General features: G+C 62.3%; 52 protein-coding genes and 1 tRNA gene (2 of these 53 cut by a window edge). 16 read left to right on the forward strand and 37 right to left on the reverse strand.

The window, feature by feature from the left end; translation table 11 throughout:
• Positions 1-348, forward strand: partial view of a glycine zipper 2TM domain-containing protein gene (locus tag P3T16_RS19225; RefSeq protein ID WP_429255510.1) — the 3' portion only. Its footprint begins 126 nt before the window's first position; the window shows 348 of its 474 coding nt (coding positions 127-474); the start codon falls outside the window, past its left edge; its stop codon occupies positions 346-348.
• 288 nt (positions 349-636) lie between these two features.
• On the opposite strand, the gene P3T16_RS19230 is transcribed toward P3T16_RS19225, so the two are convergent.
• The 7 genes from P3T16_RS19230 to P3T16_RS19260 form a co-directional block, all read right to left on the reverse strand.
• Positions 637-1,236 carry a histone H1-like DNA-binding protein gene (locus tag P3T16_RS19230; protein ID WP_429343455.1) on the reverse strand — a complete coding sequence of 200 codons (600 nt, stop codon included), beginning with the start codon at positions 1,234-1,236 and terminating at the stop codon, positions 637-639.
• A gap of 30 nt (positions 1,237-1,266) precedes the next feature.
• Positions 1,267-1,599, reverse strand: coding sequence for a hypothetical protein (locus P3T16_RS19235; RefSeq protein WP_429343456.1), 333 nt, complete (start codon positions 1,597-1,599; stop codon positions 1,267-1,269).
• Positions 1,600-1,690: 91 nt separating this feature from the next.
• Positions 1,691-2,941, reverse strand: coding sequence for a ribonucleotide-diphosphate reductase subunit beta (locus P3T16_RS19240; RefSeq protein WP_429343457.1), 1,251 nt, complete (start codon positions 2,939-2,941; stop codon positions 1,691-1,693).
• A 564-nt stretch (positions 2,942-3,505) separates the two neighbouring features.
• Entirely contained in the window at positions 3,506-6,514 is a 3,009-nt protein-coding gene (locus P3T16_RS19245; protein ID WP_429343458.1) for a ribonucleoside-diphosphate reductase subunit alpha, read from the reverse strand.
• A 483-nt stretch (positions 6,515-6,997) separates the two neighbouring features.
• On the reverse strand, positions 6,998-7,594 hold the full coding sequence (gene ampD, locus P3T16_RS19250; RefSeq protein WP_429343459.1) for a 1,6-anhydro-N-acetylmuramyl-L-alanine amidase AmpD: 597 nt from the start codon (positions 7,592-7,594) through the stop codon (positions 6,998-7,000).
• Positions 7,591-7,893 carry a PP0621 family protein gene (locus P3T16_RS19255; protein ID WP_429343460.1) on the reverse strand — a complete coding sequence of 101 codons (303 nt, stop codon included), beginning with the start codon at positions 7,891-7,893 and terminating at the stop codon, positions 7,591-7,593. The genes ampD and P3T16_RS19255 overlap by 4 nt, the downstream gene beginning before the upstream one ends.
• An 8-nt stretch (positions 7,894-7,901) precedes the next feature.
• Positions 7,902-8,822 carry a cytochrome C assembly family protein gene (locus P3T16_RS19260; RefSeq protein ID WP_429343461.1) on the reverse strand — a complete coding sequence of 307 codons (921 nt, stop codon included), beginning with the start codon at positions 8,820-8,822 and terminating at the stop codon, positions 7,902-7,904.
• 86 nt (positions 8,823-8,908) lie between these two features.
• On the opposite strand from P3T16_RS19260, the gene ffh reads away from it, so the two are divergent.
• A complete protein-coding gene (gene ffh / locus P3T16_RS19265; protein WP_429343462.1) occupies positions 8,909-10,276 on the forward strand; it encodes a signal recognition particle protein in 1,368 nt (455 codons plus the stop codon).
• A gap of 88 nt (positions 10,277-10,364) precedes the next feature.
• Positions 10,365-10,916 carry a hypoxanthine-guanine phosphoribosyltransferase gene (locus tag P3T16_RS19270; protein WP_429255519.1) on the forward strand — a complete coding sequence of 184 codons (552 nt, stop codon included), beginning with the start codon at positions 10,365-10,367 and terminating at the stop codon, positions 10,914-10,916.
• A gap of 86 nt (positions 10,917-11,002) precedes the next feature.
• Here the strand turns inward: P3T16_RS19270 and P3T16_RS19275 are convergent, their stop codons facing one another.
• Together P3T16_RS19275 and P3T16_RS19280 are read right to left on the reverse strand one after the other, a co-directional pair.
• Complete coding sequence (locus P3T16_RS19275; protein ID WP_429255520.1) at positions 11,003-11,602, reverse strand: MarC family protein; 600 nt, start codon at positions 11,600-11,602, stop codon at positions 11,003-11,005.
• A gap of 12 nt (positions 11,603-11,614) precedes the next feature.
• On the reverse strand, positions 11,615-13,351 hold the full coding sequence (locus P3T16_RS19280; protein ID WP_429255521.1) for a proline--tRNA ligase: 1,737 nt from the start codon (positions 13,349-13,351) through the stop codon (positions 11,615-11,617).
• 255 nt (positions 13,352-13,606) lie between these two features.
• Between P3T16_RS19280 and P3T16_RS19285 the strand changes: the two genes are divergently transcribed.
• Both P3T16_RS19285 and P3T16_RS19290 read left to right on the forward strand, forming a co-directional pair.
• Positions 13,607-14,281: an RNA pyrophosphohydrolase gene (locus P3T16_RS19285; RefSeq protein ID WP_429343488.1), complete on the forward strand. Its 675-nt coding sequence runs from the start codon at positions 13,607-13,609 to the stop codon at positions 14,279-14,281.
• 76 nt (positions 14,282-14,357) lie between these two features.
• A complete protein-coding gene (locus P3T16_RS19290; RefSeq protein ID WP_429255522.1) occupies positions 14,358-14,918 on the forward strand; it encodes a CNP1-like family protein in 561 nt (186 codons plus the stop codon).
• Between the two features lie 279 nt (positions 14,919-15,197).
• On the opposite strand, the gene proB is transcribed toward P3T16_RS19290, so the two are convergent.
• The 4 genes from proB to rplU all read right to left on the reverse strand — a co-directional run bounded on the left by proB (position 15,198) and on the right by rplU (position 18,281).
• Positions 15,198-16,316 carry a glutamate 5-kinase gene (gene proB, locus P3T16_RS19295; protein ID WP_429343463.1) on the reverse strand — a complete coding sequence of 373 codons (1,119 nt, stop codon included), beginning with the start codon at positions 16,314-16,316 and terminating at the stop codon, positions 15,198-15,200.
• A gap of 82 nt (positions 16,317-16,398) precedes the next feature.
• A complete protein-coding gene (gene cgtA / locus P3T16_RS19300) occupies positions 16,399-17,514 on the reverse strand; it encodes an Obg family GTPase CgtA (protein WP_429343464.1) in 1,116 nt (371 codons plus the stop codon).
• A 167-nt stretch (positions 17,515-17,681) separates the two neighbouring features.
• Positions 17,682-17,945 carry a 50S ribosomal protein L27 gene (gene rpmA / locus P3T16_RS19305; RefSeq protein WP_090538089.1) on the reverse strand — a complete coding sequence of 88 codons (264 nt, stop codon included), beginning with the start codon at positions 17,943-17,945 and terminating at the stop codon, positions 17,682-17,684.
• Positions 17,946-17,969: 24 nt separating this feature from the next.
• The gene (gene rplU / locus P3T16_RS19310) at positions 17,970-18,281 is read right to left on the reverse strand and encodes a 50S ribosomal protein L21 (RefSeq protein WP_007180329.1); all 312 of its coding nucleotides are present in this window, start codon (positions 18,279-18,281) and stop codon (positions 17,970-17,972) included.
• Positions 18,282-18,495: 214 nt separating this feature from the next.
• Between rplU and P3T16_RS19315 the strand changes: the two genes are divergently transcribed.
• From P3T16_RS19315 to yacG, 9 genes are all read left to right on the forward strand, one after another.
• Positions 18,496-19,488, forward strand: coding sequence for a polyprenyl synthetase family protein (locus P3T16_RS19315; protein WP_429255525.1), 993 nt, complete (start codon positions 18,496-18,498; stop codon positions 19,486-19,488).
• 39 nt (positions 19,489-19,527) lie between these two features.
• Positions 19,528-19,604: transfer RNA gene (locus tag P3T16_RS19320), tRNA-Pro, on the forward strand.
• Between the two features lie 154 nt (positions 19,605-19,758).
• Positions 19,759-21,063 carry an HlyC/CorC family transporter gene (locus tag P3T16_RS19325; RefSeq protein ID WP_429343465.1) on the forward strand — a complete coding sequence of 435 codons (1,305 nt, stop codon included), beginning with the start codon at positions 19,759-19,761 and terminating at the stop codon, positions 21,061-21,063.
• A 269-nt stretch (positions 21,064-21,332) separates the two neighbouring features.
• Positions 21,333-22,520: a GspE/PulE family protein gene (locus P3T16_RS19330; protein WP_429343466.1), complete on the forward strand. Its 1,188-nt coding sequence runs from the start codon at positions 21,333-21,335 to the stop codon at positions 22,518-22,520.
• On the forward strand, positions 22,517-23,749 hold the full coding sequence (locus P3T16_RS19335; protein WP_429343467.1) for a type II secretion system F family protein: 1,233 nt from the start codon (positions 22,517-22,519) through the stop codon (positions 23,747-23,749). The genes P3T16_RS19330 and P3T16_RS19335 overlap by 4 nt, the downstream gene beginning before the upstream one ends.
• A 28-nt stretch (positions 23,750-23,777) precedes the next feature.
• On the forward strand, positions 23,778-24,704 hold the full coding sequence (locus tag P3T16_RS19340; protein ID WP_429343468.1) for a prepilin peptidase: 927 nt from the start codon (positions 23,778-23,780) through the stop codon (positions 24,702-24,704).
• Between the two features lie 3 nt (positions 24,705-24,707).
• Complete coding sequence (coaE, locus tag P3T16_RS19345; protein WP_429343469.1) at positions 24,708-25,319, forward strand: dephospho-CoA kinase; 612 nt, start codon at positions 24,708-24,710, stop codon at positions 25,317-25,319.
• A 259-nt stretch (positions 25,320-25,578) separates the two neighbouring features.
• Positions 25,579-26,334, forward strand: a complete 756-nt coding sequence (gene zapD / locus P3T16_RS19350) for a cell division protein ZapD (protein ID WP_429255530.1) — start codon at positions 25,579-25,581, stop codon at positions 26,332-26,334.
• Between the two features lie 135 nt (positions 26,335-26,469).
• Positions 26,470-26,667 carry a DNA gyrase inhibitor YacG gene (gene yacG, locus P3T16_RS19355; protein WP_429255531.1) on the forward strand — a complete coding sequence of 66 codons (198 nt, stop codon included), beginning with the start codon at positions 26,470-26,472 and terminating at the stop codon, positions 26,665-26,667.
• 40 nt (positions 26,668-26,707) lie between these two features.
• Here yacG and P3T16_RS19360 read toward each other — a convergent pair whose 3' ends face one another.
• The 4 genes from P3T16_RS19360 to secA form a co-directional block, all read right to left on the reverse strand.
• Entirely contained in the window at positions 26,708-27,139 is a 432-nt protein-coding gene (locus P3T16_RS19360) for an NUDIX domain-containing protein (RefSeq protein ID WP_429343470.1), read from the reverse strand.
• On the reverse strand, positions 27,136-28,029 hold the full coding sequence (locus P3T16_RS19365) for an ATP-binding protein (protein ID WP_429343471.1): 894 nt from the start codon (positions 28,027-28,029) through the stop codon (positions 27,136-27,138). Before P3T16_RS19365 ends, P3T16_RS19360 begins: the two co-directional genes overlap by 4 nt.
• Before the next feature lie 17 nt (positions 28,030-28,046).
• The gene (argJ, locus tag P3T16_RS19370; RefSeq protein ID WP_429343472.1) at positions 28,047-29,288 is read right to left on the reverse strand and encodes a bifunctional glutamate N-acetyltransferase/amino-acid acetyltransferase ArgJ; all 1,242 of its coding nucleotides are present in this window, start codon (positions 29,286-29,288) and stop codon (positions 28,047-28,049) included.
• 168 nt (positions 29,289-29,456) lie between these two features.
• Positions 29,457-32,261 carry a preprotein translocase subunit SecA gene (gene secA, locus P3T16_RS19375; RefSeq protein WP_429343473.1) on the reverse strand — a complete coding sequence of 935 codons (2,805 nt, stop codon included), beginning with the start codon at positions 32,259-32,261 and terminating at the stop codon, positions 29,457-29,459.
• Between the two features lie 303 nt (positions 32,262-32,564).
• Between secA and P3T16_RS19380 the strand changes: the two genes are divergently transcribed.
• On the forward strand, positions 32,565-33,062 hold the full coding sequence (locus P3T16_RS19380; protein WP_429255536.1) for a DciA family protein: 498 nt from the start codon (positions 32,565-32,567) through the stop codon (positions 33,060-33,062).
• 87 nt (positions 33,063-33,149) lie between these two features.
• Here the strand turns inward: P3T16_RS19380 and lpxC are convergent, their stop codons facing one another.
• The 18 genes from lpxC to coq7 form a co-directional block, all read right to left on the reverse strand.
• On the reverse strand, positions 33,150-34,067 hold the full coding sequence (lpxC, locus tag P3T16_RS19385) for a UDP-3-O-acyl-N-acetylglucosamine deacetylase (protein ID WP_429255537.1): 918 nt from the start codon (positions 34,065-34,067) through the stop codon (positions 33,150-33,152).
• Positions 34,068-34,343: 276 nt separating this feature from the next.
• Positions 34,344-34,847: a peroxiredoxin gene (locus P3T16_RS19390; protein ID WP_429343474.1), complete on the reverse strand. Its 504-nt coding sequence runs from the start codon at positions 34,845-34,847 to the stop codon at positions 34,344-34,346.
• Positions 34,848-35,070: 223 nt separating this feature from the next.
• A complete protein-coding gene (gene ftsZ / locus P3T16_RS19395; RefSeq protein WP_429255539.1) occupies positions 35,071-36,270 on the reverse strand; it encodes a cell division protein FtsZ in 1,200 nt (399 codons plus the stop codon).
• Between the two features lie 172 nt (positions 36,271-36,442).
• The gene (ftsA, locus tag P3T16_RS19400; protein WP_429255540.1) at positions 36,443-37,675 is read right to left on the reverse strand and encodes a cell division protein FtsA; all 1,233 of its coding nucleotides are present in this window, start codon (positions 37,673-37,675) and stop codon (positions 36,443-36,445) included.
• A gap of 27 nt (positions 37,676-37,702) precedes the next feature.
• Positions 37,703-38,455 (reverse strand): cell division protein FtsQ/DivIB, encoded by a 753-nt coding sequence (locus P3T16_RS19405; RefSeq protein ID WP_429343475.1) that lies wholly within the window; start codon positions 38,453-38,455, stop codon positions 37,703-37,705.
• Between the two features lie 9 nt (positions 38,456-38,464).
• Entirely contained in the window at positions 38,465-39,409 is a 945-nt protein-coding gene (locus P3T16_RS19410) for a D-alanine--D-alanine ligase (protein WP_429343476.1), read from the reverse strand.
• Position 39,410: 1 nt separating this feature from the next.
• The gene (gene murC / locus P3T16_RS19415; RefSeq protein WP_429255543.1) at positions 39,411-40,802 is read right to left on the reverse strand and encodes a UDP-N-acetylmuramate--L-alanine ligase; all 1,392 of its coding nucleotides are present in this window, start codon (positions 40,800-40,802) and stop codon (positions 39,411-39,413) included.
• The gene (gene murG / locus P3T16_RS19420; protein ID WP_429343477.1) at positions 40,799-41,920 is read right to left on the reverse strand and encodes an undecaprenyldiphospho-muramoylpentapeptide beta-N-acetylglucosaminyltransferase; all 1,122 of its coding nucleotides are present in this window, start codon (positions 41,918-41,920) and stop codon (positions 40,799-40,801) included. The genes murC and murG overlap by 4 nt, the downstream gene beginning before the upstream one ends.
• Positions 41,917-43,185: a putative lipid II flippase FtsW gene (gene ftsW / locus P3T16_RS19425; protein WP_429255545.1), complete on the reverse strand. Its 1,269-nt coding sequence runs from the start codon at positions 43,183-43,185 to the stop codon at positions 41,917-41,919. The genes murG and ftsW overlap by 4 nt, the downstream gene beginning before the upstream one ends.
• Complete coding sequence (gene murD, locus P3T16_RS19430) at positions 43,182-44,720, reverse strand: UDP-N-acetylmuramoyl-L-alanine--D-glutamate ligase (RefSeq protein ID WP_429343478.1); 1,539 nt, start codon at positions 44,718-44,720, stop codon at positions 43,182-43,184. Before murD ends, ftsW begins: the two co-directional genes overlap by 4 nt.
• 49 nt (positions 44,721-44,769) lie before the next feature.
• Positions 44,770-45,939, reverse strand: coding sequence for a phospho-N-acetylmuramoyl-pentapeptide-transferase (gene mraY / locus P3T16_RS19435; RefSeq protein WP_429255547.1), 1,170 nt, complete (start codon positions 45,937-45,939; stop codon positions 44,770-44,772).
• Between the two features lie 17 nt (positions 45,940-45,956).
• A complete protein-coding gene (locus tag P3T16_RS19440) occupies positions 45,957-47,369 on the reverse strand; it encodes a UDP-N-acetylmuramoyl-tripeptide--D-alanyl-D-alanine ligase (RefSeq protein WP_429255548.1) in 1,413 nt (470 codons plus the stop codon).
• Positions 47,366-48,910: a UDP-N-acetylmuramoyl-L-alanyl-D-glutamate--2,6-diaminopimelate ligase gene (locus P3T16_RS19445; protein WP_429343479.1), complete on the reverse strand. Its 1,545-nt coding sequence runs from the start codon at positions 48,908-48,910 to the stop codon at positions 47,366-47,368. Before P3T16_RS19445 ends, P3T16_RS19440 begins: the two co-directional genes overlap by 4 nt.
• A complete protein-coding gene (locus P3T16_RS19450; RefSeq protein WP_429255550.1) occupies positions 48,907-50,790 on the reverse strand; it encodes a peptidoglycan D,D-transpeptidase FtsI family protein in 1,884 nt (627 codons plus the stop codon). Before P3T16_RS19450 ends, P3T16_RS19445 begins: the two co-directional genes overlap by 4 nt.
• Complete coding sequence (gene ftsL / locus P3T16_RS19455; RefSeq protein WP_429255551.1) at positions 50,787-51,140, reverse strand: cell division protein FtsL; 354 nt, start codon at positions 51,138-51,140, stop codon at positions 50,787-50,789. Before ftsL ends, P3T16_RS19450 begins: the two co-directional genes overlap by 4 nt.
• On the reverse strand, positions 51,137-52,090 hold the full coding sequence (gene rsmH, locus P3T16_RS19460) for a 16S rRNA (cytosine(1402)-N(4))-methyltransferase RsmH (protein WP_429343480.1): 954 nt from the start codon (positions 52,088-52,090) through the stop codon (positions 51,137-51,139). Before rsmH ends, ftsL begins: the two co-directional genes overlap by 4 nt.
• Positions 52,091-52,105: 15 nt before the next feature.
• Entirely contained in the window at positions 52,106-52,534 is a 429-nt protein-coding gene (mraZ, locus tag P3T16_RS19465; protein WP_429343481.1) for a division/cell wall cluster transcriptional repressor MraZ, read from the reverse strand.
• A 390-nt stretch (positions 52,535-52,924) separates the two neighbouring features.
• A complete protein-coding gene (coq7, locus tag P3T16_RS19470; RefSeq protein ID WP_429255554.1) occupies positions 52,925-53,563 on the reverse strand; it encodes a 2-polyprenyl-3-methyl-6-methoxy-1,4-benzoquinone monooxygenase in 639 nt (212 codons plus the stop codon).
• A gap of 294 nt (positions 53,564-53,857) precedes the next feature.
• Between coq7 and P3T16_RS19475 the strand changes: the two genes are divergently transcribed.
• Entirely contained in the window at positions 53,858-55,057 is a 1,200-nt protein-coding gene (locus P3T16_RS19475) for a porin (RefSeq protein ID WP_429255555.1), read from the forward strand.
• 277 nt (positions 55,058-55,334) lie between these two features.
• On the opposite strand, the gene P3T16_RS19480 is transcribed toward P3T16_RS19475, so the two are convergent.
• The gene (locus tag P3T16_RS19480) at positions 55,335-57,008 is read right to left on the reverse strand and encodes a long-chain fatty acid--CoA ligase (RefSeq protein ID WP_429343482.1); all 1,674 of its coding nucleotides are present in this window, start codon (positions 57,006-57,008) and stop codon (positions 55,335-55,337) included.
• 158 nt (positions 57,009-57,166) lie between these two features.
• Positions 57,167-57,508, reverse strand: partial view of a molybdopterin-containing oxidoreductase family protein gene (locus P3T16_RS19485; protein ID WP_429343483.1) — the final stretch only. Its footprint extends 1,737 nt past the window's final position; only the last 342 of its 2,079 coding nucleotides appear in the window; its start codon lies beyond the right edge, outside the window; its stop codon occupies positions 57,167-57,169.

The raw sequence follows: 57,508 nt of genomic DNA on the forward strand, positions 1-57,508 counted from the left end.
CGCATGGGCACCGTCGACAGCGTGCGCGCGGTGAAGATCAGCACGAACAACGGGCAGCCGAGCGGCCTCGGCGCGATTGGCGGTGGCGCGCTGGGTGCGGTGGCAGGCAGCACGATCGGCGGCGGCAAGGGCTCGATTCTGACGGGCATCGTCGGCGGTCTGGTCGGCGCGGTGGCCGGCAATGCGGTAGAAAACGGCACGGCGGTGCGTGACGGCGTCGAAATTACCGTGCGACTCGACAATGGCGACCTGCGTGCGATCACACAGAGCGCCACGGGCGAGATCTTCCGCGCGGGCGAACGCGTGCGTCTGCTCTCGAGCGGCGGCGTGACGCGAGTGACGCACTAACTGATCCCGATGATCCGTTTGCTCTGAGCAATGTCCCCTGAGTCGCGTCGGCACGTGTGTCGATGCGGCGACCTCACGCGCATGCCCTCCCCTGTGCATGCGCTTTTTTTCGTCCCTTGGGACGCACACGCATCGATCGCGCCGGTTGAGCGCGGCGAACCCGGCAATCCAGAACCCACAGACGAAAAAAATCCCGCCACCGGTAAACCGGTGACGGGACGGTGATTGGGTCCTGTTCTACCCAATCATCGGACACATCGTGATGTGCCTGATTACTGCTTCAGCGTCTTACGGACGGCTGCCGGTCGGAAACGGCCATGCAGCAGCCGGATTCAACGCGGTCTTCACCGTCGCAGCCGGCGCGCTCGATGCAGCAGGCGCAGCGGGAGCAGGCGCAGCCTTCTTCGCGACAGCCTTCTTCGCAGGGGCAGCCTTCTTGGCAGGGGCAGCCTTCTTGGCGGCAGCCTTCTTGGCAGGGGCAGCCTTCTTGGCAGCAGCCTTTTTAGCAGGCGCCTTTTTAGCAGCAGCCTTTTTCGCAGGCGCAGCCTTCTTCGCTGCAGCCTTCTTGGCCGGTGCTGCCTTCTTGGCAACCTTCTTCGCTGCAACCTTCTTCGCAGGCGCCTTCTTCGCAGCGGCCTTCTTCGCCGGTGCTGCCTTCTTCGCTGCAACCTTCTTCACAGCGACTTTCTTGGCAGCAACCTTCTTCGCTGCAACCTTCTTCGCCGGCGCTGCCTTCTTCGCTGCGACCTTCTTCACTGCCACTTTCTTCGCTGCAACCTTCTTCACTGCGACTTTCTTAACGGCTGCTTTCTTTGCCGGTGCAGCTTTCTTTGCAGCGACTTTCTTTGCCGGGGCCTTCTTGGCGGCGGCTTTTTTTGCAGTTGCCATCATTTTCTCCTTCAGGTTTTCAGATGAGAGTCAGTTCAAACAACACCCTTCGTCAAAACCCGCTTCCCGCGGACGCTTCTCAGGGCGCGCGCTACGAAGCGGGCTATTCATCGGCGTACGCAGGTGCAGCGCGCTTACGCTAATGAATGCGGTAAGGCGCGCGGTGCCATACAGCACCGCGCGCCAGATCTGGTCGGCGTCGGATTCCGACGCCGGCAATTGCTTGATCGAACCGCTGGCCTCGAGGCCAGCGGCTTTTTCCGGGGGGAAGTTTGCCCATCCCACTGAAGGGTTCGCAAAGTGCCTGTCATCGTTGTGGGCCATTGCCATCGAGGCACATGGCGCACCGGGCGTGCTTTGCATCAGGCGTTCCTGCTCCTAACCTTATGTGCCACCGACCACATCGAGCGGCCAGCGGCATCCCCATCAATTTCGTCTACGACGCGTTCCCGGCTTATTCCCAGGAGAGAGCGCCGCCTGTCTGATATTCAATGACCCGCGTTTCGAAGAAGTTGCGTTCCTTCTTCAAGTCGATCATCTCGCTCATCCACGGGAACGGGTTTTCCTCGTTCGGGAACAGCGGATCGAGACCGATCTGCTGGCAACGGCGGTTGCAGATGAAGCGCAGATAGCTCTTGAACATCGACGCATTGAGGCCGAGCACCCCGCGCGGCATCGTGTCTTCTGCGTAGCGATATTCGAGATCGACAGCCTGCTTGAAGATTTCGCGGATTTCCGCGCGGAACTCAGCCGTCCACAGATGCGGGTTTTCGAGTTTGATCTGGTTGATGAGGTCGATGCCGAAATTGCAGTGCATCGATTCATCGCGCAGGATGTATTGATACTGTTCCGCTGCGCCGGTCATCTTGTTCTGGCGGCCTAGTGCAAGAATCTGCGTGAAGCCGACATAGAAGAAGAGGCCTTCCATCACACAGGCGAACACGATCAGCGACCGGAGCAGCGTCTGGTCGGCTTCGAGCGTCCCGGTCTTGAAGGCCGGATCGGTCAGCGTGTGGATGAACGGAATAAGGAACTCGTCTTTCGCACGGATCGAGGAGACTTCGTGATACGCATTGAAGATCTCGCCTTCGTCCAGGCCGAGCGATTCGACGATGTACTGGTAAGCGTGCGTGTGGATCGCCTCTTCGAACGCCTGGCGCAGCAGGAACTGGCGGCATTCGGGCGCCGTGATGTGGCGGTAGGTGCCCAGCACGATGTTGTTCGCGGCCAGCGAATCCGCCGTCACGAAGAAACCGAGGTTGCGTTTGACGACGCGGCGCTCGTCTTCAGTCAGACCGTTCGGGTCTTTCCAGAGCGCGATGTCGCGGGACATGTTGATTTCCTGCGGCATCCAGTGGTTTGCGCAACCAGCCAGATACTTTTCCCACGCCCACTTGTATTTGAACGGCACCAGCTGGTTAACGTCAGTCTGGCCGTTGATGATGCGCTTGTCGGCGACATTCACGCGCGCTTCCGAAGCGGCGGCCGGCGCGGTTGCCGGCGAGGTTGCCTGAGCGGCAGCAGAAGCAGCATACGGAGCGACAGCGATGTCGTTCGCGAAGATGTCCTGAGCCGAGGGAGCCTGATGAGCGGCACGCGTTGCAGCCTGCGTTCCGACAGCCGGTTCCGAAGCGTTGCGCAACGCATTCTGTTGCGAAGCACTCGCGGGAGTTACGGCAGTAATCTCGTCATCCCAGTTGAGCATAAATGTCACCATCAATTTAGAACGGTTTGTACCATCTTTTCGTTAGCGATAAAAGAGTTCGCTCACGAAAAATCCTGTTTTCGATTCGCGTTGCGACCTGCATACAACACTTTGTTCAACAGAGTGTGTCTGTCGCTTCATGTGAAGCGATCGAAGCATGTGATGCTGAAGGTCTTTGCTTCATCGAAAGTGCCTCGTTTTGATGTCGCCTCAACGTCGCTTCGACGTCGTTCGAAGTGACTTCGAAGAGACCGCGAGTCGATCTCAAACTGAACATCGAGTTGATCATCGAGGCACTTCTAATCTGTGTCGCCTGGCTTGCCTTACTGCGTTGCCTTCTCTGTCCGGCTACGCATTGCGTACAAAGTTCAGGGTTTCCTCGCAGGCGTCGATCCGCGCCGACGATGTTGCGATGCACGTAGCGCCCCGCGCGAGACGCGAAGTGCTGTGTGTTACTGCGCGGCCACTTTTCTTGAGTGCATCTATGTGTGAGCGGCAACGGCACTCGCCGCCACCGCTCACTTTCTGCTTCATGACCGGCTCACGCCGGCCGTCACATCTGTATTACTGGCAAGCCTCGCACTCTTCGAAGCCCGGATCGCCCGGACGCATCACGCACACGGGGCCGTCCGCTTCCGGTGCTGCTTCGAGTTCGATTGCTGCGGGTGCTGCATGGGCAGCCGCCGCCTGCAGACCACCCGACGAAGCACCGCCGCTCGCGCCGAAGCCGCCAGCCGCGCCACCTGCAGCACCGCCCGAGCCTTCACCGCCGCCCGACGACACCGCGTTCAGCGCGCCGTGCGCCACCGTCGACTTCTCGACGTGCGTCGCCGCCATCGTGCGGAGGTAGTACGTGGTCTTCAGGCCGCGCAGCCATGCGAGCTTGTAAACCTCGTCGAGCTTCTTGCCCGACGCGCCACCCATATAGATGTTCAGCGACTGCGCCTGATCGATCCACTTCTGGCGACGCGAAGCTGCTTCGACGAGCCAGACCGGATCAAGTTCGAACGCCGTTGCGTAGATCGCGCGGAGGTCGGCCGGGATGCGGTCGATGCGCGACAGCGTGCCGTCGAAGTACTTCAGGTCGGCGACCATCACTTCGTCCCACAGGCCGCGCGCCTTCAGATCGCGAACCAGGTAGTCGTTGACCACCGTGAATTCGCCCGACAGGTTCGACTTCACATACAGGTTCTGGAACGTCGGCTCGATACAGGCGGAGACGCCGATGATGTTCGAGATCGTCGCCGTCGGCGCGATCGCGACGCAGTTCGAGTTGCGCATGCCGTACGTTGCAATGCGGGAACGCAGTTCGGTCCAGTCCATCGATTCGCTCGAATCGACTTCCACATATCCGCCACGCGCTTCGGCGAGCAGCTTCAGCGTGTCCTGCGGGAGGATGCCGCGATCCCACAGCGAGCCACGGTAGCTCGAATAACGGCCACGCTCTTCGGCCAGTTCCGTCGACGCGTAGTACGCGTAGTAGCAGACCGCTTCCATCGACGTATCGGCGAACCTGACCGCTTCTTCCGATGCGTACGGCGTGCGCAGCAGGTGCAGACAGTCCTGGAAGCCCATGATGCCCATGCCGACCGGACGGTGCTTCAGGTTCGAGTTACGTGCCTTGGCGACCGCGTAGTAGTTGATGTCGATCACGTTGTCGAGCATGCGCATCGCAACGCTGACGGTGCGCTTCAGCTTGTCGTGGTCGAGCACCAGCGTGCCGTCGGCCTGTTCCTTCAGGTGGGCGACGAGGTTCACCGAGCCGAGGTTGCAGACGGCGATTTCGGTGTCGCTGGTGTTCAGCGTGATTTCCGTGCACAGGTTCGACGAGTGCACGACGCCGACGTGCTGCTGCGGCGAACGGATGTTGCACGGATCCTTGAACGTGATCCACGGATGGCCGGTTTCGAACAGCATGCCGAGCATCTTGCGCCAGAGTTGCGCCGCCGGGACCTTCTTGAACAGCTTGATCTCGCCGCGCGCGACCTTGTCTTCGTAAGCTGTGTAAGCTGCTTCGAACTCAGCGCCGAACTTGTCATGCAGGTCCGGGCAGGTGGACGGCGAGAACAGCGTCCAGTCGCCGCCTTCGTGCACGCGCTTCATGAACAGGTCGGGAATCCAGTTCGCCGTGTTCATATCGTGCGTACGGCGACGGTCGTCACCGGTGTTCTTGCGCAGCTCCAGGAATTCTTCGATGTCGAGGTGCCACGACTCCAGGTACGCGCACACCGCGCCCTTGCGCTTGCCGCCCTGGTTCACGGCCACAGCCGTGTCGTTCACCACCTTCAGGAACGGCACGACGCCTTGCGACTTGCCATTGGTGCCCTTGATGTGCGAGCCGAGTGCACGCACGCGCGTCCAGTCGTTGCCGAGACCGCCGGCGAACTTCGACAGCAGCGCATTTTCCTTCAGCGCTTCGTAGATGCCGTCGAGGTCGTCGTCGACCGTCGTCAGGTAGCACGACGACAGTTGCGAGCGACGCGTGCCCGAGTTGAACAACGTCGGCGTGGACGACATGAAGTCGAAGCTCGACAGCACGTTGTAGAACTCGATCGCACGTGCTTCGCGGTCGACTTCGTTCAGGGCGAGACCCATCGCGACACGCATAAAGAATGCCTGGGGCATCTCGATACGCACGCCGTCGCTATGCAGGAAGTAGCGGTCGTACAGCGTTTGCAGGCCGAGGTAGCCGAACTGCAGGTCGCGGCTGTTGTCGAGCGCGGCGCCCAGACGCTTCAGGTCGTACTGCATCAGTTTGTCGTCGAGCAGTTCAGCCTGCACGCCGCGCTTGATGAACTGCGGGAAGTACTCGGCGTAACGGTCGGCCATTTCGCTCTGCGTGACTTCCTCTTCGAGGATCTCGCGGCGGATCGTGTGCAGCAGGATGCGGGCCGTGACCTGGCTGTATGCCGGATCCTTTTCGATCATCGTGCGTGCCGCCAGGATGGCCGAGTCGTAGACCTGGCTCATCGGTACGCCGTCGTACAGGTTCTTCACCGTTTCAGCGACGATCGGCTCGGCGCTCACGGCGTCGCCCAGGTTCGCGCAGGCGGATTCGATGATGCCGCGCAGCGCAGCCATATCCAGCGGGCGCGTCACGCCGCCGTCGACCACATTCAGACCCGAAGCGCCTGCAGCCGCTTCCGGCTCGTGGCTGCGTTCCTGCGTCCGCTTCTCGCGATACAGCACGTAAGCACGCGCGACGTTATGCTCGCCGCCGCGCATCAGCGCGAGTTCGACCTGATCCTGGATGTCTTCAATATGGAACGTGCCGCCGTTCGGACGGCTGCGCAGCAGCGCGCGCACGACGCTTTGCGTGAGCTGCTCCACCAGCTCGCGCACACGCGCCGACGCCGCGCCCTGACCACCGTTGACGGCGAGGAACGCCTTCGTGACCGCGATCGCGATCTTCGAAGGCTCGAACGACACCACGCTGCCGTTACGACGGATCACCTTGTAGTCGGCGAAGGTTGCCTGCGGCGCGAGCGCCTGGCCACCCTGTGCCTGTCCACCGAACGGTTGGCCAGTTGGTGAGCCCTCATACCGGGTCGTCACGTTGTCGGTCGTTTGCATGTGCAAAGCTCCTGGTCTGGAATGGTGCGGAGAAACCGCGGATTAGTACGATCGCTGCGCCGCGCATAAGACTGGCGCGAGCGTAAGGGTGTGGAGAGTGGGCCGGCGAGGTCTGTTGACCGGATGCGACGCGGCGGACTGGACAACGGTCTTCATCATGCGAGTCGCGATCACTGGCTGTGCCCTTTCCCCGAGGTTGCCGGTGCAGCCGCTCTCATCGGCCGACACCAGTCGAATGTTTTTTTCAACGCCTGGAATGCATGCGGCGCCATGCTTGTAAAGCGGGGCGCCGCCAGACCACCACAACATCTAGTTCTGAAACCGACTCCTTACACAAAGTATAGTGGAACTTCCCGGCATCTCAAATTATTTTATTTGGCTGCAGGCGCTTGACTTTTGATGCCTCCAAGCCGGACGGGACCGCGCGGACAGCAAGGCTCCGCAACGTTTTGCGATGCGCGCGGGAAGCATCGGACGATGGCTTTATGACGCGGAGGAAAGAGAGAGATAGGGGAAATACCGAGCGGGCAACGCGCAATCGTGTTGAAGGCGTTGCCACTCGAAGTGAGGACCAGGATCGGTCTTGCGACCCGGCGCGATGTCCGAGTGACCGGCCAGTGCTTCGACCGGATAGTGCGCGACGAGCGCCCTCACGAGCGCGCTCAACGTCCGGTATTGCACCGGTTCGAATGCAGTGGCGTCGCTGCCTTCGAGCTCAACGCCGATCGAGAAGTCGTTGCAGCGCTCGCGGCCGAAGAAGTTCGACGCGCCCGCGTGCCACGCGCGCGCTTCGCACGATACATATTGCTCGAGCGCGCCGTCGCGAGGGATCACGAAGTGCGCCGACACCTTCACACCACGCAGATGCGAGTCGTAATAAGGATGCGCGTCGCAGTCGAGGCGGTCCTGGAACAGTTCGGTGATCGCCGTGCCGCCGAACTCATTGGGCGGCAGGCTGATGTTGTGGACGACGACGAGCGTCGGCCGCGCGCCGTCGGGGCGCGCCTCGAAATTCGGCGAGGGCAGTTTGCGTGCAGCGGGGACCCAACCGTCGGCATCGACGGTGAAGTCGACGCTCATCGTGCGTCACGCCCGGTCGGGCGCGAGGCGTGGCGATGCGCGTGATCGGCGCTGCAGAACGGCTGACCCGCGACGACAACGGAGTCGCTCTTCGGCGCGTGGACGCCGCACTCGGCGCAACGGATCATCGGCTCGGCGAGTTCCGGCGCTTCGGACGCGCGCTGCGCGCCGCCCGCCGCCGTGCCCGACGACGCAGCACCGGTTCGCGCGGCGGACGCCTTCGCGTCGGCGCGGCGCACGGCCTTGACGAGCCAGTTACCGATGATGAACAACAGGATCAGCAGAAAAATTTGTCGCATGATGACGCTCAGACCACAGGACGGTGCAACAGCACCTCGAAAACAAAACGGCTGCCGACATACGCGAGCAGCAACGCCGCGAATGACGCCAGCACCCAGCGCAATGCGGCACGGCCGCGCCAGCCGGAAACCCTGCGCGCGGTGAGCAGCGCGCCGAACATCAGCCACGAAAGAATGGCGAACACTGTTTTGTGATCAAGCCTGAGCGGCCGGTCCACCAGTTGTTCGTTAAAGAGAATGCCGGAGATCAGCGTCAGCGTCAGCAGTACAAAGCCGGCACCGATCAGACGGAACAGGAGTTTTTCCAGCGTGAGCAGCGGCGGCAGCGTATCGAGCCAGCTCGACAGCCAGCTGTTGCCCGCAGCCGGGTTCTGCCGCTGCAGCGCGCCGCCGCCACGCATTGCGTGCAACCGGCGCTCGACGAGCAGCATCAGTACAGCGTGCAGCGCGGCGATCGCGAACAGCCCATACGCGACGTTCGCGATCAGGAAGTGCAGCTTGAAGAGCGGCGCGGCGGAATACGGCAGCACGCGCACGCCGTTGAACGCGAGCGGCAGGAGCGACGCGACGCATGCGAGCGGCAGCACCAGCAGACGCAGACCATCGAGCGGGAAAAAGAAACTTTCGATCCAGTAGATGCCGGCGCCGAGCCAGAACATCGCCGACAGCGCGAACGCGAAACCGAACACCATCGCGTTCTGCGGAAAGATGGTGGTATGCAGCAGCACGCCGTGCGCGAGCAGCGCGACGAACAGCAGCGCGCGGCCCGAAGGGCTCATGCCTGACGCCGCCGATACATTCGGCGGAACCGGGATCGACGGCACGCTCTCCAGCACCGGGCGCAGCGCGGTGTGCCGGTGCGAACGCCAGCCCGCGACGGCGAGACCGCCGTACAGGAGCGCAGTGAGGGCATACAGTACAATATCCATATTCGAAGTTTACACCAGGCCCTTGCCTCACGACGTCTCCGGTCTCCGGCGTCGCATTGCACCGGCCGCACTGCCCATCGTTCCCCATGCTCGACAATCTGACCCAACGGATGGCGCGCGTCGTCAAGACGCTGCGCGGCGAAGCCCGCCTTACCGAGGCGAACACCCAGGAAATGCTGCGCGAAGTCCGTCTCGCGCTGCTGGAGGCCGACGTGGCGCTGCCCGTCGTGCGCGACTTCATCTCGAAGGTGAAGGAAAAGGCGCTCGGCGAAGAAGTGATCAGCAGCCTCTCGCCGGGTCAGGCGCTCGTCGGCGTGGTGCAGCGCGAGCTGACCGCGATTATCGGCGGCGACTACGAAGGCAAGGCCGTCGAACTGAATCTGGCCGTCACGCCGCCCGCCGTCATCCTGATGGCCGGTCTGCAAGGCGCCGGTAAGACGACCACTGTCGGCAAACTCGCCAAGCTGCTTCGCGAGAAGTACAAGAAAAAGGTGCTCACCGTTTCCTGTGACGTCTACCGCCCCGCTGCTATCGCGCAGCTGAAGACGGTAACCGAACAGGTCGGCGCGGACTTCTTCCCCTCGGAACCCGACCAGAAACCGGTCGACATCGCGCGCGCCGCCGTCGACTGGGCGAAGCGTCACTATCACGATGTGCTGATCGTCGACACGGCTGGCCGTCTTGGTATCGACGAACTGATGATGCAGGAGATCGCCGCGCTGCACACGACGCTGAAGCCGGCGGAAACGTTGTTCGTCGTCGATGCGATGCTCGGTCAGGATGCCGTGAACACCGCGAAGGCGTTCAACGACGCGCTGCCGCTCACCGGCGTCGTGCTGACGAAGCTCGACGGCGACTCGCGCGGTGGCGCGGCGCTGTCGGTGCGTCACGTGACGGGCAAGCCGATCAAGTTCGTCGGCGTCGCGGAAAAGCTCGACGGTCTCGAAATCTTCTATCCGGACCGCATGGCGAACCGGATTCTCGGCATGGGCGACATTCTCGCGCTCGTCGAGGAAGCGCAACGCGGCGTCGACGTACAAGCCGCACAGAAGCTCGCCGACAAGGTCAAGAAAGGCGGCGACTTCGATCTCAACGATTTCCGCGCGCAGCTTTCGCAGATGAAAAACATGGGCGGCCTCTCCACGCTGATGGACAAGCTGCCCGCGCAGTTTCAGCAGGCCGCAGCCGGAGCCGACATGGGCCAGGCCGAAAAGCAGATGCGTCGCATGGAAGGCATCATCAACTCGATGACACCGAAAGAGCGCGCCCGGCCCGAACTGATCAAGGCGACGCGCAAGCGCCGCATCGCAGCCGGTGCCGGCGTTCAGGTGCAGGAAGTCAACCGCATGCTGAACCAGTACGACCAGATGCGCACGATGATGAAGAAGCTGAAGGGCGGCAACCTGCAGAAGATGATGCGCGGTATGAAAGGCATGATGCCGGGCATGCGCTGATAGCGCGGGTTGCGCCTCGGGTTGCCCTGATTGCAGCCGCTGTCGTTCTCTCTCACACTATGTATACAGTCACCGCTCGCCAGACGTCATGAACCGCGAAGAAGCGCTCCACATTTTCAGCCACTCCGAAGAAATCGTTTCGGCCAGCGACGTCAATGCGTCGATCAGCGGCATGGCTGACGCCATCCGTGCCGAGATGAGCGAAGAGTTCCCGCTCGTGCTGTCGGTAATGGGCGGCGCCGCGGTGTTCACCGGCATGCTGCTGCCGCACCTCGATTTCCCGCTCGAGTTCGACTACATCCACCTCACCCGCTATCGCAACACGACCAAAGGCGGGAGCGAGATGCAGTGGCGCGTCGCGCCGGCTGAGTCGGTAAAGGATCGCGTCGTGCTCGTGCTCGACGACATCCTCGATGAAGGCGAGACGATGGCCGCGATCCGCGACCGTATTCTCGCGATGGGCGCGAAGCGCTTCATGAGCGCGGTGCTGTGCGAGAAGATCATTCCGAAGGCAAAGCCGCTGCGTCCGGACTTCTGCGGCTTCGAAGTGCCTGACCGTTATGTGTTTGGTTGCGGGATGGATGCGAAGGGTTACTGGCGCAATCTGCCCACCATTCGGGCGTTGACTGAAGGCGCTTGAGCTTCGGATTTTCGCTTGCGTCTCGATGAAAAAAGCGACCCTCGGGTCGCTTTTTTATTGCCTGCTCGCGCCAACGCGTGCTTGTGTCACAGCTGATGCACGAACGCGCGAATGCCCGCGAGAATCATCTCCACCGAAATCGCCACCAGCACGAGCCCCATCAGCCGCTCGAAGGCCATCACGGTGCGCTCGCCGAGCCACGCCTGAATCCGCTCGGCCAGCACCAGCACGATCGCGCAGACGATCATCGTGACCGTCAGCGCGCCGATCCATTCGACCGTCTTGCCCGGCGCTTGAGACGCCAGCAGCATCACCGTCGCGAGCGCCGACGGACCCGCCAGCGCCGGAATCGCGAGCGGCACAATCAGCGGTTCGCCGCCGCGTACATCGCCGCCGAACGGGCCGTCCGGATGCGGAAAGATCATCCGCAGCGCGATCAGGAACAGTACGATCCCGCCGCCGATCCGCAATGACAGGTCGGTGAGACTCATCATCCGCAGAAAACGGTCGCCGACGACCATGAACACCAGCAGGATCACAAATGCGATCGCCACTTCGCGCAGGATCACCGCGATCCGCCGATGCGGCGCGACGCCCCGCAGGCAACCGATGAAAAGAGGAATGTTGCCGAGCGGGTCCGTGATCAGAATCAGCAGAACCGTCGCGGACAGGAAGTTGTACTCCACCGTCCGCTCCGGTTAGCCGGCGAGCGCAGTGCGAATCTTCTCCATCACCGTGAGCGCGGCGCTTTCAGCCGGCAACAGCGTCGCTTCCGTGTCGCGTCGGCCCTGATATTCGACCTTGCCCTCCTTCAGGCCGCGATCGCCGATCACGAGTCGATGCGGCACGCCAATCAGTTCCCAGTCAGCGAACATCACGCCCGGACGTTCACCGCGATCGTCAAGAATCACATCGACGCCCGCCGCGACCAGTTCCGCATACAGACGGTCGGCGTGTTCGCGCACGGCTTCGCTGCGGTCGTAACCCATCGGGCACAACACGACTTCGAACGGCGCGATCGATTCCGGCCAGATGATGCCCTTGTCGTCGAAATTCTGTTCGATCGCCGCGCCCAGGATACGCGTGACGCCGATGCCGTAGCAGCCCATTTCCATCTGCTGCGGCTTGCCGTTTTCATCGAGGAACGTGGCGTTCATCGCTTCCGAATACTTCTTGCCGAGCTGGAACACGTGGCCGACTTCGATGCCGCGGCAGATGTCGATGACGCCCTTGCCATCCGGCGACGGATCGCCCTTCTGCACGTTGCGGATGTCGGCGACGACCGGCTCCGGCAGATCGCGGCCCCAGTTCACGCCCGTCGTGTGGAAGTCAACTTCATTCGAGCCGACGACGAAGTCGCTCATGTTCGCGACCGTGCTGTCCGCGATGATCTTGACCGGCTTCTTTGTTCCGATCGGCCCGAGGTAGCCCGGCGGCGTACCGAACCAGTCGACGATTTCGGCTTCCGTCGCGAAACGGAAATCACCGAGACCCGGGATCTTGTTGACCTTGATCTCGTTCATCTCGTGATCGCCGCGCAGCATCAGCAGCCACAGCGTCGGTTCAGCGCCTTCGTTTTCGGTGGCGAGAATGATCGACTTGATCGTACGTTGCAGCGGAATGCCGAGGAACTCAGCGACCGACTCGCACTTCGCCTTGCCGGGCGTCAAGGTCTTCTTCATTTCCTCGGCCGGTGCCGCGCGTTGAGCGATCAGCGGCAGCGCGTCTGCTGCTTCGACGTTCGCGGCAAAGTCCGACGTCGGACAGTAGGCGATGTCGTCTTCGCCGGTGTCTGCGATCACATGGAATTCGTGCGAGCCGCTGCCGCCAATCGAGCCGTTATCCGCCGCGACCGCACGGAAATCGAGACCAAGGCGCGTGAAAATGCGCATGTACGCGTCGTACATCTTGCGATAGGACTCGCGCAGGCCTTCTGCGTCCTTATCGAACGAGTACGCGTCCTTCATGATGAATTCGCGGCCGCGCATCACGCCGAAACGCGGACGGATCTCGTCGCGGAACTTCGTCTGCACCTGGTAGAAATTCACCGGCAGTTGACGGTAGCTCTTGATCTGGTTGCGCGCGATGTCGGTGACGACTTCTTCATGCGTCGGTCCCATCACGAAATCGCTCTGCCTGCGATCCTTGAAGCGCAGGAGTTCCGGACCGTATTTTTCCCAGCGGCCCGATTCCTGCCAGAGTTCGGCCGGCTGCACAGCCGGCATCAGCAGTTCGATGGCGCCTGCCCGGTTCATTTCCTCGCGCACGATCGCTTCTACCTTGCGAATCGAACGCAGGCCGATCGGCAGATAGTTGTAAATGCCGCCAGCGACGCGACGGATCATGCCGGCGCGCACCATCAGCTTGTGGCTGACGATTTCGGCGTCAGCGGGAGCTTCTTTCAGGGTGCCGATAAAGAAACGGGAGGCTTTCATTCAGAATTTTCCAAAAGCGGCGGCACAATCTGAGCCGTCCAAAAGATAAAACGGGGGATTCGCGGACCTTTCATGACCTCAAGCCGACGCGGCGGCGGCTTGCGCGGATGGCCGGGCCTCCGCTGTGTCTGATCCGGGAGACTACCTCGACGACGCCCTTTTGCGGCGAATCGTTCCATTCTGGTGCGATCCGGTGCGTCAGGTCCGTTATCTGTTTATAATCAAGGCAATTTTAAAGGATTCGAAGGTGGTTGTATGCTGGATCGTGAAGGCTTTCGCCCGAACGTCGGCATCATCCTCTTGAACGCGCACAACGAGGTGTTTTGGGGCAAGCGGCTCCGTGAACATTCCTGGCAGTTTCCGCAAGGGGGCATCAAGTATGGTGAAACCCCCGTGCAAGCGATGTATCGGGAGTTACACGAAGAAACCGGCCTGCTTCCGGAACACGTCAAGATTATCGGTCGCACGCGCGACTGGTTGCGTTACGAGGTGCCGGACAAGTTCATCAAGCGTGAAGTCCGCGGTCATTACCGCGGCCAGAAGCAGATCTGGTTCCTGCTTCGGATGGTGGGGCGCGATTGCGATATTTGCCTGCGCGCCTGCGATCATCCGGAGTTCGATGCCTGGCGCTGGAACGAGTACTGGGTGCCCCTCGACTGTGTGATCGAGTTCAAGCGGGATGTGTATCAGTTGGCGTTGACGGAGCTGTCGCGTTTTCTGCGTCGTACGGCGCCGCGTGGGGAAAAACTGGCCGGGCATCATGGGCCGCGCTATCCCCGGGTGGTGAGCACGATGGCGGCGGAAAGCGCGTCGTTAGAATCGTCAGGGTCGCTGATGACGGTCGAGACGTCGATTCGCACGACGATCGAAACGGATTGCGGGGACATCGAAACCTCCGTTGCCCGTTCGTCGACGCTCGTGCGCGATTGAACCCTGTGCGGCTGTTCACGCCGCATCTGCCGGTGCGGCATGTTAGCTGCTGCGCCGGCGTTTCCAGGAAATCATATTGAAAGCATCTTTTCTTACCGTGGCGTGTGTCGCCACGGCTGCCTTGCTGGCCGGCTGCTCAGGCGCTCCCTCCAATCCCTCCAATAAGGACGACAGCGCGTTTACCTATTTGCTGGACAGGCCGAGCAACTGGGTTGAAAACAAGGTCGACGAATTGCCGCCGCTGCCTCAGCAGGGCAACCTTCTGCCTTTCGACGTCTCGCAGAACACACCGCTGCAGTTCTTCCTCGACTCGAAATCGGTGAGCGTCGGTTCCGATGGCGTCGTGCGGTACACGGTTGTGATCACGAGCCCGAGTGGCGCGCGTAACGTGAACTACGAGGGAATTCGCTGCGACACGTACGAATGGCGCCTGTACGCCGGCCTCGACGCTGATCATAGCGGCTGGGACCGCACCGTCGCCAACGACTTTTCGCGTATCGAAAATGGCGCGTTAAACGCCTATCACGCGGCGCTTTATCAGGATTACTTCTGCGCCAACAAGATTCCAATCGCCAACGCGAAGACGATCGTGGAAAACGTTCAGTTTCATCGGACGCAGAGCGTCCTGGTTCGGTAAGGTTTGCTGGGCGCTACGTCGAGCGGCGGTTGTGAACGGAGGGCCGGATCCTAAAAGCTGCAACCGTGGGTGAGGCCTGCGGGCTGACTGCTCGAACGCCTGACGGGGATCCGGACGGAACGGCTGTACGGTCAAAAAAAGGCGCTTCGATCTGAAGCGCCTTTTTTGCATGCGTGGCTTTCCGCCGACAGGCTGACGGAGCGTGTGCTGCTGTACACCTGCGTCCAATCGCGATCGGGGCGTGGGGAGCGGCGAGCTTTCTCTTCCCGGCCCGGTGCTTTAAACGAGCACCAGGTTATCGCGATGGATCAACTCCGGCTCGAGCATGTAGCCGAGCACCGCCTCAATATCACCGCTCGCGCGCCGCTGGATCAGCCTGGCTTCTGCGCTGCTGTAATTCGTAAGACCGCGCGCGACCTCAAGCCCGGACGCATTCAGGCAGGCGATCACTTCACCTCGCGCGAAAGCGCCCTGCACGCCGACGACACCAATCGGCAACAGGCTCTTACCGCCCGCCGTCAACTTCTCGACCGCGCCGTCATCGATCACGACGTGACCGCGGACCTGCAAATGGTCTGCCATCCACTGCTTGCGTGCGGCGATTCGCGCCGTGCGCGCGATCAGCTGCGTGCCGATTGCCTCGCCGGAAGCCAGCCGCACGAGGACGTCCAGCTCGCGCCCGCTCGCAATGACCGTATTCGCGCCGCTGTGCGCCGCGCGCTTCGCGGCGAGAATCTTGGTGAGCATGCCCCCGCGGCCAATGCTCGAACCCGCTCCACCTGCCATTGCCTCGAGGTCCGGCGCACCCGCGTCGGCCTGCTCAACGAGCTTCGCAGCCGGATCCTTACGAGGATCCGCCGTGTAAAGGCCCTGCTGGTCGGTGAGAATAATCAGTGCATCGCCTTCAATGAGATTCGCAACCAGCGCGCCAAGGGTGTCGTTATCACCGAATTTGATTTCGTCGGTAATGACGGTGTCGTTCTCGTTGATGATCGGCACCACGCCGAGCCGCAGGAGCGTCAGCAGCGTCGAGCGCGCGTTCAGATAGCGTTCGCGATCCGCCAGGTCAGCATGCGTGAGTAGAATCTGCGCGGTACGGATCGAGTGCTCGGCAAAACGGCTCTCGTACACCTGCGCGAGCCCCATTTGTCCGACAGCGGCCGCGGCCTGCAATTCGTCGATCTCGCGTGGGCGCTTCGTCCAGCCGAGCCGTTGCATGCCCTCCGCGATGGCACCTGAACTGACGAGGACGACTTCCTTGCCCTGCCCGCGCAGCGCGGCGATCTGTGCAGCCCAGCGGCCGATCGCGGCATGATCGAGCCCGCGTCCGTCATTCGTAACAAGACTCGAACCGACTTTCACTACCAGGCGCCTGGAATCGGCGATGACGGAACGCATTGTGCGCGGTCTCCCAAGAGGATACGTGAGGCCTGCCGGCACGCCCGGTTGCGCGAGCGTGCTGGCCTTCAAGCGAGGGGTGTTATTCCTGCGGCTGCATGGCCTCGCCGCCCGCGTCCGCTGCGGGCTTTTCGCGGAAGCGGACGTCAGCGGCCAGATCCTCCGCTTCGGCAGCGCGCTGTGCGTCAGAATGCGCTGCAATGTGATCGTAGATGGCGTAAATCAGACCTTCGCAGCCTTGGCCCGTAAGGGCCGAAATCTCATAGACCGGGCCATTCCATTCGTACCGCTTCAGGAAATCCGCCACCCGCTCCGCGCGCTCGTCGTCCGGCACCATGTCGAGCTTGTTCAGCACGAGCCAGCGCGGTTTATCGTAGAGCAACTCATCGTATTTGCGCAGTTCATTGACGATCGCTCGGGCTTCAGCAACGGGATCGACCGCGTCATCGAACGGCGCGAGGTCGACGATGTGCAGGAGCAGCCCCGTGCGCTGGAGATGTCGCAGGAACTGGTGCCCGAGACCGGCGCCTTCCGCTGCCCCTTCGATCAGGCCGGGAATATCTGCGATGACAAAACTACGGCTCGGCCCGACCCGAACGACGCCCAGATTCGGCGCCAGCGTAGTGAACGGATAGTCGGCGATCTTCGGCTTCGCATTCGACACCGACGAGATGAACGTCGACTTGCCGGCGTTCGGCATGCCGAGCAAACCAACGTCCGCCAGCACCTTCAGCTCGAGGCGCACCATACGACGCTCGCCCGGCTTGCCGTCTGTCTTCTGACGCGGAGCGCGGTTCGTACTCGACTTGAAGTGGAGGTTGCCAAGCCCACCCGAACCGCCCGCAGCGATCTGAATCGACTGGTTGTGCTCTGTGAGGTCGGCGATCAGCTCGCCCGTTTCCATATCCAGGATGGTCGTGCCGACCGGCATGCGCAGCGTGATATCGTCACCGCCCTTGCCGTAGCAATCCGCGCCGCGGCCGTTTTCGCCGTTGCGCGCCTGGTGCTTCTTCGCATAGCGGTAGTCGATCAGCGTGTTGATGTTGCGGTCCGCAACCGCATACACGCTGCCGCCACGGCCGCCATCGCCGCCGTCCGGACCACCGAATGGGACGAACTTCTCGCGGCGCATCGACGCGCTGCCATCCCCTCCGTCGCCGGCGATGACTTCAATCCTCGCTTCGTCAATGAACTTCATGAGTAACTCCGTCCCGTGTTTAATGCTATTTTGCCGCGACTGTCGCGCGTTGACCAATCATCCGAATGGCCAGTCGCCGCCCCTTGCATCGATGAGCGGCAATGAAAAAGGCCCCGCTAACTTCGCGGGGCCTTTGTTCCGGTCCTGAAGCCCGTGCCTGATTAAATTCAGGCTGCTGCCGGGACTACGTTGACCAGATGCTTCTTGTCGGCGCCTTTCGTCGTGAACTTGACGTGGCCGTCCGTCAGCGCGAACAGGGTGTGATCCTTGCCGATGCCGACATTCTCACCCGGGTGCATACGCGTACCGCGTTGACGCACGATGATGCCGCCAGCGTTGATCGCCTGACCGCCGTACACTTTCACGCCAAGTCGTTTCGACTCGGAGTCGCGGCCGTTCCGGGACGATCCGCCTGCCTTTTTGTGTGCCATTTGTTAGCTCCTTGACCGGTGCGCTTACGCGTTGATAGCGTCGATGCGCAGTTCGGTGTAGTTCTGGCGGTGGCCGCCATGCTTCTGGTAGTGCTTCCGGCGACGCATCTTGAAGATGGTCACTTTTGCGTGACGACCCTGGGACACGACGGTAGCCTTGACGGAAGCCCCACTGACCAGCGGCGTACCGAACTTAATCGATTCGCCTTCGCCCACTGCGAGAACCTGGTCGAGCGTGATTTCAGCGTCAATGTCTGCCGGTATCTGTTCTACTTTAAGTTTTTCGCCAACAGCAACCTTATACTGCTTGCCGCCGGTTTTTATGACCGCGTACATTGAGAACCTCACTCTGTATTCATTTTCCCCACGCACCACGCGCGGAAACCCGTGATTATACATAGAGTTAGCTGCGCGGTCAAAAGCAGTTGACATCCTCGGGGAAGGCCGCCCGCCCTGGCCGGACGGCCATTCCTGCAGCGATCTCGCAGGCTGCGGCGCGGAATGACCGCGATTCGCCTTATAATTCGCGGCACTACCCCTTTTCGCCATCATGTCGTCGACTGCCACCCCCTCCCCCAACGCCGCCAGCCTCCTCGCTCCGATTGCCGAAGACATGCAGCAGGTGAATCGCGTTATCCGGCACCGTCTGGCGTCCGAGGTGATGCTGATCAACCAGATCTCGGAGTACATCATCAGCGCCGGTGGCAAGCGTCTGCGCCCCGCGCTGCTGCTACTCGTGGCCGGCGCGCTGGGCGAGACGACGGGGCACCGGCACGAACTGGCGGCGGTCGTCGAGTTCATCCACACGGCTACGCTGCTGCATGACGACGTCGTTGATGAATCCGATCTGCGGCGCGGCCGCCAGACTGCGAACGCGCTGTTCGGCAACGCGGCGAGCGTGCTGGTCGGCGACTTCCTGTATTCGCGCTCGTTCCAGATGATGGTCGGCGTGGGCAAGATGCGCGTGATGGAGATCCTGTCGGAGGCGACCAACATCATCTCCGAAGGCGAAGTGCTCCAGCTTCTGAACATGCACGACGCCGACGTGGACGAAGCCCGCTACATGCAGGTGATCCGCTACAAGACGGCAAAGCTGTTCGAGGCTGCCGCGCAACTCGGGGCGGTGCTCGCTGGTGCTGACGCGACGATCGAATCGGCGGCGGCGGAATTCGGCCGTCGCATCGGCACTGCGTTCCAGATCATGGACGACTGGCTCGATTACACAGGTACCGCCGAATCGATGGGCAAGAACGCTGGCGACGACCTGCGCGAAGGCAAGCCGACGCTGCCGCTCATCTACCTGATCGAGCGCGGCACGCCGGAGCAGTCGGCGCTCGCGCGCGAAGCGATCGAACAGGGCGGCACGGACCGGTTCGAGACCATTTTCGAGGCCATCACCCGTTCGGGCGCACTGGACCACACGCTCGAATGCGCAAAACAGGAAGCACAGGCGGCCGCCGCAGCAATTTCTTCGTTCCCGGATTCCATTTACAAAGAAAGCCTGCTAGAATTATGTTCTTACTCGACGGCAAGACAGTCTTGAACAAGACTGAAATGCGGTTGTAGTCCAAGTAAGTCATTTCGGGGTGTAGCTTAGCCTGGTAGAGCGCTACGTTCGGGACGTAGAGGCCGGAGGTTCGAATCCTCTCACCCCGACCAGAATCTGAAAAAACCGTGCAATTGCGCGGTTTTTTTTCGCCTGAAGGTTTTCAGCCCGCGATGCCCGGGTATCTATGCCGTCCGGCCAGGCGGGCATCCGTGACACCCTCTGCTATATTTCTCTCCATCCCCCTTTTCCTCTATTTCACGCCGCGTGGACCAAATTCCCTTATGGGCGCAAATCAGCGCCGTCTTTGTGCTGCTCATCTGCTCCAGTTTCTTTTCGATTTCCGAAACGGCGATGATGGCCCTGAACCGGCATCGCCTGAAGCATCTCGCGACTCAGGGCACGCTCGGCGCGAAGACCACGCAGACGCTTCTCGCGCACACGGATCAGCTGCTGAGCGTGATCCTGATCGGCAACAACCTGCTGAACACGATCATCCCTGTCTTGACCACGTCGATCGCGCTGCATACGTTCGGGCATGACAACGTGGTGCTGTCGGTAGCAACCGGCATCGTCGCGTTTCTGATCATCGTGTTCGCGGAAATAACGCCGAAAATTGTGGGCGCAACGTTCCCGGAAAAAATCGCGCTGCCCGCCAGCCTGCTGATCGCGCCGATGATGCGTGTCGCGCGACCGCTGGTGTGGTTCGTCAACCTGTTCGCGAACGGCATCCTGCGTCTGCTGCACATCAACACCAAAGGCGGACGCGACCAGCGGCTGTCTAGTGAAGAACTGCGCACCATCGTGCTCGAATCAGGCAGCTTCATGCCGACCAAGCACCGCAGCATCCTGCTCAACCTGTTCGATCTCGAAAACATTTCCGTCGATGACGTGATGATCCCGCGCCGCCGGATCGAGGCGCTCGACTTCGACGCGCCGTTCGAACAGATCCTGCATCAGCTTGAGACGTGCTATCACAACAAGCTGATCGTCTATCAAGGCGACATCGATCGCGTGCTGGGCGTGCTGCATGTGAGAAAGACACTCTCCGCGCTTCACAACCAGGAGCTGGAGCGCGAAACGCTGCGTGAACTACTCGCCGAGCCGTACTTTGTGCCGACCGGCACGCCTGTGTTCCAGCAACTCCAGTATTTTCAGGAGAGCCGCCAGCGCACCGCGCTCGTCGTCAATGAGTACGGCGAACTCGAAGGGCTGGTGACGCCGGAAGACATCATCGAAGAACTGATCGGTGAGTTCACGACATCCATTCCACGCAGCGCCAGTTCGCGCGGCGGTTGGGACGAGAAAGGCGAGTGCATCGTCGCGGGCAGCATGCCGCTGCGCGAGCTGAATCGCTGGCTGCAACTCACGCTGCCAACCGACGGGCCGAAAACGCTCAACGGTCTGATCCTCGAAATGCTCGAAGAGATTCCCGAAGGCGACGTGTGCGTTCGCATCGGCGAAGTGAAACTCGAGGTGATGCGCAGCGACGATCAGGCGATTCGCACGGTCAAGGTTTTCCGTCCCGCCACGCGCGGGGGTGCGAAGGGCAAGAAAGCCACGCGCGATTAGCCATCCGGCCGAGTGGTGTGTCGAGCCGGCAGGAACGATGATGAAGTTATCGCGTTCTACAGGCGGCCCCTGGCCGGTTTCCGATGCACTCTCCCGATCCCCGCGTCGCATCTTCTTTTGCCGCGCACGCCAACCCCGTCGATGCCGCCGGTCCGGCTCGTGGGCGGTCCACCACACCGAGCGCCGGGGCACCGCGCGCCGGTACGTCTTCGGCTCCTCGCACGTTTGCTTCAACACCAACCGTCGAACCGTCCCGACACGATGCTGGCGTGTCCAGCGCAGACGCTGACACCACACCTGCCGTCCGCCTCCTGACCAGCACGCTGCATGAAGCCGCAAGTCGTAATGCGTCCGACGTGCATATCGAACCTGCGGAACACGGCTGGCGAATACGTCTTCGCGTTGACGGGGTGCTGCATGAGATCGCACAGCCGCCCGCGCATCTGCGCGATGCGTTCATCACCCGGGTCAAGGTGCTCGCCCGGATGGACATCGCGGAGCGCCGTATCCCGCAGGACGGTCGTCTGCGGCTTGCCGCCACCGCGGGCCGGATCGAGGACTACCGCGTCAATTCGCTACCTGCGCTGCACGGCGAGAAGCTCGTACTGCGCCGTCTGGAAGCGCTGCCCGCCGATCTTTCGCTCGATGCGCTCGGGCTCGACAGTGTGCAACGACACGCGGTCGAAGCGGCAATTCGCGCGCCGCACGGGCTGATGCTCGTCACCGGGCCGACCGGCAGCGGCAAGACACTGTCGTTGTACTGCTTCCTGCAAATGCTCAATGCCGAATCACGCAATGTATGCTCGGTCGAAGACCCCGCGGAAATCCAGATGGCCGGAATCAACCAGGTCAGTGTTCGCGAGAAGGCCGGCCTCACGTTTGCGGTCGCCCTGCGTGCGTTCCTGCGGCAGGATCCCGACGTAATCATGGTCGGGGAAATCCGCGACGAGGAGACGGCCGACGTCGCCGTCAAGGCCGCGCAGACGGGCCACCTCGTGCTCTCGACACTGCATACCAACGACGCGCCCGCCGCCGTCGCCCGGCTGATCGACATCGGCGTCGCGCCCTACAACCTGGCCGCGGCACTGCGCATGGTTACGGCGCAACGTCTCGTGCGACGCCTGTGCCCGGCGTGCTGCACGCCGGTGAAGGAATCGCCGGCGGCGCTTCGCGCGGCGGGCTTTTCCGACGCGCAACTCGAAGGATGGAAACCGTACGCGGCAAAAGGCTGCGCTGCGTGCCACGGCGTGGGTTATCGCGGACGCATCGGCGTGCATCAGGTGATGCCGATATCCGACGCCACGCGCGAACTGATCGTCACGCGCGCCGGCACGCATGCGATTGCCAGACAGGCGCAGGCGGAACACGTCGGCACGTTGCGCGAATCCGCACTCGCCCGCGTGCGCGATGGCACGACAAGTCTTGCCGAGGCGCTGGCCGCCACCGAGGTCGCATGAACGTCACCCAGCCTTCGAGTGCGTCATCGCGAGATCTGCGCTTTACCTGGCGCGCGGTCGATTCGAATGGCGCCCGGCGTCACGGCACAGTGATTGCACCCGATGCGGCCGTCGCGCGCGCGATGCTCAAGCGTGACAGCCTGTACGTGTATGAGCTTGCTGCACGCGGACCGGCATCACGGCCGAAGGCGCGCGCCGCCGAGGTCACGCTCTTTACCCGGCAGCTTGCCAGTCTGCTACGCGCCGGTCTGCCACTCGCGCCCGCACTCGACCTGCTCGCGCAATCCCCGGCACGTCGCGGCCGGGAGGGCATGCCGCGCATCATCGGCACCCTGGCGCGCGACATCACTGCCGGCCTGCGTTTCTCCGCCGCGCTCGAACAGCATCCAGTGCAGTTCAACGCGCTGTATTGCCAGCTCGTTGCCGTCGGCGAGGCAACCGGCGCGCTGGCCACCGTACTCGCGCGCGTCGCCGATGATCGTGAGCGCGCAGCCGCGCAACGCGCGAAGGTCCGCGCGGCGCTCACGTATCCGGTCGCGATCCTGCTGCTCGCGCTCGCCATTACCGCAGCACTGCTGGTGTGGGTCGTGCCGACGTTCCAGCAGATCTTCGATGGCTTCGGCGCAAAACTACCCGTGCCAACGCAGATCGTGATCGCGCTGTCATCCGCAGCCGCGCGATGGAGCGTGCCTGCGTTCGCATGCGTCGTCGTTGCAGGCGTCGCCATCGGGCGCGTGCTGCGCCGCTCGGACAAGGCGCGCGTCGCATTCGCACGCTTCTCGCTAGGATTGCCGATCGCCGGCGGACTGCTCACGACGCTGTGCTCCGCCCGCTGGAGTCGCGCGCTCGGCACGTTACTCTCCGCAGGCACCCCGTTATCAGACGCCTTCGATTCATTGACGCACGCCACCGGCAACGCGTACTTCGACCGTGCGACTGTCGACATCGCCGCGCGTCTGCGTCGCGGAGAACGGCTTGCCGCAGCAATGCATACGGTGCGCTGCTTTCCGCCGGAGATCGTTCAACCGGTCGCCGTCGCTGAAGAATCCGGCGCGCTGGACGCGATGCTGATCGACGTCGCGTCGCTCTGTGACCGTCAGGTCGACGAAAAAATCGGCACGCTTGCCAGCCTGTGCGAGCCGCTCGTCATCATGGTGCTGGGCGTGCTCGTCGGTGGTCTTGTGATCGCGATGTATCTTCCCATTATTCAACTCGGCAACGTGGTGTAGCATCGCAGCCGAATCCAATCATTCAACCATGCGCGCGATACAGTCCCTGACCGACTCCCCTTTCAGCGGCCCGCTCGGCTATTACACAGCCAGCCTCACCGCAGCGTTCGGCGCTCTGCCCGTAAGTGCCCAGATTGCGTTCGCGGTCGTGCTCGGCCTCGTCATCGGCAGCTTTGTGAACGTGGTGGCGCACCGGCTACCGATCATGCTCGAACGCGCCTGGCGCAGCGAGGTCAGCGAAACGACCGGCCAGCCGTTCGAAGGCGACAGCCTCCCCGCACGCTATGACCTGTGGTTGCCCCGCAGCGCATGTCCTCATTGCGGGCATACGCTGAAGGCGTGGGAAAACATTCCGGTGCTGAGCTATCTGCTACTGCGCGGACGTTGCTCGCATTGCCACGCGCGTGTGAGCCTGCGCTATCCTGTGATCGAACTCGCGAGCGCAGCGCTGGCCGCCGGATCGCTCGTGACGTTCGGCGCGACAGGCACCGCGCTCGCCGCTTTCGGCCTGTGCGCGACGCTGCTCGCGATGAGCGCCATCGACATCGACACGCATCTGCTGCCGGACTCGATGACGCTGCCGCTGTTGTGGGCTGGCCTGATCATCAATTTCGAAGGCACGTTCGCAACGCTGCACGACGCCGTACTCGGCGCGATCGCGGGATACCTCACGCTGTGGTGCGTGCACTGGCTTTTCAAGCTGGTGCGTGGCATCGAGGGAATGGGCTACGGCGACTTCAAGCTGCTTGCCGCACTCGGCGCATGGCTTGGGTGGGCCGCGTTGCCGCAGATCGTCGTGATCTCGGCAGTGGCCGGCGCGATGACTGGATTGCTCGCGACGTGGTTCGGCCGGATGCGCTTCGAAGAGCCATTGCCGTTCGGTCCGTTTCTCGCCGCCGGCGGCGCCATCACGCTGTTTCTCGGCACGCCGTTGTATCGGGCGTTGGGGGGCTGACACATGTTTTCTGTCGGGTTGACGGGAGGAATCGGCAGCGGCAAGTCGACTGTCGCCGATCTCTTTGCCACGCACGGCGTGCCGATCATCGACACCGACGTGATCGCCCATCGCATCACCGCGCCTGGCGGAATCGCGATGTCCTCGATCGCGAGGGAATTCGGTCCATCGTTCGTTACACCGGATGGCTCACTCGACCGCGCACAGATGCGCGCACTCGTCTTTAGCGACGACACGGCGCGCTCACGGCTCGAAGCAATCACCCATCCCTTGATCCGTGCCGAGACCGAGCGCGAGCGAGCCGAAGCGAGCGGCCCTTACCTGATAATTGTCGTACCGCTGCTCGTCGAATCGGGTAGCTGGAAGACACGGGTGGACCGCGTACTCGTCGTCGACTGCACGGTCGAGACGCAGATCGCGCGGGTCATGCGTCGCAACGCGTTCACACGCGAACAGGTGCTCGCGATCATCGCCCGCCAGGCCACCCGCGACGCGCGACGCGCCGCAGCGGACGACGTCATCCTCAATGATGCCGCCGCTGTCGAGGCGCTTGCCAAAGACGTGGACCTGTTACATCGTCAATACGTTTTGCTGGCTGGAGCGTCATGCGGCTAGTCTCGGACGATCGAGGCGCAATCTTCGTATAACCCGCACACGCCCTCGTGTTCCACGCAGTCCGCACTGCACATCCAGCTTCACGATCGGTCAGCAACACAGCAACAAGGTCACCCATCCACCCAGTCACACAGCCATCATGATTCAGGCGCAGAAAATGCGCTGGAACGCGCAGAAAAAGTGCGTGATTGCTAGGGTAGTCTCACGGCATTAGAATGTCCTGCAATCCCGTCACCGACCACGCCAGAGGCGAGCGCGCTTGATCCTTTACGAGTATCCCTTCAACGAGCGAATCCGTACGCTGTTGCGCCTCGAAGATCTGTTCGAGCGCTTCACGTTCTTTCTGACCCAGGAAGACGCCAGGGAACACCACGTTGCGCTGACGACCCTCTTCGAAATCGCCGAGGTCGCGGGCCGCGCGGATCTGAAGTCGGACCTGATGAAAGAACTCGAACGGCAGCGTCAGACACTGGCGCCGTTTCGCGGCAACCCCGGCATCGAGCAGAACGCGCTCGAAGCGGTTTTGGGTGAGATCGAGCAGACCCTCGCCGGCCTCACGCAGATGCAGGGCAAAACGGGCCAGCATCTTGCAGACAACGAATGGCTCGCAAGCATCCGCAGTCGCGCGATCATTCCCGGTGGCACCTGCAAATTCGATCTGCCGTCTTACTACGCGTGGCAGCAGACGCACCCCGACCAGCGCCGTCAGGACATCGCTAAATGGGTCACGCCGCTACTGCCGCTTCGCGACGCCGCTACCATCGTGTTGCGGCTCGCGCGTGAATCAGGGCAGGCGTCGAAGGTCATGGCAACGCAGGGGAGCTATCAACAGATGCTATCCGGGCGCTCGTATCAGTTGATGCAGGTAAGGGTGGCACCGGAATTGCGGGTGATCCCTGAGGCCAGCGCCAACAAGTACATGCTGTGGGTGCGTTTCACAGTGCAGGATGGTGACCTGAGACCCAGATCCGTCGACGTCGACGTTCCGTTTCAGCTCACGCTGTGCAGTCTGTAATATCGTTACTGGTGTGGTACAAGCCCGGAAAGGCTCGTTTAGGAGAGGTCAGTCAGAAACCGGCCTTTGAAACCGGCCCGATCCACCCCATGTTTGAAGCTTCCTGTTCCCGTTTGCGATTGATCGCCTGACCGTATGCCCACTGTCGTCAAATGCCCAACTTGCGGAAAGGACGTCCGCTGGACACCTGAAAACCGCTTCCGCCCCTTCTGTTCCGACCGCTGCAAGCAGATCGATCTCGGAGCATGGGCCGCCGAAAAGTACAAGATCGGCGGCACCGACGAGGAACCGCCTTCAGACGAGACGCCTTCCGGCGGCTACAACCCGCACTGAAACGCTGTTTGACGCTACAACCTGAACAATCAGGCCAGCGCTACTTCTCCGCCGCCAGCCATTCCAGCACTGGAATGGTGGCCGGCAGCAAGGGCGAGACCTCGGCGGGCAGCGCCTGCCAGACGAAGGCCTGACCTTCGCGTCCGTGGGGCTCGCCGCTCCACGCCGTCACCTTGCAGAAATAGAGCCTGACATACGCGTGCGGATAGTCATGCTCAAGCGTGTGCCAGCGATGGCTCGCCTTCACGTCGATCCCGAGTTCCTCGTGCAGTTCGCGGGCGAGCGCCGCCTCAACTGATTCGCCCGGCTCCAGCTTTCCGCCCGGAAATTCCCAGTAGCCTTCGTACGGCTTGCCTGCGGGCCGTTGCGCCAGCAGATATCGCCCGTCCGGCTGCACCAGCACGCCGACAGCTACGTCTGTGACCGGCCGCGCGCGGGCAGTGTTATCGGCGACTTCCGTGGCGCCGGTCATGCGCCCTCTGCAGACGACTGCGGCGCCTGGGACTTACGCCCCGACCAGTCACGCGCAAACTGCCACGCTACCCGTCCCGAACGCGAACCGCGTTCCAGTGCCCAGACGAGTGCGTCGCCGCGCGCCGCCTCGACTTCCGCGTCGGCGCAACCAAAATGACGCAGCCAGTGGCCGACAATCGCCAGGTAATCGTCCTGCTTGAACGGATAGAAACTCACCCACAGCCCGAAGCGCTCGGACAGCGAAATCTTTTCTTCGACCACTTCGCCCGGATGAATCTCGCCATCGGACGTGTGTTTGTACGTCTCGTTGTCGCTCATGTATTCAGGCAACAGATGGCGACGGTTCGATGTCGCGTAGATCAGCACGTTGTCGGACTGCGCGGCCACCGAGCCATCGAGCGCCACCTTCAGCGCCTTGTAGCCCGACTCGCCTTCCTCGAATGAGAGATCGTCGCAGAACACGATGAAGCGCTCCGGACGCTGCGCGATCAGATCGACGATGTCGCCGAGATCATGCAGGTCGTCCTTGTCGACTTCGATCAGACGCAGACCGTCTTTTGCATGCGCGTTCAGGCAGGCCTTGATCAGCGACGATTTGCCCGTGCCGCGCGCGCCCGTCAGCAACACATTGTTGGCCGGCTGCTGGCGCACGAACTGACGCGTGTTCTGCTCAATCAGGGACTTCTGTCGGTCGATGTGCTGGAGGTCGTCGAGTGAGATCGTCGAAATCGACGGCACCGGTTGCAGATAGCCGCGCCCCTGCCGCTTGCGCCAGCGAAACGCAACGGCGGCGGACCAGTCCGCGTCGGCTGCGGCGGGCGGAAGCATCGCTTCCAGTCGGCCGAGCACGGCTTCGGCGCGGGTCAGAAACTGTTCGAGTTTGTCCATCTTGTAAGCGGCCCCGGTCAGGAACGGTAGTCGGCGTTGATGCTGACGTAGTCGTGCGAGAGATCGCAGGTCCAGATGGTGGCCTGCGCGTCGCCACGCCCGAGCACCACGCGAATCGCGATCTCGCTTTTTTTCATCACGCGCTGGCCGTCTTCTTCGCGATAGGCCGGGTTGCGTCCACCCGCTTTCGCGACCAGCACGTCGTCGAGGTACAGGTCGATTTTGTCGACATCGAGGTCGTTCACGCCCGCATAGCCGATTGCGGCCAGAATGCGGCCAAGGTTCGGGTCCGACGCATAGAACGCTGTCTTCACGAGCGGCGAATGGCCGATTGCGTATGCGATCTGGCGGCATTCGGCGGTATCCCTGCCACCCTCGACATTGACCGTCATGAACTTCGTCGCGCCTTCGCCATCACGCACGATAAGTTGCGCGAGCGTCTGTGCGACTTCAGTCACGGCATCGCGAAGCGCGCCGTAGGCGGCCGAGTCCGTCGACGTGATCGCCGGCAGGCTCGACTTGCCCGAAGCAATGAGAATGAACGAGTCGTTCGTCGACGTATCGCCGTCGATCGTGATGCAGTTGAACGAGCGATCCGCGACATGCTTCACGAGCGCGTCGAGTACCGGCTGCGCAACGTTGGCGTCGAACGCGAGGAAGCCGAGCATCGTCGCCATGTTAGGCTTGATCATGCCCGCGCCCTTGCTGATGCCGGTGAATGTGACCGTATGGCCATCGATCGCCACCTGACGCGACGTCGCCTTCGCCTGGGTATCGGTCGTCATGATCGCCTGCGCGGCGTCGTACCAGTGTGCGGCTTTGCGGTTAGCCAGCGCTGCAGGCAAACCGGCCTTCAGACGATCGATCGGCAGCGGCTCCAGAATCACGCCCGTCGAAAACGGCAACACCTGCCCGGGTGCAATGTCGGCGAGGCGCGCGAGTTCGACGCAGGTTTCGCGCGCGTGCGCGAGACCCGGTTCGCCCGTGCCGGCGTTCGCATTGCCCGTATTCACAACCAGCGCACGAATGCCCTTCCCGCCCGCACGCACGCGCTCCAGATGCTCACGACACACGGTGACCGGCGCGGCGCAAAAACGGTTCTGCGTGAACACGCCTGCGACAGTCGCGCCTTCGTCGACGGAAATGACGAGCACGTCCTTGCGGTTCGGCTTGCGGATGTTCGCTTCGGCCCAACCCAGCATGACGCCGGCGACAGGATGAAGTTGAGCGGGATCGATCGAGGGGAAATTGACAGCCATGTTGGCGACCTGTCGGAGATGAGCGTGCCGGTGCAGAACCGGCATCGGGGATCAACATGAGCGGACCAGACGGATGCCCGACCACCAGAGAATCAGCAGGCGCTGTAAAAAGGGCCTGGCAAACACAACCCGGCGCGCGCACCAGTCACGATGCGCGCGCCGTCTAACTCAGGCAATCTTGCCGTGGCACTGCTTGTACTTCTTGCCGCTGCCGCATGGGCACGGATCGTTGCGCCCGACCTTCGGCACACCATCCGCCGCCAGGTGCTGCGATCCAGCAGCATGCGCGTGACTCATCGCGTCACCGATCATGGCCGCTGCCGCGTCGGCCGCAACCGGCGCTGCCGCTGCAGCTTCCGCGAATTCGGCGTGGCGGAACTCGACGTTCTCGAGATGGCTGCCCTGCTCTTCATACTGCTCAGCGGCCTGCTCCAGCTGTTCCGGCGACTGGATCTGCACGTTCATCACAACGCGCGTCACTTCGAGCTTCACGGCATCGAGCATTGCGGCGAACAGTTCGAACGCTTCGCGCTTGTATTCCTGCTTCGGGTTCTTCTGCGCATAGCCGCGCAGATGGATACCCTGACGCAGGTGATCGAGCGCAGCCAGATGTTCGCGCCAGCTACGGTCGAGCGTCTGCAGCATGATCGAGCGCTCGAACGCGCTGAACGATTCGCGACCGACCAGTTCGACCTTGCCTTCGTATGCTTCGTCGGCAGCCGCGGTGACGGCTTCGAGAATTTCATCGGCGTCGATCGACTTCGACTCGTTGATCATTTCCTGAATGGCGAGATCGAGCTGCCATTCGTTGCGCAGCACTTCTTCCAGCTCAGGCACGTCCCATTGTTCTTCGATGCTGCCCGCCGGCACGAACTGATGGACGATATCGGCGATCACGCCATGGCGCATCGCGCCGATGGTTTCGGTGATGTCGTGCGCTTCCAGCAGTTCATTGCGCTGCTGATAGATCACCTTGCGCTGATCGTTCGACACGTCGTCGTATTCGAGCAGCTGCTTGCGGATATCGAAGTTGCGCGCTTCGACCTTGCGCTGCGCCGATTCGATCGAACGCGTGACGATGCCCGCTTCGATCGCCTCGCCTTCCGGCATCTTCAGGCGATCCATGATCGAGCGCACGCGGTCGCCCGCGAAAATGCGCAGAAGCGGATCGTCCAGCGACAGATAGAAACGCGACGAGCCCGGATCGCCCTGACGGCCCGCACGGCCACGCAACTGGTTGTCGATCCGGCGCGATTCGTGACGCTCGGTGCCGACGATGTGCAAACCACCCGCGGCCTTCACCTCGTCGTGCAGCGTCTGCCATTCGTCGTGCAGTTGCTTGATACGGCGCGCCTTTTCGTCGGCGGGAATCGATTCGTCGAGTTCGAGGAACGTTGCCTGCTTTTCGGCGTTGCCGCCGAGCACGATGTCGGTACCGCGACCGGCCATGTTGGTCGCGATCGTCACACGCTTCGGACGGCCAGCTTCCGCGACGATCGCCGCTTCGCGCGCGTGCTGCTTCGCGTTCAGCACCTCGTGCGGCAGACCGGCTTTGGTCAGGAGGCCCGACAACAGCTCGGAGTTCTCGATCGACGTCGTGCCGACCAGCACCGGCTGACCGCGCTCGTAGCAATCCTGGATATCGCGGATGACGGCGTCGTAACGTTCCTTCGCCGTCTTGTAAATCTGATCCTGCCTGTCGCTCCGCTTCGGCGGACGGTTCGTCGGAATGACGACCGTTTCCAGCCCGTAAATTTCGTTGAATTCGTACGCTTCGGTATCGGCCGTGCCGGTCATGCCGGACAGCTTCGAGTACATGCGGAAGTAGTTCTGGAACGTGATCGAAGCGAGCGTCTGGTTTTCGCTCTGGATCTTGACGTGTTCCTTCGCCTCGACCGCCTGGTGCAACCCGTCCGACCAGCGGCGACCCGACATCAGACGACCAGTGAATTCGTCGACGATTACGACTTCGTTGTTCTGCACGACGTAGTGCTGATCCTTGAAGAACAGCGTGTGAGCGCGCAACGCGGCGTACACATGGTGCATCAACGTGATGTTCTGCGGCGCGTACAGGCTTTCGCCGTCGCCGATCAGGCCCCACTCGGCGAGCAGACGCTCAGCCTTTTCGTGGCCCGATTCGGTGAGAAACACCTGACGTGCTTTTTCATCCAGCGTGTAGTCGCCCGGCTTTTCGACGCCCGTGCCGTCGGCTTTCTCTTCGCCGATCTGGCGTTCGAGCAGCGGCGGCAGCGCGTTCATGCGCACGTAGAGTTCGGTGTGATCTTCGGCCTGGCCGGAGATGATCAGCGGCGTACGCGCTTCGTCGATCAGGATCGAGTCCACTTCGTCGACGACCGCGAAATTCAGGGCCCGCTGCACGCGCGCGTCGGTCTCGTAGACCATGTTGTCGCGCAGGTAGTCGAAGCCGAATTCGTTGTTCGTGCCGTACGTGATGTCCGCGGCGTAGGCTTCCTGCTTGGCGGCGTGATCCATCTGCGACAGGTTGATACCCACCGTCAGACCGAGGAAGTTGTACAGACGCGCCATCCATTCGGCGTCGCGCTGCGCGAGGTAATCGTTGACGGTCACGACGTGCACGCCGCGGCCGGACAGCGCGTTCAGGTAGACCGGCAGCGTGGCGACGAGCGTCTTGCCTTCGCCAGTACGCATTTCCGCGATCTTGCCGTAATGCAGGACCATGCCGCCGACCAGCTGCACGTCGAAGTGGCGCATGTGCAGCACGCGCCTGCTCGCCTCGCGGCAGACGGCGAAGGCTTCGGGCAGCAGCTTGTCGAGCGATTCGCCGCTCGCGACACGCTGTCGGAATTCACCGGTTTTGGCGCGCAGTTGGTCATCCGTCAACTGCTCGATCTGCGGCTCGAGCGCATTGATCGACGCGACGGTCTTTTGATATTGCTTGACGAGCCGCTGGTTGCGGCTGCCAAAAATCTTTTGTAGAAAACCGGTGGTCATCGGATCGGTGTCTGCGTCGCGGCTTCGGCCCGGTCACACGGCATGTGAGCCCGGAATCGGGGGGGCCTCGGCGGCTTAGGTCCAAGAGTGAATTCGAATCGGGGATTTTAGCACGCAGCCCCGGCTGCGCCTGTGTCCATGGCGGAATGGCCGAGGTCTGCTTCAGCCGCGCCCCGGCTGGCCTTGACGGCGGCCTGGCGCGCGAGCCACGGGGTACAATCCAGGCATCACAGTACATGGCGCGCGGTGATGCCCGCGCTGCCGCCAGCTGGCCCGTCCTCATCCCGAAAGCCTGCAGAAAATATGAGCCGTTTCTCGTCGTTTTCAAGGCCGTTTTCAAACCAGAACGCTGCGCGCCGCCCGCAGCCGGTCGCCGAAGTGCTGAATCGCACCGACGCGTTCGCGGCCCTGCGCGCCGGCGTCGAGCAGATTGCCGCGCTGGAACGCGATCTGAAGCAGCTGCTGCCCGACTATCTGGCGACGAGCGTCGAGCCCGGTTTCATCAAGGATGGCGTACTGGCACTTTTCGCCGCACATAACGCGCTCGCGGCGCGCCTGCGACATCTTGAACCCCGTCTGGTGTCAGATCTTCAGCAGCGCGGGTGGGCAGTCAACTCGCTGAGAATCCGCGTGCGTCCGCAGGCGGTAAAGGAGCCGCCGCAGCCCAAACAGGCACGTATGACAGCGCGTGGCGCCGAAGCGCTGTACGAACTGAGCGAGACGCTCGCGCCTTCGCCGTTACGTGAAGCACTGGCCAGAATGGCTGCCCGCCATCGCATCAGTCGCGAGCCAAAAAAATAAGCGGCCCGGAAGGCCGCTTATTTTTTGTACAACTGGTTTTGTGCAACTCGTTTTCCACAGATCGCGGATCAAGCCGCCCGGTAGCAATCAGGCAAACGCCGTCTGCGTATCGTAGGCAAAGCCGCGCGGCGCCTTTTGCGGATCGTCGAACGTGACAATTTCATACGCATCCTCGTGCGCCAGCAGTTCGCGCAACAGCTGGTTGTTCAGGCCGTGGCCCGACTTGTACGCGTTGTACGAAGCCAGCAACGGATGACCAACCACGTAAAGGTCGCCGATCGCGTCGAGCATCTTGTGCTTCACGAATTCGTCGTCATAACGCAGGCCGTCGTTGTTCAGGATGCGGTATTCGTCGAGCACGATCGCGTTATCCATGCTGCCGCCGCGCGCCAGACCCAGCTCGCGCATCATTTCCACTTCGTGCGCAAAGCCGAACGTACGCGCCCGCGCGATTTCCCGCACGTACGACGTATTCGCAAAATCGACTTCCAGCGCCTGCCCCGTCTTGTCGACAGCTGGATGGCGAAAATCGATCGTGAACTTCAGTTTGAAGCCGAAAAACGGCTCGAGACGCGCAAATTTGTCGCCGTCGCGAATTTCAACCGGCTTCGTGACCTTGATGAATTTCTTCGCGGCATTCTGCTCTTCGACGCCAGCCGACTGGATCAGAAACACGAACGAAGCCGCGCTGCCGTCCATGATCGGGATCTCTTCAGCGGTGACGTCGACGTACAGATTGTCGATGCCGAGGCCCGCACAGGCGGACATCAGATGCTCGATCGTCGACACCCGGGCACCGTCTTTCTGCAGCACCGAAGCCAGCCGCGTATCGCCGATCGCCATGGCCTGCGCAGGAATCTCCACTGGCGTGGCCAGATCCACACGCGTGAACACGATGCCCGTGTCCGGTCCGGCCGGACGGAGCGTCAGGTCGACCTTCCGGCCCGAATGCAAGCCGATGCCGACCGTCTTGACGATCGATTTGATAGTGCGCTGCTTCAACATGATGGTCTTCTATTCGATTGAAAATCCCAATCGGGACTTTTTATTCCATAGCGCGAATTATACTCCATCAACCTCACATCGGGTTTTCACCGAACGTATCAATCTGTTTCCCATCATTACTTCACGGAAACTTCACGGAAAGCGTGACGGGCCGACGCCCGGAACGGAGGCGTTTCCGGACATCGGCCCGCGTAACGGCCAGTCACAAAAGCGTCATTTCACCGTTGCCTGCCTGCCACACTCGCAGGAGCCAGGCGGCAAAACAGCGCCTCGCAGCTAGCTCAACGTGGCGAGAATACTCGCAGCATCGCTGACTTCGAATTTGCCGGGTGCTTCGACGTTCAGCGTCTTGACCACGCCGTTGTCGACCACCATCGCGTAGCGCTGGGAACGGATTCCCATGCCGCGCGCCGACAGATCCTGCTCCAGACCAAGCGCCCGCGTGAAAGCCGCACTACCGTCCGCCATCATGCGCACCTTGCCCGAGGTGTGCTGATCACGTGCCCACGCGCCCATGACGAACGCGTCGTTGACGGACACGCACCAGATCTCGTCGATACCGGCCGCGCGCAACGCGGCGGCCTGTTCGACATAGCCCGGCACATGTTTCGCCGAACAGGTCGGCGTGAATGCGCCCGGCAATCCGAAGATCACCACGCGCTTTCCCGCAGTCTGTTCGCGCACGTCGAAGCTGTTGGGCCCGATCGTGCAGCCTTCGCGCCCGTCTTCGATCAATTCGTAGACGACTGCTTCCGGCAGCTTTTCACCCACCTGAATCATGCTCAGTCCTTTACATCGATGCAGCGTACACCCGCACGTTTTCGTGTCGCAGTGAACCCATCTTTCGCCGACAGCTGCCCGATCCGCTTCGCGAATACGAAGAGGGCATCTGTCCCCGCCGCGCATCCGACGAAACGCGGCCTTGCTGGCAGTTCACTCGCCACGCCCGTGCATCCGACTGCTGGCACGCATCAACCGTGCCGCAGCGAAGGCCTGCCCGCGGTTAGTCCGCCTGCTTGCGCAGGAACGCCGGGATATCGTACGTGTCGACGCCCTTTTCCTGCAGCGCCTGCACATGCGAAGCCGCCGTATCACGCGACGTACGCCATACAGCGGGCGTATCCAGCGAACCGTAGTCCGCTGCGCTCGTGTGATGCTGCTGCGGCGCGTATGCGTGCTGATGGCCGCCGATCGGCTGGTTGTCGGTGCCGGTGCGCAGAAGCGTCATCGGTGCCGACTGCTGCTTCTTCGCCGCACGGCCCAGACCCGTTGCCACGACCGTCACGCGCAGCGCGTCGCCCATTGCATCATCGTAGACCGCGCCAAAAATCACGGTCGCGTCTTCGGCAGCATAACTCTTGATCGTGTTCATCACTTCGCGCGTTTCCGACAGACGCAGCGAACGGCTCGACGTGATGTTCACGAGCACGCCACGCGCACCCGACAGGTCCACCCCTTCCAGCAGCGGGCTGGCAACAGCCTGCTCAGCCGCGAGACGCGCGCGATCGACGCCGGCAACCGTCGCCGTGCCCATCATCGCCTTGCCCTGCTCGCCCATCACCGTTTTCACGTCTTCAAAGTCGACGTTCACCAGACCGTCAACATTGATTATTTCCGCGATACCGGCGACTGCGTTGTTCAGAACGTCATCTGCGCACTGGAAGCATTTATCCATCTCGGCGTCATCGCCCATCACCTCGAACAGCTTGTCGTTCAGGACGACGATCAGCGAGTCGACGTGATCCTCCAGTTGCTGCGAACCAGCTTCTGCCACACGCATCCGCTTGCCGCCTTCGAATTCGAACGGCTTGCTGACGACGCCAACAGTCAAAATGCCCATCTCTTTGGCGATCTGCGCCACGACCGGTGCTGCGCCCGTGCCGGTGCCGCCGCCCATGCCTGCGGTGATGAACACCATGTGCGCGCCGCGCAGTGCGTCGGCGATGCGCTCACGGGCTTCTTCTGCTGCCGAACGGCCCATTTCCGGCTTGGCGCCAGCGCCGAGACCGGTGTTGCCGAGCTGGATCACAGCTGTGGCACGCGAACGCGACAGGGCCTGCGCATCCGTGTTCATCACGATGAAGTCGACGCCTTGCACGCCGCGGTTGATCATGTGCTGAACGGCATTGCCGCCAGCGCCACCTACCCCAACCACCTTGATGATGGTGCCGTTGGTTTCGGTTTCCAGCATCTGGAATTCCATGTTGCCTCCGTCAAGAAAAAATGTACTGCCGCTAAGCAGCTACTCGACCGTTATCCGGCAGGAGATCGGGCAACCTCCTGTCGCGCGCCAGCCGCCGGCACCGGCGCGTATTTCTGAAACCTGCTTCTGAAACCTGCTACTCAAACTGTGCTGCTGGAACTGCTGTAAAGCCTCAAAAATTGCCGAGAAACCAGTCTTTCATGCGTCCCAGGACCTGGCCCATCGAACCTGACTGCACCGCGACCTTGCGACCGCGCATCCGTTGCGCCCGGCCTTCGACGAGCAGCCCCATCGCCGTCGAATAGCGCGGATTGCGCACCACGTCCGCGAGACCGCCCGCGTATTCCGGCGCACCGATGCGCACCGGCTTCAGGAAAATGTCTTCGCCGAGTTCGACCATGCCCGGCATCATCGCCGCGCCGCCCGTCAGCACCACGCCGGAACTCAGCAACTCTTCGTAACCCGACTCGCGCACGACCTGCTGCACGAGCGAAAACAGTTCCTCGACGCGCGGCTCGACCACGGCCGCCAGCGCCTGGCGCGACAGCGTGCGCGGACCGCGCTCGCCCAGCCCCGGCACTTCGATCATCTCGTCCGGATCGGCCAGTGCCTGCTTCGCGATGCCGTAGCCGACCTTGATGTCTTCCGCATCCGGCGTCGGCGTGCGCAGCGCCATCGCGATATCGCTCGTGATCTGGTCGCCGGCGATCGGAATCACCGCGGTATGACGGATCGCGCCTTCGCTGAAAATCGCGATATCCGTCGTGCCGCCGCCGATATCGACGAGCACCACACCCAGCTCTTTTTCGTCTTCCGTCAGCACCGCCAGCGACGAAGCAAGCGGCTGCAGGATCAGATCGTTCACTTCGAGGCCGCAGCGGCGCACGCACTTCACGATGTTCTGCGCCGCGCTCACTGCGCCCGTCACGATGTGCACCTTCACTTCGAGCCGGATGCCGCTCATACCGATCGGCTCTCGCACATCTTCCTGGCCGTCGATGATGAATTCCTGCGTCAGGATGTGCAGCACCTGCTGATCGGTCGGAATGTTGATCGCCTTCGCCGTCTCGATCACGCGCGCGACGTCCGTCTGCGTGACTTCCTTTTCCTTGATCGCCACCATGCCGCTCGAATTGAAGCTGCGGATATGGCTGCCGGCGATTCCGGTGAATACGTTTGTGATCTTGCAATCGGCCATCAGTTCAGCTTCTTCGAGCGCGCGCTGAATCGATTGCACCGTGGCCTCGATGTTCACCACGACGCCCTTCTTGAGCCCCTTCGATTCGCTCTGGCCGAGGCCGATCACCTCGTAGTGACCTTCGCCCTTCAGCTCGGCGACGATGGCCACGACCTTCGCTGTCCCGATGTCGAGGGAGACCAGCAGATCTTTATAGTCTTTACTCATAGCGTGCTCATTGCGTGTGATGTCCGTTTACTTCTTGCCCTTGTCGGGTTCGCTGATAAAGCGCATGCCTGCCGCGCGAATCGCGAAACCGTTCGGATAGCGCAAGTCCGCATACTCAATATCTGTCCCCCAACGTTGAGTCACCGCGCCCCACGCCGCGGTCAACCGGCGCGAACGATCGAGGAGCGTGTCCTGATTGCGTTCGCGGCCCAGCTCCACCTGCATGCCGTTCGACAGCTTCACCGTCCATGCGTAACGCGGCGACAGCGTCACTTCTTCCGGCGTCGCTCCGAGCGGCGCAAACCACTTCGTGAAGTCGCGATAGCGCGCGACGACTTCCTTCGCCGTGCCTTCCGGTCCATCGAAGGCGGGCAGCTCCTGCTCCAGTTCGCCCTGGTTCGCGGTAAACAGGTCGCCGTCGACGCTGACCAGCTGATCGCTGCCCCACGTTCCGAGCGGTTTGTACTCCTCCAGCGTGACAGCCAGTGCATTCGGCCACACGCGGCGCACGCTCGCGTGACGCACCCACGGCATCTGCTCGAACGCCTGACGCGCCAGATCCAGGTCGACGGTGAAGTAATTGCCCTTCAACCGCCCGACCACACCGGCACGCACCGTCGGCGAATTGATGTGCTCGGTGTCGCCGTCGATACGGATCTCGCGCAGCGCGAAGCTCGGGCGCTGGATCATCCAGTAACCGCCTGCCGCCAGCAGCACGAGCACCAGCAACGCATGCAACGCGTTGGAGGCGAAATTGAGCTGGCGAACGTTGTTCCACATGTCTAACCGTCAGTCCTTCAGTGTCAGCGACAGCACTTTCACCACCAGTTCCTGGTAGCTGATGCCGACCGCGCGCGCCGCCTTCGGCGGCAGCGAGTGATCGGTCATGCCAGGCGCCGTGTTCACTTCGAGGAAATACGGGTTGCCGCTCGCGTCGAGCATGAAATCGGCGCGGCCCCAGTCGGTGCAGCCGAGCACGTCGAACGCGCGGCGCGCGAGCACTTTCAGACGCGCTTCTTCGTCGGGCGTCAGACCGCACGGAATCAGATACTGCGTGTCGTCGGCGACGTACTTCGCGTGATAGTCGTAAAACTCGCCCGCCGGAATGATGCGGATCACCGGCAGATCGAGATCGCCTGCGATACACGCGGTGTATTCGCCGCCGCCTTCGATGCTCTTCTCCACCACGACGATCCTGTCGAACTTCGCGGCTTCGGCGAGCGCGGCGGGCAATGCGCCGGCGCGCTTCACCTTGATGACCGCGACGCTCGAACCTTCGCTCGCCGGCTTCACGAAGAGCGGCAAGCCGAGCTTCGCGACGATGTCATTGGCGCGCGCTGCGTAGTCGTCGCCGCGCAGCACGGCTTCGAACGGCGGCGTCGGCACGCCGAGCTGCTGCCACACGAGCTTCGTGCGGAACTTGTCGAGACCGAGCGCCGAGCCGAGCACGCCGCTGCCCGTGTAACGAATGCCATAGAAATCGAGCGCGCCCTGAATCTGGCCGTTCTCACCATAGCCGCCGTGCAGCGCATTGAACGCGCGCACAAAACCTTCGTCCTTCAACGCGGCGAGCGGACGCTCGGCCGGATCGAACGGATGCGCGTCCACGCCGGCATCGCGCAGACCTTGCAGCACGAGGCGGCCGGATTTCAGCGACACCTCGCGCTCAGCGGAATTTCCGCCGAGGAGCACGGCCACCTTGCCGAAGGTTTTCGGATCGATATTGCTGCTCATCTCAAGCCTTCTGTTCCTGGGCGATCCGACCCGGCACACCGCCGATCGAACCCGCGCCCATCGTGATCACTACGTCGCCGCTGCGCACCAATGCTGCGAGCGCATCCGGCACTTCATCCACCGTCTCGACAAATACCGGCTCGACCTTGCCCGTCACGCGCAGCGCACGCGCGAGCGCCCGGCCGTCGGCGGCGATGATCGGCGCTTCACCGGCCGCGTAGACTTCGGTCAACACCAAGGCGTCGACCGTCGAGAGCACCTTCACAAAATCTTCGAAGCAGTCGCGCGTGCGCGTGAAGCGGTGCGGCTGAAACGCCAGCACCAGCCTGCGATCGGGGAATGCACCGCGCGCCGCCGCGACCGTCGCGGCCATTTCAACCGGGTGATGCCCATAGTCGTCGACGAGCGTGTACGTGCCGCCATCCGATGCCGGCACTTCGCCGTAACGCTGGAAGCGTCGGCCGACGCCATTGAAATCCGCGAGTGCTCGCTGGATATCGGCATCTTTTACTTCAAGTTCAGTCGCAATTGCGATTGCGGCCAGTGCGTTCTGTACGTTGTGCGTGCCTGGCAGGTTCAAAACGATGTCGATCGGCGCTGCGTCTTCACGCATCGCGGTGAAATGCATGCGGCCATCTTTCGCTACGGCGTTGACCGCGCGCACCTGCGCGTCGGGTGCAAAACCGTAACGGATGATCGGCTTCGAGACGAACGGCAGGATCTCCTTCACGTTCGGATCGTCGACGCACAGCACCGCGATGCCATAGAACGGCAGACGATGCGTGAACTCGATGAACGCCTGCTTGAGCCGCGCGAAGTCGTGGCCGTAGGTGTCCATGTGATCGGCGTCGATGTTCGTGATGACTTCGATCACCGGAAACAGATTCAGGAACGACGCATCCGATTCGTCCGCTTCAGCGACGATGAAATCGCCTGTGCCGAGCCGCGCATTCGCGCCCGCGCTGATCAGGCGTCCGCCGATCACGAACGTCGGATCGAGACCGCCCGCAGCCAGCACGCTCGCGACGAGCGACGTGGTCGTCGTCTTGCCGTGCGTGCCGGCAATCGCAATGCCCTGCTTCAGGCGCATCAGTTCCGCGAGCATCACGGCGCGCGGCACGATCGGAATGCGCCGGTGACGTGCGGCGAGCACTTCCGGGTTGTCGCTGCGCACAGCCGTCGACACGACGACTGCGTTCGCGCCTTCGATGTTCGCTTCGTCGTGGCCGATTGCAATGCGGGCGCCGAGGGCAGCAAGACGGTCGGTGACCGCGTTACGCGACAGGTCGGAGCCGCTCACCTGGTAGCCGAGATTGACGAGCACCTCGGCGATGCCGCTCATCCCGGCGCCGCCGATACCGACAAAGTGAATATGTTTAACGATGTGTTTCATTGTTGCCTTCCTTCCGGGCTCAAGCTCGGGATTACACCCGCCACGGCTGCGCAGATCTGCGCGACCTGCTCGGTGGCATCGGGTTTCGCGAGCGAGCGCGAACGCTCCGCCATGTCCGCGAGGCTTTCCCGCGTCTGGCTGCGCAACCAGTCGGCGAGGTTGTCCGCCGACAGGTCGCGTTGCTGCACGAGCAGCGCCGCGCCGTGGTCGGCGAGAAACGCTGCATTGGTTGTCTGGTGATCATCTACTGCGTGCGGGAACGGCACGAAAAACGCCGCTACGCCCACAGCTGCAATTTCGGCGACCGTCATCGCGCCTGAACGGCAGATCACGAGATCGGCTTTCGCATAGGCGGAAGCCATATCGTCGATAAACGGCGCGAGTTGCAGGTCTTCTCCGGTCTGCAAACCGGCTTCCGCGTAGTTCGCTTTCAATGCGTCGATATGCTTCGCGCCCGCCTGATGCACGATGCGCGGACGTTGCTCCGGCGCGAGCAGCGCAAGCGCGCGCGGCACGACTTCGTTCAGCGCCGCCGCCCCAAGACTGCCGCCAACGACCAGCAGATTCAGCGGGCCACTACGTTGTGCGTAGCGTGCTTTGGGTGCCAATGTGAGCGCAAGTTCCTCGCGAATCGGATTACCTGTCCATTCGGCATGCGGCAACGCATCCGGAAACGCGACCAGCACGCGTTTTGCGACTTTCGCGAGCACCTTGTTCGTCAGGCCCGCGATCGAATTCTGTTCATGCAGAACGAGCGGACGGCCGCTCAACGCAGTCATCAAACCGGCGGGGAACGTGATGTATCCGCCCATGCCGAGCACGACGTCCGGCTTCACACGACGCAGCACGCTCAAACTTTGCACACACGCGCGCAGCAGGTTCAGCGGCAGCATCAGTTTCGTCTTGAGCCCCTTGCCGCGCAGACCGCCGAAGCGCACGAATTCCATCGGAATGCCGTGCTTCGGGACGAGCGTCGCTTCCATGCCCGCTGGATTGCCGAGCCAGACGACGCGCCAGCCCCACGCCTGCATCCGGTGCGCGACCGCGAGCCCCGGGAACACGTGTCCCCCGGTGCCGCCGGCCATCACCATCAGCGTGCGCTGTTGCGTCGTGGTCATACCTTTCCCCCACGCATCAGCACACGATTCTCGTAATCGACACGCATCAGCACCGCCAGCGCGACGCAGTTCAGCAAAATGCCCGAGCCGCCGTAGCTCACGAGCGGCAGGGTCAAACCTTTGGTCGGCAAAAGACCGAGGTTCACGCCCATGTTGATGAAGGTCTGCGCGCCAAACCAGATGCCGACGCCTTTCGCGACCAGCCCCGCAAACGTGCGGTCGAGCGCGAGCGCCTGACGGCCGATCTCGAATGAGCGACGCACGATCCAGTAGAACATCAGGATCACGACGAGCACGCCGACGAAACCGAGTTCTTCACCGATCACCGCGAGGATGAAGTCGGTATGCGCTTCCGGCAGATAGTTGAGCTTCTCGACACTGCCACCGAGGCCGACGCCGAACCACTCGCCGCGTCCGAACGCGATCAGCGAGTGCGTCAGCTGATACGCCTTGCCCTGCGCATAGCGGTCGTCCCACGGATCGAGGTACGCGAAAATCCGTTCACGACGCCACGGCGACGCCCACACCAGCAGACTGAACGTGCCCACTGCAGTGGCGACCAGCCCGCCGAACAGCTTGCCGTTCACACCGCCGAGGAACAGCACGCCCATCGCGATCGCCGCGATCACCATGAACGCACCCATGTCCGGCTCGAGCAGCAGCAGCGCGCCGACCAGACCGACGGCAACCGCCATCGGCAGGAAGCCCTTCGCGAAGCTGTGCATGTATTCCTGTTTGCGCACCGTGTAGTTCGCCGCGTAGATCGTCACGGCGAGCTTCATGATTTCCGACGGCTGCATGTTCGTGATGCCAAGCGGAATCCAGCGGCGCGCGCCGTTCACGCCCTTGCCGATATGCGGAATCAGCACGACCACGAGCGTGAGCAGTGCGATCAGGAAGAACTTCGGCGCGTATTTGTCCCACACGGAGATCGGAATCCGGAACGTAATGACCGCCGCGACCACCGCTACACCGAGCGACACCAGATGGCGCACGAGGAACGCGTAGTCGCGATACGCCGCGTACTTCGGCGAATCGGGCATCGCGATCGACGCCGAATACACCATCACCACGCCGAGGCCGAGCAGCGCGATCACCACCCACAACAGCGAGTGATCGTAGTCGAGCATGCGCGAGCGCAGCGGCCGCACGCCGTTGACGGCGCTGGCGAGGCCGCTGACCGTCGAGCGCGCGGACACGCTCTCGCCACCCGCGGAGCCGCGCTGTTTTTCGAGGCGTGAGCCGAAACGTTCGGACCAGCTCATATCATCGTCCCCCGTTCAGCAGCGATTTCTTCGACCGTGCTGCGGAACACCGCGGCACGATGCGCATAACCCTTGAACATGTCGAAGCTTGCGCAGGCCGGCGAAAGCAGTACCGCATCGCCCGGTTGCGCAAGCGCGCTCGCGGCGCGCGTGGCGTCTTCCAGTGTGGCGTGATCGGTGAGTGCGATGCCGGTTTCCCCGAGCGCCGCGCGGATCAGCGGCGCGTCGCGGCCAATCAGCATCACGCCGCGACACCAGCGCATCACGGGCGCGGCGAGCGGCTCGAAATCCTGGCCCTTGCCGTCGCCGCCGGCGATCAGCACCGCGCGTTGCGCGAGACCGTCGAGCGCGGCGACCGTCGCGCCGACGTTCGTGCCCTTGCTGTCGTCGACGTAATCGACGCCTTCAATCGATGCGATCAGTTCCACGCGATGCGGCTCGCCACGGTACTCGCGCAGGCCATGCAACAGCGGCGCGCCAGGCAGGCCGATCGCGCGGGCGAGTGCAAACGCCGCAAGTGCATTCGCTGCGTTGTGCAGACCGCGGATGCGCAGCGCGTCGGCGGGCATCAGCCGCTTCAGGGCGATGTTCGGCGGCGTCGTGGTTTCGTGCTTGCGACGGCGTGTCGGTTGCGGTTCGTCGCTGGCGTCGCGGTCGTGCGCTTCGACGAGCCAGTTCATCGCGTTGTCGCGTAGCAAACCGTAGTCGCCGGCGCGCGTTGGTTCGTCCAGGCCGAACGTGACCACCGGCACGGCGTCCCCCAGGGGGACTTCCTTCGGGGCGCCCCCTGCGGGCGCAAGCGCCATGACACGTGCGTCGTCGCGATTCAGCACGCGGACGGTTTCCGGTCCGAAGATGCGGCCCTTCGCAGCGGCGTACGCGTCCAGTCCGCCGTGCCAGTCGAGGTGATCCTGCGTGATGTTCAGCACGACCGCCGCATCGGGAGCAAACGTATGCGCGGTTTCCAGCTGGAAGCTCGACAGTTCAAGCACCCAGACGTCCGGCAGCGCCGTGCTGTCGATTGCTTCGGTGAGTTTGTCGAGCGCGGCCGGGCTGATATTGCCCGCCACCGCAACCTTCTTGCCGGCGCGTTCGCACAGCAGGCCGGTGAGACTTGTCGTCGTGGTCTTGCCGTTCGTGCCGGTGATCGCGATCACCTTCGGCGCGTAGCCGTTTTCGCCGAGCGTCTTCAGCGCCTGCGCGAAGAATTCGAGTTCGCCCCACACGGGGATGTCTTTTTCGCGCGCTTCGGCGATCAGCGGCAGCAGATCAGCAGCCAGCGGCGACAGGCCCGGACTGATCGCCACCAGTTCCACGCCTTCAAGGAGCACAGGCGAAAACGGGCCGCCGACAAAGTCGGCATCGACGCCGTGCGCTTCGAGCCCGGACAGGTTCGGCGGCACTTCGCGCGTATCGGCAACGCGCAGCCGGCACCCGTGGCGCGCGCACCAGCGCGCCATCGCGAGACCCGATTCACCGAGTCCCAGCACGAGCACCATCGGCTTTTGCCGATCCCGAAACTTCTCGCCAAACATCGCTTGCTTCCCTTTATTTCACTGCAATGGCCGAACAGCGTCGATCAGATCAACGCAGCTTCAGCGTGGACAAACCGAACAGGCACAGCATCAGCGTGATGATCCAGAAACGCACGACAACCTGCGTCTCCTTCCAGCCTGACAATTCGAAGTGGTGATGCAGCGGCGCCATCTTGAAGAGGCGTCGCCCTTCGCCAAAACGGCGCTTGGTGTATTTGAACCAGGTCACCTGCAACATCACCGACAGCGTTTCGGCGACGAAGATGCCGCCCATGATGAAGAGCACGATTTCCTGGCGCACGATCACGGCAACCGTGCCGAGCGCGCCGCCGAGCGCGAGTGCGCCGACGTCGCCCATGAACATCTGCGCGGGGTGCGTGTTGTACCAGAGAAATGCGAGCCCGGCGCCGCCCATCGCAGAGCAGAAGATCAGCAGTTCGCCCGCACCGGGAATATGCGGGAACAGCAGGTATTTCGAGTAGACGGAGCTGCCCATCACGTAAGCGAACACGCCAAGCGACGCACCGACCAGCACGACCGGCATGATCACGAGACCGTCGAGGCCATCGGTGAGATTCACGGCATTGCTCGCGCCGACGATCACGAGATACGTCAGCACGATGAAACCCCACACGCCAAGCGGATAGCTGATCGACTTGACGAACGGCAGCAACAGGTCGGCGCGCGCGGGCAGGCCCATTGACAGACCGCTCCTCACCCACGCCATGAACAGGTCGAACACCCGCACGTTGCTCGCTTCCGACACGCTGAACGCGAGATACACAGCCGCGAACAGACCAATCACCGACTGCCAGAAATACTTTTCACGCGACGACATGCCGCGCGGATCCTTATAGACGACCTTGCGGTAATCGTCGACCCAGCCAATCACGCCGAAGCCGAACGTGACGAGGATCACGATCCAGATAAAGCGGTTGGTCAGGTCGGCCCACAGCAACGTCGCGACTGCGATGCCGAGCAGGATCAGCACGCCGCCCATCGTCGGCGTACCGGATTTGACGAGGTGAGTCTGCGGGCCGTCCATGCGGACAGCCTGGCCGACCTTCATCGCCGTCAGCTTGCGGATCACGGCCGGGCCACAGACGAGCCCGATCACCAGCGCGGTGATAGTCGCCGCGACGGCACGAAAAGTCAGATAACTGAACACGCGCAAAAAGCTTGCGTCATTCTGCAGCCATTGCGCCAGCGCCAGAAGCATGCCTCGGTCCTTCTATTTCAGTGTGCGCCGGGCGTCGTGCCCGGTGCGGAGGGTTGTGGACTCGTCACGGCGTCCACCACGCGTTCCATTTTCATGAAGCGCGAGCCTTTTACGAGAATCGTTGTTGCCGGCCCGAAGCCAGCCTGTTGCAGATGCGCGACCAGCGCGGCGGCGTCATCGAAATGACGCGCCTGTGCGCCGTACGCGCTGCATGCGTCACGCGTGGCGTCGCCGGTGGTGAGCAGCGTTTCGATACCGCGTTCCTTTGCATACGCGCCAACTTCGCGATGAAACGCCGGGCCGCTATCACCGACTTCACCCATGTCGCCCATCACCAGCACGCGCGGCGACGGCCGCGATGCGAGCACATCGATCGCGGCGCGCATCGAATCGGGATTGGCGTTGTAGGTGTCGTCGATCACCGTTGCGCCGGCGAACGAACCGGACGCAGCGCGCTTCACCTGCAGGCGGCCCTTCACGGCGCCGAATGCTTCGAGACCGCGCTTGATCGCATCGAGCGATACGTTCGACGCAAGCGCCGCGGCCGTCGACGCGAGCGCATTGCGCGCGTTGTGATCGCCAAGCACCTGCAACGCGACTTCGATGTGGCCCTTCGGCGTATCGACGCTCAGACGGTTGCCGTCGAACGTGCCGGTTACCGCCGCTTCGGTGGTGCGCTCCGCTGTATTGAGCGCGAAGTCGATGATCTGACTGCCCGTGGCCGCAACGCGCCAGATGCTCGCGTACGTGTCGTCGGCGGGGAACACGGCCACACCTTCCGGCTTCAGCGCATGGATCACGCTCGCATGTTCGAGCGCGACGGCTTCGACAGTCGCCATGAATTCTTGATGCTCGCGCTGCGCGTTGTTGACCACCGCGACGGTCGGCTCGGCGATCTTCGCGAGCAGGTCGGTCTCACCCGGATGATTCATCCCGAGTTCGACGACTGCAAGCTGATGCGCTTCAGTGAGACGGAACAACGTGAGCGGCAGACCGATTTCATTGTTGAAATTGCCAGCCGTAGCGAGCCGTGCCTGTTCGCCGACAGCTGCAGCGAAAATCGACGCGATCATTTCCTTGACCGTTGTCTTGCCGTTGCTGCCGGTGACGGCGACGAGCGGCATCGAAAACCTGCGACGCCAGCCGCGCGCGAGCGCACCGAGCGCGACCCGCGTATCCGCGACGCGCAACGCCGGCACGCGCCAGTCGCCCGGACTGCGGGTAACGAGTGCGGCGCTCACGTGACGCTCAGCGACTTCGGACAGAAAGTCGTGTGCGTCGAAACGGTCGCCTTTAAGCGCGACAAACAGATCGCCGGGGCCAGCGGTGCGGCTGTCGGTCGACACGCGATCGAACGTGACCGATTCGTCGCCGAGAACGGTCGCGCCCGGAATCAGCGCCGCGGCTTCGCGTAGCGAATACATCGTCATTCGCCACCTCCGCGAGCCTGCGTCGCACGCGCGGCGAGCGCGAGGCGTGCGTGGTCCTGATCGGAGAAAGCGCGTTTCCTGCCCATGATTTCCTGTGTGGCTTCGTGCCCTTTGCCGGCCAGCACGATCACGTCCTCACGCGCGGCGTGGCGGATCGCATGCAGGATCGCGCTCGCGCGGTCGTCGATGCGGCGTGCTTTCGACGCGTCCTTCATGCCGGCGACAATCTGGTCGATAATCGACGCCGGATCTTCGCTGCGCGGGTTATCGCTCGTCACAACGACCGCGTCTGCGAACTTTTCGGCGATTGCGCCCATCAACGGACGCTTCGTCGCATCGCGATCGCCGCCGCAGCCGAACATGCAGACGAGTTCGCCACCGCGCGCGACCGCGATCGGGCGCAGTGCGTCGAGCGTCTTTTCGAGCGCGTCGGGTGTGTGCGCGTAGTCGATCACGACGAGTGGCTCGTCATTCTGCAAGCGACCGCCGAGGCGCTGCATGCGGCCGTTCACCGGCTCCAGCTTTTCCAGTTCCTTCAGCGCGGCGTCGAACCGCACGTCGGCGGCGAGCAGCGCGCCCAGCACGCCGAGCAGATTGCTTACGTTGAACGCGCCGAGCGTCGCGACTTCGATGTCGGCATCGCCCCATTCGGAAGTCGTCAGATGAAAGGCCGTGCCGGTTGCGGTCGCGCGGACGTTCGAGGCGACGAGCGACGCATCGGCTAGCGCGTTTTCATGCGTTTTTTCGATGCCATACCCGATCGTGCGGATTTTGCCTTTCGCGTTGGCCAGCAGACGGCGACCGGCTTCATCGTCGCGATTGATCACCGCGCAGCGCAGGCCGGGCCAGTCGAACAGACGCACCTTCGCAGCTTCGTACGCGGCAAACGTGCCGTGATAATCGAGGTGATCCTGCGTGAGATTCGTGAACACGGCGATGTCGAACGACGTGCCGTTCACGCGCCCCTGATGCAGCGCGTGCGACGACACTTCCATCGCGACCGCCTGCGCGCCCGCGTCGCGCAACTGCGCGAGACTGCGCTGGAGTTGCGGCGCATCCGGCGTGGTGAAACCGGTGTGGACAAGTTGACCCGGCATGCCGCTGCCGAGCGTGCCGATGATCGCGCAGCGCGTGCCAACCGCCGTCAGCGCCGACGAGATCCACTGGCTGCACGACGTCTTGCCATTCGTGCCCGTCACGCCGACGACGAGCATCGCGTCGCTCGGATCGTTGTACCAGGCGCTGGCAATGGAGCCGGCGAGTTCGTTCAGCGCGGGGACGGCGAGCGTCGTCGCAGGATCGATCGCGGCGGTGAAGTTTTCGGGCTGGACCAGCACGGCCGTCGCGCCGCGTTCGATCGCGTTGTCGATGAACGGGCGGTTGTCCGCGCCGTCGACGGCGTACGCGAGAAACACGTCGCCGGCCGCGATCGAGCGCGTATCGGCGTGCAGATGCGCCGCTGGCTGCACGCGGGCGTGCAGCCAGGTGAGCGCGTCGGCGATCTGCCGGTGCGCCGGATGCGCAGAACGCAGCGCGCTCATCGAACGACTCCGGGACGGGTCTTCGCGTTATCCGCGATGGTGAGTTTCTTCGCGCCGCCAGCGCCCGTGGCCAGTTTTTTCGCGGCAGCCGCCGCGGCGGGCGGCGCAGCCGGTGTGGCAGGCGGCGCCGTATCGTCGGACACGACCATCTGCTTGACCGGCATATCCGGCGGCACGTTCAGCGTGCGCAGCGTATCGCCGACAATCGATGAGAACACGGGGCCCGACACCTGACCGCCAAAGTGGCTGCCCGCGGTCGGTTCATCGACCGAAACGGCGACGACGATGCGCGGATTCGGCATCGGCGCCATGCCGACGAACGACGCGCGGTACTTCGATTTGTCGTAGCCGTGGCCGCCGTGCTTGTACGCCGTGCCGCTCTTGCCGCCGACGCGATAGCCCGGCACCGCCGCATCCGGCGACGTGCCGCCCGGCGCCGTCACGGTTTCGAGCATCGCGCGGACTTCACGCGCGGTAGTCGGCGAGAAGACCTGCGTGCCGGGCGCCGGCTGGTCGCCGGGCGTGCGGAAAATCGTCACCGGCACGATCTGGCCATCGTGCGCAATCGCGGTGTACGCGCGCGCCAGCTGGAACAGCGACGCCGACAGGCCATAGCCGTACGACATCGTCGCCTGCTCGATGCGCCGCCAGCTGTGCCACGGGCGCAGACGTCCCACCGCCGCGCCGGGGAACCCGACCTTCGGCGCCTGGCCGAGACCGATGCTGGTATACATATTCCACATCTCTTCCGGCTTGAGCGTCATGGCGATTTTGGTTGCGCCAATGTTGCTCGACTTCTGGATCACGCCGCCGACCGTCAGCACGCCAAACGCGCTGTCGTCGGTGATCTGCGCGCCGTCCAGCATGAAACGGCCCGGACCCGTATCTACCAGTGTAGTCGGCGTGACGCGATGCAGATCGAGCGCCAGCGATACGGTGAACGGCTTCATGATCGAGCCCGGCTCGAACACGTCCGTCAGCATGCGATTGCGCAGCTGTTCGCCGGTCAGGTGCGAGCGGTCATTCGGGTTGTACGTCGGATAGTTGACGAGCGCCAGCACTTCGCCCGTGCGTACATCGATCACCATCGCAGTGCCGGCCTTTGCCTTGAACTTCTCGACGGCCGCTTTCAGGTTCGTGTACGCGATGTACTGGATCTTGCTGTCGATCGACAGATCGACGTCGGCGCCGTTGTGCGGCACAACCTGCTCGTCGACGTCCTCGATCACGCGGCCCATCCGGTCCTTGATCACGCGGCGGCTGCCCGAAATGCCGGCGAGCAGCTTCTGGTCGCCGAGTTCGACGCCTTCCTGGCCTTCGTCTTCGACGTTCGTGAAACCGATCAGGTGAGCGGTGATCTCGCCTTCCGGATAGAAGCGCTTGTATTCACCGCGCTGATAGATACCGGGAATGTCGAGGTCGGCGACTTTCTGCGCGACGTCGACCGGCACCTGACGCTTCACGTAGACGAACGTTTTGTCTTCCGAGAGCTTCGCGCGCAGTTCCTTCTGCGTCATGTCGAGCAGTTTGCTGAGCGCGGCGAGCTTGTCGGCGCCGAGATTGTCGGGCACGGATTCCGGAATCGCCCAGATTGCGCGCACGGGCAGGCTGGTCGCGAGCACGAGGCCGTTGCGATCGAGAATCTTGCCGCGCGTGGCCGGCAGTTCAAGCGTGCGCTGATAGCGGCTTTCACCCTGCTTCTGATAGAACGCGTTACCCGGACCCTGAATCCAGAATGCGCGAGCGGTCAGCGCGACGAACGCCATGAAGAGCAGGAACACGACGAGCTTCGAGCGCCACATCGGCAGGCGCACCGAGAGGATCGGGTTCGACGAGAACGCGACGCTCTTGCCGCCGTTCCGGCTGGTCGATTTTTTCATCGCACACCTCGCAGGCGGGCTGCGGAAGCGGTCGATGCCAAAGCATCAGACGCCGGCATCGGCGCGTCCTCGGCTTTCACTGCGCCCGGGTCGAGCGTCAGATATTGCGTGCGGCCGGTTGTCGCCGACTGCATCTTCAGGGACGTAGTAGCGATCTGCTCGATGCGCGACGTCTTGGACATCGCGCTCTGCTGGTATTGAAGCTGCGAGTAGTCCTGCTGCAGCTGTCGCTCCTGCGACTGCGCCCGCTGCAGCTGGATGAAGATCTGGCGTTGCTGATTGGTCGCGTTGACAACGGAAAGCGCGCAGCCCATCACGACGATCAGAAGGAAGATATTGAGGCGATTCATGGCGCGATACGCTCCGCAACGCGCATCACAGCCGAACGGGCACGCGGGTTCGCGACGACTTCGGCGTCACTGGCGAACACACGGCCGATGATCCTGAGCGGCGGGCTGGGCAGATCGACGGCACGAATCGGCAGGCGGCGGTCGACCGCAGGCGCGCTCGCGTGCGCCTGCATGAATCGTTTGACGATCCGGTCCTCGAGCGAATGAAAGCTGATGACCACCAGCCGCCCCCCTTGCTCCAGCAACGACAGCGCTGCGTCTAAAACGACTTGCAGCTCCGCAAGCTCTTGATTGACGTGAATCCGTATAGCCTGAAAGGTGCGGGTTGCCGGATCCTTGCCCTTCTCACGGGTTTTGACGACGTTAGCCACGATTTGGGCAAGCTCGCCCGTGCTGACGAGAGGCCCAAGACGGTCGGACTCTGCCCGGCGAGCAACAAGCGCCTTTGCAATCTGAAAAGCAAACCGTTCTTCCCCATAATCTCGTATCACCTCCGTCAGTTCCTGCACCGTGGCCCGCGCGAGCCAGTCAGCAGCAGACTCGCCGCGCGTCGGGTCCATCCGCATATCGAGCGGGCCTTCGGCGCGGAAACTGAAACCCCGCTCCGGATCGTCGATTTGCGGCGACGACACACCCAGATCCAGCAACACGCCCGATACCCGCCCTACCCCGCGCTCCGCGATCGCGTCACGCAGTGAAGCAAAACTCTCATGCACGATTTCGAAGCGCGGATCGGCGATCTGCTGTGCTGTGGCGATCGCAAGCGGGTCTTTGTCGAACGCGATCAGGCGCCCGCTTTCCCCCAGCCTGCTCAACACCAGACGGCTATGACCGCCGCGCCCGAACGTGCCGTCCACATAGACGCCGTCCGTGCGCGTGACGAGCGCATCGACCGCTTCTTCCAGCAGCACCGTGCGATGCTGCAGTTCGTTTCCCATCGCAGGTGCCATATATGTAAACCGCGATCAGAACGTGAAATTCTTCAACGCATCGGGCATGCCCTGCGCCATCGCCGCCTGTTCCCTGGCGGCGTAGGTTTGCGCATCCCATAACTCGAAGTGGCTGCCCATACCGAGAAGCATCACTTCTTTTTCCAGCATCGCTGCCATCCGCAACTCAGGTGAAACCAGCACGCGGCCCGCGCCATCGAGATCGACGTCCGACGCGTTGCCGAGGAAAATCCGGCGCCACCAGTGGGCGTCCATCGGCAGCGCGGCGATCTTCGCGCGGAAGACCTCCCATTCCGGGCGAGGAAAGAGCAACAGGCAGCCGTCCGGGTGCTTGGTGATCGTCACCCGGCCTTCTGCCTGTCCTTGCAGCGCATCCCGATAGCGGGACGGAACCGACATCCGTCCTTTCGCATCAAGTGTGAGCGCCGACGCCCCTTGGAACACTTCTGCTCTCCCACGCAAGATGATTGCTGCCGGACGTTGAACGACGCCCGCGCGATCTCGAAAATTTACCTGAAATGACCCGGTAAATCACACAAATGTACACTTTCTCACACTGTCTCCCACTTTAGAGGAACGCTAAACACGGGTCAAGGGAGAAACACGCTTTTTCGAGGAATTTTGTTTGCTAGAACAAGGACTTAGCGCGACTCCTTCACGTCGCATGTAAAACGGAAAATCGTTATAAATGAATGAGCTACTGCGACTTGTGAAGGTGATACGTGAAAAGTGCGGGGGAAAGGCGCAGCGCGTAAGCGAACAGAGAGGGAGAAACGCGGCAGATAATCCATGCTGATGCAGGACGGCGCCTTGCGCGCCGTCCCACCGGTACAACTATACGTAATACGCCGTCCGTGTCATGACCTTTGACGCAGCACGCATCAGCGCACGTACTGGAAACGGCAGATCGATACCACCGGCGTCCTTCGCTGCCTTGCCATGCGCCGCTTCATCAATGCGCATCTGCTCGACGATCGCGCGCGATTCACGATCGGCTTCCGGCAGCTTTTCCAGATGGCCGTCGAGATGATGCTCGACCTGCTTTTCGGTTTCGGCCATGAAGCCAAGGCTCACGCGATCGCCAAAACGGCCCGCTACGAGACCGAGTGCGAGCGCGCCTGCATACCAGAGGGGATTGAGCAGACTCGGACGCGAGTCGAGCGCCTCGAGACGACGCGACGTCCACGCGAGGTGATCTTCCTCTTCGCGGGCGGCGTGCTCGAACGCTTCCTTTAACGCGGGCGATCGGGTGGCCAGCTTCTGCGCCTGGTACAAGGCCTGGGCGCACACCTCACCAACGTGATTGACGCGCATCAGACCCGCGGCGTGCGCACGTTCCGCTGGCGACATTTCGACCGCTTGCGACGCGTCGGTTGCAACCGGTGGAAGTGGAACAGGGCGCGACATCCGTGACACCCCTGTCATCGAACGCAAACCCCGATCCAGCTCGGTAATCAGTTCATCAAGCGTCATCCAGGCCTCCCTCGATTTTCGGCGCTGCCCGATGTGCGTCAGGCTCCGTAAGGCTTTGTCTTTGCACGACAAAACATGCTTTTGCAGAATCCCCGCGAGCGGGAATAACCCATGATTTTAGCCCATGTTGCGTAAACGAAACAGGAGGTTACCGGGTGGTCGGCTTTTCCTTTGTGCGGGTAGGTCGTTTTGTTACATTACGTGCAACTTCTCGCGAAGTTACATTCAAGGCAGCAACGCATGACAAATATTCGCCTTGTAGAAAAGATTCGTAATTCCTTGGAGATCATTTCGATGAAAAAGTCGCTTCTCGCTCTGGCAGCATTGGGCACGTTTGCGGGCGTCGCTCATGCACAGAGCAGCGTGACCCTGTACGGCATTATTGACGAAGGCTTCAACTGGACGCAAAACTCGGGCGGCAGCCATCTGTACAACCTGACGAGCGGCGTTCTGCAAGGTAGCCGTTTCGGTCTGCGTGGTACGGAAGATCTGGGTGGCGGTCTGAAGGCTATCTTCGTTCTGGAAAACGGCTTCAACCTGAGCAACGGTGCACTGGGCCAGGCAAACAAGGGTTCGTCGCAAGGTCTGATGTTCGGCCGTCAGGCATATGTTGGCCTGTCGAGCCAGTTCGGTACCGTGACGCTCGGTCGCCAGTATGACTCAGTGGTCGACTACGTCGGTCCGCTCGAAGCAGGTGACCAGTGGGGCGGCTACATCGTTGCTCACCCGGGCGACCTGGACAACTTCAACAACGCATACCGCGTGAACAATGCAATCAAGTTCACGAGCGCGAACTACGCCGGCTTCACGTTCGGCGGCGTGTATAGCCTCGGCGGCATCGCTGGCGCCTACTCGCGCAACCAGCTCTTCTCGGTTGGCGCAGGCTACAACAACGGTCCGCTGGTGTTGGGCGTGGCTTACCTGAATGCACGTAATCCGAACAATGGCTTCTTCGGCGACAACGGCCAGAGCACGCCAGCAACGACGACGAACTTCATCTCGTCGCCGGTCTACTCGGGCTACGCTTCGGCTAACACGTATCAGGTCATCGGCGCGGGCGGTGCTTACACGTTCGGCGCAGCAACGATCGGTGCAACGTACTCGAACGTGCAGTTCCTGGGTCTGGGCAACGCGTCGTCGGGCCCGAACCCGGGTGGCTTCAAGAATTCCGCCAAGTTCAACAACGGCGAAATCAACTTCAAGTATCAGTTGACGCCGGCTCTGCTGGTTGGCGCGGCATTCGATTATACGGACGCCAGCAGCGTCGACCGCAACAACGGTACGAACACCGGTGGCGCGAAGTACTTCCAGTACGCGCTGGGCTCGGACTACTTCCTGTCGAAGCGTACCGACGTCTACATCGTCGGCGTGTATCAGAAGGCTTCGGGTACGGACTCGAACGGTGGTGCAGCAGTCGCCGCGATCAACAACCTGACCCCGTCGAAGAGCAATACCCAGGTAACGGCCCGCGTCGGTATCCGTCACAAGTTCTAATAAGTCGTAAACAAAGCTGTTTGCCTCAAAGGCGCCTTCGGGCGCCTTTTTTTACGCCCGCTGTTTTTGCTGTGTGCTGAAGTGCCGACTTCTGCAACGCCCCGCCCGCGGGCATCCGCTGATCTCACCGCAACAAAAAACGGCTCAACGGGCGTGAGCCTGTTAAGCCGTCAAGTTCTGCTTTGGCGCGTCGTTTTGGAGCAATCGTGGAGCGACCTATCGAGACGAGCCATCGCACACACTGACACGCCGCGACCGACACCTTTACCTCTCCGTTTCAAGCCCGCCCATCGCGCAGTTCACGTCGCAGAATCTTGCCGACATTGCTTTTTGGCAACTCCGTGCGGAATTCGATGATCTTCGGGCGCTTATATCCAGTCAGCTGTGTCTTGCAGAACGAGAACAGGTCTTCGTCAGTGAGCGCCGGATCTTTCTTCACGATGAACAGCTTGACCGCCTCGCCCGAACGCTCGTCCGGCATGCCAACCGCGGCGACCTCGAACACGCCCGGATGCCTGGCGACGACATCTTCGATCTCGTTCGGGTACACATTGAAGCCCGACACCAGAATCATGTCCTTCTTGCGGTCGACAATCTTCACGAAGCCCTTCTCGCTCATGACGCCGACGTCGCCGGATTTGAAGAAACCATCATCGGTCATCACCTTGGCCGTTTCGTCGGGCCGGTTCCAGTAGCCGGCCATCACCTGCGGCCCACGAATGCAGATTTCGCCGGGCTGGCCGAGCGGCACTTCGTTGCCTTCGTCGTCGCGGATGGACACTTCCGTCGACGGCAACGGCAAGCCGATCGTGCCGCTGTATTCGGTCACGGTCACGGGATTGCACGTGACACACGGGGAAGTTTCCGAGAGGCCATAACCTTCGACGATCGGCGTGTTCGTCTTCTCGTACCAGCGTTTCGCGACCGCCTCCTGAACAGCCATGCCGCCGCCGTTAGCGGTGATCAGTTTCGAGAAATCGAGGTGCGAGAAATCCGGATGATTCAGCAACGCGTTATACAGCGTGTTCACGGCCGGGATCGTCGTGATCGCGTAACCGCGCAGCGCCTTGATCATGCCGCCGATGTCGCGCGGATTTGGAATCAGCACGCCGAGGCCGCCGGTACGGATCGTCAGCAGCCCGCAGACCGTCAGCGCGAACACGTGATACAGCGGCAGCGCAACGACCGTGACGAACTGCTCGATTTCACCCCGGCCGTGACGCACCGGGTCCATCCACTCGTGCGATTGCAGGACATTTGCGACCAGATTCCGGTGCGTCAGCGTCGCGCCTTTCGCGACGCCGGTCGTGCCACCGGTGTACTGCAAAAAAGCGATATCGTTCGGGCCTTGCTGCACAGCCTGGAACGTCTGCCGGCCGCCTTCAGCGATTGCATCGTTGAAACGGACATGCCCAGGTAGACTCCACGGCGGCACCATCTTCTTCACACGACGCACGACGAAGTTGACGATCATGCCCTTTGCGCCCATCAGATCGCCCATCGCAGCCACAATCACATGCTTCACCGACGTATTGCCGACGACCGCCTGCAAGGTGTTCGCAAAGTTTTCGAGAATGATGATGGCTTCGGCGCCGCTGTCCTTGAGCTGATGCTCGAGTTCGCGTGGCGTGTACAACGGGTTCACGTTCACGACGACATAGCCCGCACGCAGGATCGCCGCGATGGCGACCGGATATTGCAGCACGTTCGGCATCATGATCGCGATGCGTGCGCCGCGCGCAATGCCCTTCGACTGAAACCACGCGCCGAGTTTGCGCGACAGTGCGTCGAGTTCGCCGTAGCTGATGGCCTTGCCCATGCAGACGAAGGCAGGTTTTGCCCGATGCTCGCGGAAGCTCTCTTCGAGCAGGTCGGCAACGGATGCGTACTGCGTCGGATCGATCTCAGCTGGAACGCCGGGCGGATATGATTTCAGCCAGATTTTGTCCATGCGGCGTCTCCTCCTTATATTTTCGAATGGTCGTGCTAAAACACGCATCGTAGCATGCGTGTCCCGGCGTTCTTCTCGAAAGAAACCCGGGTTAGACGTGACCCTCGAACCGCAGATCGACGTGCCGGTGACGCTTTCGGCGCTTCAGGGCGCCGTGCTCAGACGCGCTCGACTTCGACCAGACAGTCATAGAAGGTGGCCGAGCCACCGAGATCCGTCAGCGCCTGGCTCGTGACCTGATTGGCGTTGTGCCCGTCCGGAGCGAGCTTTTTCCACCAGATCGACAGGCCGACGACGAGACCCTCCCGTGCCCGCTCCGTCACGCGGGCGCGAGCCTGCATCGAGCCGCGGTCGTTGAAGATGCGCACCAGATCGCCATCGTTGACGCCGCGACCAAGTGCATCGGACGGGTGAATGTCGAGATGCGGCTCACCTTCGGTTGCACGAAGGCTTTCCACGTTCACAAACGTGCTGTTCAGGAAATTGCGCGACGGCGGCGA

Source organism: Paraburkholderia sp. GAS42 (assembly GCF_050436565.1).
GTDB lineage: Bacteria > Pseudomonadota > Gammaproteobacteria > Burkholderiales > Burkholderiaceae > Paraburkholderia.

What these genes read in the sequence shown, in the direction of transcription:
- P3T16_RS19230 (WP_429343455.1), bottom strand. Translation starts at nt 1,236, where the DNA reads ATGGCAACTGCAAAAAAAGCCGCCGCCAAGAAGGCCCCGGCAAAGAAA.
- P3T16_RS19235 (WP_429343456.1), bottom strand. Translation starts at nt 1,599, where the DNA reads ATGCAAAGCACGCCCGGTGCGCCATGTGCCTCGATGGCAATGGCCCAC.
- P3T16_RS19240 (WP_429343457.1), bottom strand. Translation starts at nt 2,941, where the DNA reads ATGCTCAACTGGGATGACGAGATTACTGCCGTAACTCCCGCGAGTGCT.
- P3T16_RS19245 (WP_429343458.1), bottom strand. Translation starts at nt 6,514, where the DNA reads ATGCAAACGACCGACAACGTGACGACCCGGTATGAGGGCTCACCAACT.
- ampD (WP_429343459.1), bottom strand. Translation starts at nt 7,594, where the DNA reads ATGAGCGTCGACTTCACCGTCGATGCCGACGGTTGGGTCCCCGCTGCA.
- P3T16_RS19255 (WP_429343460.1), bottom strand. Translation starts at nt 7,893, where the DNA reads ATGCGACAAATTTTTCTGCTGATCCTGTTGTTCATCATCGGTAACTGG.
- P3T16_RS19260 (WP_429343461.1), bottom strand. Translation starts at nt 8,822, where the DNA reads ATGGATATTGTACTGTATGCCCTCACTGCGCTCCTGTACGGCGGTCTC.
- ffh (WP_429343462.1), top strand. Translation starts at nt 8,909, where the DNA reads ATGCTCGACAATCTGACCCAACGGATGGCGCGCGTCGTCAAGACGCTG.
- P3T16_RS19270 (WP_429255519.1), top strand. Translation starts at nt 10,365, where the DNA reads ATGAACCGCGAAGAAGCGCTCCACATTTTCAGCCACTCCGAAGAAATC.
- P3T16_RS19280 (WP_429255521.1), bottom strand. Translation starts at nt 13,351, where the DNA reads ATGAAAGCCTCCCGTTTCTTTATCGGCACCCTGAAAGAAGCTCCCGCT.
- P3T16_RS19285 (WP_429343488.1), top strand. Translation starts at nt 13,607, where the DNA reads ATGCTGGATCGTGAAGGCTTTCGCCCGAACGTCGGCATCATCCTCTTG.
- proB (WP_429343463.1), bottom strand. Translation starts at nt 16,316, where the DNA reads ATGCGTTCCGTCATCGCCGATTCCAGGCGCCTGGTAGTGAAAGTCGGT.
- cgtA (WP_429343464.1), bottom strand. Translation starts at nt 17,514, where the DNA reads ATGAAGTTCATTGACGAAGCGAGGATTGAAGTCATCGCCGGCGACGGA.
- rpmA (WP_090538089.1), bottom strand. Translation starts at nt 17,945, where the DNA reads ATGGCACACAAAAAGGCAGGCGGATCGTCCCGGAACGGCCGCGACTCC.
- rplU (WP_007180329.1), bottom strand. Translation starts at nt 18,281, where the DNA reads ATGTACGCGGTCATAAAAACCGGCGGCAAGCAGTATAAGGTTGCTGTT.
- P3T16_RS19315 (WP_429255525.1), top strand. Translation starts at nt 18,496, where the DNA reads ATGTCGTCGACTGCCACCCCCTCCCCCAACGCCGCCAGCCTCCTCGCT.
- P3T16_RS19335 (WP_429343467.1), top strand. Translation starts at nt 22,517, where the DNA reads ATGAACGTCACCCAGCCTTCGAGTGCGTCATCGCGAGATCTGCGCTTT.
- P3T16_RS19340 (WP_429343468.1), top strand. Translation starts at nt 23,778, where the DNA reads ATGCGCGCGATACAGTCCCTGACCGACTCCCCTTTCAGCGGCCCGCTC.
- coaE (WP_429343469.1), top strand. Translation starts at nt 24,708, where the DNA reads ATGTTTTCTGTCGGGTTGACGGGAGGAATCGGCAGCGGCAAGTCGACT.
- yacG (WP_429255531.1), top strand. Translation starts at nt 26,470, where the DNA reads ATGCCCACTGTCGTCAAATGCCCAACTTGCGGAAAGGACGTCCGCTGG.
- P3T16_RS19360 (WP_429343470.1), bottom strand. Translation starts at nt 27,139, where the DNA reads ATGACCGGCGCCACGGAAGTCGCCGATAACACTGCCCGCGCGCGGCCG.
- P3T16_RS19365 (WP_429343471.1), bottom strand. Translation starts at nt 28,029, where the DNA reads ATGGACAAACTCGAACAGTTTCTGACCCGCGCCGAAGCCGTGCTCGGC.
- argJ (WP_429343472.1), bottom strand. Translation starts at nt 29,288, where the DNA reads ATGGCTGTCAATTTCCCCTCGATCGATCCCGCTCAACTTCATCCTGTC.
- secA (WP_429343473.1), bottom strand. Translation starts at nt 32,261, where the DNA reads ATGACCACCGGTTTTCTACAAAAGATTTTTGGCAGCCGCAACCAGCGG.
- P3T16_RS19380 (WP_429255536.1), top strand. Translation starts at nt 32,565, where the DNA reads ATGAGCCGTTTCTCGTCGTTTTCAAGGCCGTTTTCAAACCAGAACGCT.
- lpxC (WP_429255537.1), bottom strand. Translation starts at nt 34,067, where the DNA reads ATGTTGAAGCAGCGCACTATCAAATCGATCGTCAAGACGGTCGGCATC.
- P3T16_RS19390 (WP_429343474.1), bottom strand. Translation starts at nt 34,847, where the DNA reads ATGATTCAGGTGGGTGAAAAGCTGCCGGAAGCAGTCGTCTACGAATTG.
- ftsZ (WP_429255539.1), bottom strand. Translation starts at nt 36,270, where the DNA reads ATGGAATTCCAGATGCTGGAAACCGAAACCAACGGCACCATCATCAAG.
- ftsA (WP_429255540.1), bottom strand. Translation starts at nt 37,675, where the DNA reads ATGAGTAAAGACTATAAAGATCTGCTGGTCTCCCTCGACATCGGGACA.
- P3T16_RS19405 (WP_429343475.1), bottom strand. Translation starts at nt 38,455, where the DNA reads ATGTGGAACAACGTTCGCCAGCTCAATTTCGCCTCCAACGCGTTGCAT.
- P3T16_RS19410 (WP_429343476.1), bottom strand. Translation starts at nt 39,409, where the DNA reads ATGAGCAGCAATATCGATCCGAAAACCTTCGGCAAGGTGGCCGTGCTC.
- murC (WP_429255543.1), bottom strand. Translation starts at nt 40,802, where the DNA reads ATGAAACACATCGTTAAACATATTCACTTTGTCGGTATCGGCGGCGCC.
- murG (WP_429343477.1), bottom strand. Translation starts at nt 41,920, where the DNA reads ATGACCACGACGCAACAGCGCACGCTGATGGTGATGGCCGGCGGCACC.
- ftsW (WP_429255545.1), bottom strand. Translation starts at nt 43,185, where the DNA reads ATGAGCTGGTCCGAACGTTTCGGCTCACGCCTCGAAAAACAGCGCGGC.
- murD (WP_429343478.1), bottom strand. Translation starts at nt 44,720, where the DNA reads ATGTTTGGCGAGAAGTTTCGGGATCGGCAAAAGCCGATGGTGCTCGTG.
- mraY (WP_429255547.1), bottom strand. Translation starts at nt 45,939, where the DNA reads ATGCTTCTGGCGCTGGCGCAATGGCTGCAGAATGACGCAAGCTTTTTG.
- P3T16_RS19440 (WP_429255548.1), bottom strand. Translation starts at nt 47,369, where the DNA reads ATGACGATGTATTCGCTACGCGAAGCCGCGGCGCTGATTCCGGGCGCG.
- P3T16_RS19445 (WP_429343479.1), bottom strand. Translation starts at nt 48,910, where the DNA reads ATGAGCGCGCTGCGTTCTGCGCATCCGGCGCACCGGCAGATCGCCGAC.
- P3T16_RS19450 (WP_429255550.1), bottom strand. Translation starts at nt 50,790, where the DNA reads ATGAAAAAATCGACCAGCCGGAACGGCGGCAAGAGCGTCGCGTTCTCG.
- ftsL (WP_429255551.1), bottom strand. Translation starts at nt 51,140, where the DNA reads ATGAATCGCCTCAATATCTTCCTTCTGATCGTCGTGATGGGCTGCGCG.
- rsmH (WP_429343480.1), bottom strand. Translation starts at nt 52,090, where the DNA reads ATGGCACCTGCGATGGGAAACGAACTGCAGCATCGCACGGTGCTGCTG.
- coq7 (WP_429255554.1), bottom strand. Translation starts at nt 53,563, where the DNA reads ATGACGCTTGATGAACTGATTACCGAGCTGGATCGGGGTTTGCGTTCG.
- P3T16_RS19475 (WP_429255555.1), top strand. Translation starts at nt 53,858, where the DNA reads ATGAAAAAGTCGCTTCTCGCTCTGGCAGCATTGGGCACGTTTGCGGGC.
- P3T16_RS19480 (WP_429343482.1), bottom strand. Translation starts at nt 57,008, where the DNA reads ATGGACAAAATCTGGCTGAAATCATATCCGCCCGGCGTTCCAGCTGAG.